This window comes from Pseudomonas sp. NFACC51 (genome assembly GCF_900103575.1).
In the GTDB taxonomy this organism is placed as follows: domain Bacteria; phylum Pseudomonadota; class Gammaproteobacteria; order Pseudomonadales; family Pseudomonadaceae; genus Aquipseudomonas; species Aquipseudomonas fluorescens_Q.
Genome location: NZ_FMXH01000004.1, coordinates 230,687 through 287,177, shown reverse-complemented (window position 1 = coordinate 287,177; position 56,491 = coordinate 230,687). Strand labels below are relative to the sequence as shown.

The 56,491-nt window shown below is 60.6% G+C and carries 56 protein-coding genes, 1 tRNA gene and 1 pseudogene (2 of these 58 cut by a window edge); 38 read left to right on the top strand and 20 right to left on the bottom strand.

The annotated features are described in order from the left end of the window. From BLT00_RS10730 to BLT00_RS10710, 5 genes are all read left to right on the top strand, one after another. Positions 1-110, top strand: the 3' end of a protein-coding gene (locus BLT00_RS10730) for an RnfABCDGE type electron transport complex subunit D (RefSeq protein WP_092145162.1). It extends 877 nt beyond the left edge of the window; only the last 110 of its 987 coding nucleotides appear in the window; its start codon lies beyond the left edge, outside the window; the stop codon is at positions 108-110. After that, positions 107-718: an RnfABCDGE type electron transport complex subunit G gene (locus tag BLT00_RS10725; protein ID WP_092145160.1), complete on the top strand. Its 612-nt coding sequence runs from the start codon at positions 107-109 to the stop codon at positions 716-718. Before BLT00_RS10730 ends, BLT00_RS10725 begins: the two co-directional genes overlap by 4 nt. Next, positions 711-1,244 carry an Rnf-Nqr domain containing protein gene (locus tag BLT00_RS10720; protein ID WP_092145158.1) on the top strand — a complete coding sequence of 178 codons (534 nt, stop codon included), beginning with the start codon at positions 711-713 and terminating at the stop codon, positions 1,242-1,244. Before BLT00_RS10725 ends, BLT00_RS10720 begins: the two co-directional genes overlap by 8 nt. Continuing rightward, complete coding sequence (gene nth / locus BLT00_RS10715) at positions 1,241-1,879, top strand: endonuclease III (protein ID WP_003204935.1); 639 nt, start codon at positions 1,241-1,243, stop codon at positions 1,877-1,879. Before BLT00_RS10720 ends, nth begins: the two co-directional genes overlap by 4 nt. A 107-nt stretch (positions 1,880-1,986) precedes the next feature. Next, positions 1,987-2,169: a PA3496 family putative envelope integrity protein gene (locus BLT00_RS10710; RefSeq protein ID WP_063324652.1), complete on the top strand. Its 183-nt coding sequence runs from the start codon at positions 1,987-1,989 to the stop codon at positions 2,167-2,169. 55 nt (positions 2,170-2,224) lie between these two features. Here BLT00_RS10710 and BLT00_RS10705 read toward each other — a convergent pair whose 3' ends face one another. After that, positions 2,225-2,851: a response regulator transcription factor gene (locus BLT00_RS10705; protein WP_003204939.1), complete on the bottom strand. Its 627-nt coding sequence runs from the start codon at positions 2,849-2,851 to the stop codon at positions 2,225-2,227. A gap of 468 nt (positions 2,852-3,319) precedes the next feature. Here BLT00_RS10705 and BLT00_RS32130 point away from each other — a divergent pair, with 468 nt between their 5' ends. Next, a complete protein-coding gene (locus BLT00_RS32130; RefSeq protein WP_092145156.1) occupies positions 3,320-3,802 on the top strand; it encodes a hypothetical protein in 483 nt (160 codons plus the stop codon). Positions 3,803-3,893: 91 nt separating this feature from the next. Here the strand turns inward: BLT00_RS32130 and BLT00_RS10695 are convergent, their stop codons facing one another. Then, on the bottom strand, positions 3,894-5,111 hold the full coding sequence (locus BLT00_RS10695) for an argininosuccinate synthase (RefSeq protein ID WP_003204943.1): 1,218 nt from the start codon (positions 5,109-5,111) through the stop codon (positions 3,894-3,896). 127 nt (positions 5,112-5,238) lie between these two features. Further along, on the bottom strand, positions 5,239-6,216 hold the full coding sequence (locus BLT00_RS10690; protein WP_063324650.1) for a flagellar protein MotY: 978 nt from the start codon (positions 6,214-6,216) through the stop codon (positions 5,239-5,241). A 190-nt stretch (positions 6,217-6,406) separates the two neighbouring features. On the opposite strand from BLT00_RS10690, the gene pyrC reads away from it, so the two are divergent. Next, complete coding sequence (gene pyrC / locus BLT00_RS10685; RefSeq protein ID WP_003204946.1) at positions 6,407-7,453, top strand: dihydroorotase; 1,047 nt, start codon at positions 6,407-6,409, stop codon at positions 7,451-7,453. Continuing rightward, positions 7,450-8,127, top strand: a complete 678-nt coding sequence (gene rnt / locus BLT00_RS10680) for a ribonuclease T (protein WP_063324649.1) — start codon at positions 7,450-7,452, stop codon at positions 8,125-8,127. Before pyrC ends, rnt begins: the two co-directional genes overlap by 4 nt. A gap of 186 nt (positions 8,128-8,313) precedes the next feature. On the opposite strand, the gene BLT00_RS10675 is transcribed toward rnt, so the two are convergent. Both BLT00_RS10675 and BLT00_RS31840 read right to left on the bottom strand, forming a co-directional pair. Further along, positions 8,314-8,916 carry a peroxiredoxin gene (locus BLT00_RS10675; RefSeq protein ID WP_025215179.1) on the bottom strand — a complete coding sequence of 201 codons (603 nt, stop codon included), beginning with the start codon at positions 8,914-8,916 and terminating at the stop codon, positions 8,314-8,316. Between the two features lie 101 nt (positions 8,917-9,017). After that, complete coding sequence (locus BLT00_RS31840) at positions 9,018-9,173, bottom strand: hypothetical protein (RefSeq protein WP_158265801.1); 156 nt, start codon at positions 9,171-9,173, stop codon at positions 9,018-9,020. A 57-nt stretch (positions 9,174-9,230) separates the two neighbouring features. Here BLT00_RS31840 and BLT00_RS10670 point away from each other — a divergent pair, with 57 nt between their 5' ends. Both BLT00_RS10670 and bfr read left to right on the top strand, forming a co-directional pair. Then, entirely contained in the window at positions 9,231-9,449 is a 219-nt protein-coding gene (locus BLT00_RS10670; RefSeq protein WP_003178704.1) for a bacterioferritin-associated ferredoxin, read from the top strand. A gap of 198 nt (positions 9,450-9,647) precedes the next feature. Then, a complete protein-coding gene (gene bfr / locus BLT00_RS10665) occupies positions 9,648-10,121 on the top strand; it encodes a bacterioferritin (protein ID WP_003178701.1) in 474 nt (157 codons plus the stop codon). A 167-nt stretch (positions 10,122-10,288) separates the two neighbouring features. Here the strand turns inward: bfr and grxD are convergent, their stop codons facing one another. The 3 genes from grxD to BLT00_RS10650 form a co-directional block, all read right to left on the bottom strand. Then, entirely contained in the window at positions 10,289-10,630 is a 342-nt protein-coding gene (gene grxD, locus BLT00_RS10660) for a Grx4 family monothiol glutaredoxin (protein ID WP_003204956.1), read from the bottom strand. Between the two features lie 89 nt (positions 10,631-10,719). Next, positions 10,720-12,828, bottom strand: a complete 2,109-nt coding sequence (locus BLT00_RS10655; RefSeq protein ID WP_092145154.1) for a molybdopterin oxidoreductase family protein — start codon at positions 12,826-12,828, stop codon at positions 10,720-10,722. Between the two features lie 131 nt (positions 12,829-12,959). Continuing rightward, entirely contained in the window at positions 12,960-13,247 is a 288-nt protein-coding gene (locus BLT00_RS10650) for a hypothetical protein (protein ID WP_092145152.1), read from the bottom strand. Positions 13,248-13,650: 403 nt separating this feature from the next. On the opposite strand from BLT00_RS10650, the gene argF reads away from it, so the two are divergent. Both argF and BLT00_RS10640 read left to right on the top strand, forming a co-directional pair. Continuing rightward, positions 13,651-14,571 carry an ornithine carbamoyltransferase gene (gene argF, locus BLT00_RS10645; RefSeq protein ID WP_092145150.1) on the top strand — a complete coding sequence of 307 codons (921 nt, stop codon included), beginning with the start codon at positions 13,651-13,653 and terminating at the stop codon, positions 14,569-14,571. Continuing rightward, complete coding sequence (locus BLT00_RS10640; protein ID WP_092145148.1) at positions 14,568-15,677, top strand: ABC transporter ATP-binding protein; 1,110 nt, start codon at positions 14,568-14,570, stop codon at positions 15,675-15,677. Before argF ends, BLT00_RS10640 begins: the two co-directional genes overlap by 4 nt. Positions 15,678-15,855: 178 nt before the next feature. Here BLT00_RS10640 and BLT00_RS10635 read toward each other — a convergent pair whose 3' ends face one another. Next, the gene (locus BLT00_RS10635; protein WP_063324644.1) at positions 15,856-16,638 is read right to left on the bottom strand and encodes a PhzF family phenazine biosynthesis protein; all 783 of its coding nucleotides are present in this window, start codon (positions 16,636-16,638) and stop codon (positions 15,856-15,858) included. A 175-nt stretch (positions 16,639-16,813) separates the two neighbouring features. Further along, positions 16,814-17,284 carry a Cys-tRNA(Pro) deacylase gene (ybaK, locus tag BLT00_RS10630; RefSeq protein WP_063324643.1) on the bottom strand — a complete coding sequence of 157 codons (471 nt, stop codon included), beginning with the start codon at positions 17,282-17,284 and terminating at the stop codon, positions 16,814-16,816. Between the two features lie 323 nt (positions 17,285-17,607). Here ybaK and BLT00_RS10625 point away from each other — a divergent pair, with 323 nt between their 5' ends. From BLT00_RS10625 to BLT00_RS10570, 12 genes and pseudogenes are all read left to right on the top strand, one after another. Further along, positions 17,608-18,459, top strand: coding sequence for an MIP/aquaporin family protein (locus BLT00_RS10625; RefSeq protein WP_092145146.1), 852 nt, complete (start codon positions 17,608-17,610; stop codon positions 18,457-18,459). A gap of 93 nt (positions 18,460-18,552) precedes the next feature. Beyond that, the gene (glpK, locus tag BLT00_RS10620; protein ID WP_063324641.1) at positions 18,553-20,058 is read left to right on the top strand and encodes a glycerol kinase GlpK; all 1,506 of its coding nucleotides are present in this window, start codon (positions 18,553-18,555) and stop codon (positions 20,056-20,058) included. Between the two features lie 85 nt (positions 20,059-20,143). Beyond that, on the top strand, positions 20,144-20,899 hold the full coding sequence (locus tag BLT00_RS10615; RefSeq protein WP_003204973.1) for a DeoR/GlpR family transcriptional regulator: 756 nt from the start codon (positions 20,144-20,146) through the stop codon (positions 20,897-20,899). A 236-nt stretch (positions 20,900-21,135) separates the two neighbouring features. Further along, a pseudogene (locus tag BLT00_RS32125) lies at positions 21,136-21,273 on the top strand (transcriptional regulator); the annotation flags it as partial. 320 nt (positions 21,274-21,593) lie between these two features. Then, on the top strand, positions 21,594-23,132 hold the full coding sequence (glpD, locus tag BLT00_RS10605) for a glycerol-3-phosphate dehydrogenase (protein ID WP_092145144.1): 1,539 nt from the start codon (positions 21,594-21,596) through the stop codon (positions 23,130-23,132). Positions 23,133-23,580: 448 nt separating this feature from the next. Beyond that, positions 23,581-24,495: a glutamate/aspartate ABC transporter substrate-binding protein gene (locus BLT00_RS10600; protein ID WP_063324639.1), complete on the top strand. Its 915-nt coding sequence runs from the start codon at positions 23,581-23,583 to the stop codon at positions 24,493-24,495. 190 nt (positions 24,496-24,685) lie between these two features. Beyond that, on the top strand, positions 24,686-25,432 hold the full coding sequence (locus tag BLT00_RS10595) for an amino acid ABC transporter permease (RefSeq protein ID WP_063324638.1): 747 nt from the start codon (positions 24,686-24,688) through the stop codon (positions 25,430-25,432). Further along, the gene (locus BLT00_RS10590; protein ID WP_063324637.1) at positions 25,432-26,103 is read left to right on the top strand and encodes an amino acid ABC transporter permease; all 672 of its coding nucleotides are present in this window, start codon (positions 25,432-25,434) and stop codon (positions 26,101-26,103) included. Before BLT00_RS10595 ends, BLT00_RS10590 begins: the two co-directional genes overlap by 1 nt. Then, complete coding sequence (locus BLT00_RS10585) at positions 26,100-26,834, top strand: amino acid ABC transporter ATP-binding protein (RefSeq protein WP_003204983.1); 735 nt, start codon at positions 26,100-26,102, stop codon at positions 26,832-26,834. Before BLT00_RS10590 ends, BLT00_RS10585 begins: the two co-directional genes overlap by 4 nt. 212 nt (positions 26,835-27,046) lie before the next feature. Beyond that, positions 27,047-28,951, top strand: coding sequence for a two-component sensor histidine kinase AauS (locus BLT00_RS10580; RefSeq protein ID WP_063324636.1), 1,905 nt, complete (start codon positions 27,047-27,049; stop codon positions 28,949-28,951). Beyond that, positions 28,948-30,276 (top strand): two-component response regulator AauR, encoded by a 1,329-nt coding sequence (locus BLT00_RS10575; protein WP_063324635.1) that lies wholly within the window; start codon positions 28,948-28,950, stop codon positions 30,274-30,276. The genes BLT00_RS10580 and BLT00_RS10575 overlap by 4 nt, the downstream gene beginning before the upstream one ends. Before the next feature lie 28 nt (positions 30,277-30,304). Next, a complete protein-coding gene (locus tag BLT00_RS10570) occupies positions 30,305-30,634 on the top strand; it encodes a GlpM family protein (protein WP_170862026.1) in 330 nt (109 codons plus the stop codon). A gap of 50 nt (positions 30,635-30,684) precedes the next feature. Here BLT00_RS10570 and BLT00_RS10565 read toward each other — a convergent pair whose 3' ends face one another. Both BLT00_RS10565 and BLT00_RS10555 read right to left on the bottom strand, forming a co-directional pair. After that, positions 30,685-31,299 (bottom strand): NAD(P)-dependent oxidoreductase, encoded by a 615-nt coding sequence (locus BLT00_RS10565; RefSeq protein ID WP_092145142.1) that lies wholly within the window; start codon positions 31,297-31,299, stop codon positions 30,685-30,687. A 218-nt stretch (positions 31,300-31,517) separates the two neighbouring features. Further along, the gene (locus tag BLT00_RS10555; RefSeq protein WP_092145140.1) at positions 31,518-32,396 is read right to left on the bottom strand and encodes an MBL fold metallo-hydrolase; all 879 of its coding nucleotides are present in this window, start codon (positions 32,394-32,396) and stop codon (positions 31,518-31,520) included. Between the two features lie 111 nt (positions 32,397-32,507). Here BLT00_RS10555 and BLT00_RS10550 point away from each other — a divergent pair, with 111 nt between their 5' ends. From BLT00_RS10550 to BLT00_RS10515, 8 genes are all read left to right on the top strand, one after another. Beyond that, positions 32,508-33,413, top strand: a complete 906-nt coding sequence (locus tag BLT00_RS10550; protein ID WP_092145138.1) for a LysR family transcriptional regulator — start codon at positions 32,508-32,510, stop codon at positions 33,411-33,413. Positions 33,414-33,542: 129 nt separating this feature from the next. Further along, on the top strand, positions 33,543-35,051 hold the full coding sequence (locus tag BLT00_RS10545; RefSeq protein WP_063324630.1) for a sigma-54-dependent transcriptional regulator: 1,509 nt from the start codon (positions 33,543-33,545) through the stop codon (positions 35,049-35,051). A gap of 422 nt (positions 35,052-35,473) precedes the next feature. Next, positions 35,474-35,857, top strand: a complete 384-nt coding sequence (gene gcvH, locus BLT00_RS10540; RefSeq protein WP_003205000.1) for a glycine cleavage system protein GcvH — start codon at positions 35,474-35,476, stop codon at positions 35,855-35,857. A gap of 10 nt (positions 35,858-35,867) precedes the next feature. Continuing rightward, positions 35,868-38,729 carry an aminomethyl-transferring glycine dehydrogenase gene (gene gcvP / locus BLT00_RS10535; RefSeq protein ID WP_092145136.1) on the top strand — a complete coding sequence of 954 codons (2,862 nt, stop codon included), beginning with the start codon at positions 35,868-35,870 and terminating at the stop codon, positions 38,727-38,729. 176 nt (positions 38,730-38,905) lie between these two features. Further along, positions 38,906-40,282 (top strand): L-serine ammonia-lyase, encoded by a 1,377-nt coding sequence (locus BLT00_RS10530; protein WP_063324627.1) that lies wholly within the window; start codon positions 38,906-38,908, stop codon positions 40,280-40,282. 39 nt (positions 40,283-40,321) lie between these two features. Continuing rightward, complete coding sequence (gcvT, locus tag BLT00_RS10525) at positions 40,322-41,446, top strand: glycine cleavage system aminomethyltransferase GcvT (RefSeq protein ID WP_092145134.1); 1,125 nt, start codon at positions 40,322-40,324, stop codon at positions 41,444-41,446. A 394-nt stretch (positions 41,447-41,840) separates the two neighbouring features. After that, positions 41,841-42,053: a cold-shock protein gene (locus BLT00_RS10520; protein WP_003175786.1), complete on the top strand. Its 213-nt coding sequence runs from the start codon at positions 41,841-41,843 to the stop codon at positions 42,051-42,053. Between the two features lie 93 nt (positions 42,054-42,146). After that, positions 42,147-42,635: an RDD family protein gene (locus tag BLT00_RS10515; protein ID WP_014339905.1), complete on the top strand. Its 489-nt coding sequence runs from the start codon at positions 42,147-42,149 to the stop codon at positions 42,633-42,635. Between the two features lie 234 nt (positions 42,636-42,869). Here BLT00_RS10515 and nadA read toward each other — a convergent pair whose 3' ends face one another. Next, a complete protein-coding gene (gene nadA / locus BLT00_RS10510) occupies positions 42,870-43,928 on the bottom strand; it encodes a quinolinate synthase NadA (protein ID WP_063324624.1) in 1,059 nt (352 codons plus the stop codon). 475 nt (positions 43,929-44,403) lie between these two features. On the opposite strand from nadA, the gene BLT00_RS10500 reads away from it, so the two are divergent. From BLT00_RS10500 to BLT00_RS10475, 6 genes are all read left to right on the top strand, one after another. Next, entirely contained in the window at positions 44,404-46,221 is a 1,818-nt protein-coding gene (locus tag BLT00_RS10500) for a copper resistance system multicopper oxidase (RefSeq protein WP_092145130.1), read from the top strand. 10 nt (positions 46,222-46,231) lie between these two features. Further along, the gene (locus BLT00_RS10495) at positions 46,232-47,152 is read left to right on the top strand and encodes a copper resistance protein B (RefSeq protein WP_092145128.1); all 921 of its coding nucleotides are present in this window, start codon (positions 46,232-46,234) and stop codon (positions 47,150-47,152) included. A gap of 53 nt (positions 47,153-47,205) precedes the next feature. Beyond that, a complete protein-coding gene (gene copC / locus BLT00_RS10490; protein WP_063324621.1) occupies positions 47,206-47,592 on the top strand; it encodes a copper homeostasis periplasmic binding protein CopC in 387 nt (128 codons plus the stop codon). Between the two features lie 4 nt (positions 47,593-47,596). Next, positions 47,597-48,508: a copper homeostasis membrane protein CopD gene (gene copD, locus BLT00_RS10485; RefSeq protein ID WP_092145126.1), complete on the top strand. Its 912-nt coding sequence runs from the start codon at positions 47,597-47,599 to the stop codon at positions 48,506-48,508. Between the two features lie 256 nt (positions 48,509-48,764). Beyond that, positions 48,765-49,952: a cyanate transporter gene (locus BLT00_RS10480; RefSeq protein ID WP_092145124.1), complete on the top strand. Its 1,188-nt coding sequence runs from the start codon at positions 48,765-48,767 to the stop codon at positions 49,950-49,952. Positions 49,953-50,049: 97 nt separating this feature from the next. Next, positions 50,050-51,480 carry a hypothetical protein gene (locus tag BLT00_RS10475; RefSeq protein ID WP_092145122.1) on the top strand — a complete coding sequence of 477 codons (1,431 nt, stop codon included), beginning with the start codon at positions 50,050-50,052 and terminating at the stop codon, positions 51,478-51,480. 149 nt (positions 51,481-51,629) lie between these two features. Here the strand turns inward: BLT00_RS10475 and BLT00_RS10470 are convergent. From BLT00_RS10470 to tolA, 7 genes are all read right to left on the bottom strand, one after another. Further along, a tRNA-Lys gene (locus BLT00_RS10470) sits at positions 51,630-51,705 on the bottom strand. A gap of 63 nt (positions 51,706-51,768) precedes the next feature. Continuing rightward, positions 51,769-52,443 carry a 7-cyano-7-deazaguanine synthase QueC gene (queC, locus tag BLT00_RS10465; protein ID WP_175456224.1) on the bottom strand — a complete coding sequence of 225 codons (675 nt, stop codon included), beginning with the start codon at positions 52,441-52,443 and terminating at the stop codon, positions 51,769-51,771. Between the two features lie 19 nt (positions 52,444-52,462). Continuing rightward, a complete protein-coding gene (gene queE / locus BLT00_RS10460; protein ID WP_092145118.1) occupies positions 52,463-53,110 on the bottom strand; it encodes a 7-carboxy-7-deazaguanine synthase QueE in 648 nt (215 codons plus the stop codon). Between the two features lie 166 nt (positions 53,111-53,276). Then, positions 53,277-54,116, bottom strand: coding sequence for a tol-pal system protein YbgF (gene ybgF, locus BLT00_RS10455; protein ID WP_063324615.1), 840 nt, complete (start codon positions 54,114-54,116; stop codon positions 53,277-53,279). A gap of 6 nt (positions 54,117-54,122) precedes the next feature. Beyond that, complete coding sequence (gene pal, locus BLT00_RS10450) at positions 54,123-54,620, bottom strand: peptidoglycan-associated lipoprotein Pal (protein ID WP_003178634.1); 498 nt, start codon at positions 54,618-54,620, stop codon at positions 54,123-54,125. A 52-nt stretch (positions 54,621-54,672) separates the two neighbouring features. Next, entirely contained in the window at positions 54,673-55,974 is a 1,302-nt protein-coding gene (tolB, locus tag BLT00_RS10445) for a Tol-Pal system beta propeller repeat protein TolB (protein ID WP_063324614.1), read from the bottom strand. Next, positions 55,971-56,491 carry the 3' end of a cell envelope integrity protein TolA gene (gene tolA / locus BLT00_RS10440; protein WP_092145116.1) on the bottom strand. Its footprint extends 556 nt past the window's final position, so only the last 521 of its 1,077 coding nucleotides appear in the window; its start codon lies beyond the right edge, outside the window; its stop codon occupies positions 55,971-55,973. Before tolA ends, tolB begins: the two co-directional genes overlap by 4 nt.

The window sequence follows — 56,491 nt, the reverse complement described above, 5'->3', positions numbered from 1 at the left end:
CCTGGGGTGGCTATCCCGACGGCGTGGCGTTCGCAGTGTTGCTGATGAACCTCGGCGTGCCGGCACTGGACCGGTTTGCCGAGGCGCGACAACGGCGGCCACTGACATGAACAACCCCGTCGGCGTGGCAATCCTGACCCTGTTGATCGGCCTGGGGCTCGGTGCCACTTACCTCACGCACCTCGGCACGGCCGGGCGCATCGAGGCCCAGCAGCAAGCGCTGGCGAACAGGGCCTTGCTCGAGGTGCTGCCCACCGACCACTATGATAACCAGCCGTTGGCGCACCCCGTTGTCACAGCCTCAGAGCCCCTGGCCCATAGCACGCTGCTGGGCGGCTACCTGGCGACTCGCAGCGGCCAACCCAGCGCCGTGCTGCTGCGTAGCCAGGCGCTGGGCTATGAAGGCAGCATCGAATTGCTGGTCGCCATCGATCCACAGGGCCGGTTGCTGGGTGTCAAGACCCTGCGCCAATCCGAGACACCCGGATTGGGCGCAGCAATTGCCGGCTGGCCGAACGCCTGGTTGCAGACCTTCACGGGTAAATCACGCCAGGCGCCTGATGACGGCGGCTGGGCCTTGAAAAAGGACCAGGGCCAGTTCGATCAACTGGCTGGCGCGACAGTGACGTCCCGGGCGGTCCTCCAGGCTGTTCACGATGCGCTGCGTTACTTCGACGAGCACAAGGCTCAGTTGACGGGGGTGGCGGCCAATGAATAAGCCATGGGGACTGACACACGGCCTGCTGCTCGTCCCATTGGTCGGCGCGAGCGATTCGCTGGTTGGCGCGCTGGGGTTATGGCTGGCCTGGGCCCTGGTTCTTTTCAGCCATGGCTTGGCAATGGGGCTTGTGCGGCAACACCTGGCAGCCTGTCAACGGCTGCTCGCCTCTATCGTGTTGGCCGCTACCCTGAGCACCTGCATTGGCCTTGTCCTCCAGGCCTGGGCACTGGAATTGTATCGACCGTTGAGCCTTTACGTTGGCTGGATCGCCTTGAGCTGCGTAGCGCTGGAGCATGAGGGCTTCTTCGTTGATTCTCGCTGGCCCGGACGCCTCAGGCTGGCCGGGCTGTTTGGCCTTTTGATGATCAGCCTGGGCGCCGTGCGTGAGTTGATCGGCAACGGCCTGCCCCTGGCCCTGCTCGCCCCTGGCGGGTACATTCTGCTCGGGCTGCTGTTGGCGGCCCGACAGGCCTGGACGGCCGCCAGCCCCCATTCATCCGTTGAGGAAACGCCGCGCCCATGAACGCCGCAAAACGCCTGGAAATATTTCGTCGCCTTCACGAGGACAACCCGGAACCGAAAACCGAACTGGCCTATTCCTCGCCGTTCGAGTTGCTGATCGCGGTCATCCTGTCAGCCCAGTCCACCGATGTCGGCGTCAACAAAGCCACGGCCAAACTGTTCCCGGTGGCCAATACGCCAGAGGCGATCTATGCCCTGGGCGTCGAAGGACTGTCCGAATACATCAAGACCATCGGGCTGTTCAACAGCAAGGCCAAAAACGTGATCGAGACCTGCCGCCTGCTGATCGAGCGCCACGGCAGTGAAGTCCCGCAAACTCGCGAAGCGCTGGAAGCCCTCCCGGGGGTCGGCCGCAAAACCGCCAACGTCGTGCTCAATACCGCGTTTCGGCAGTTGACCATGGCGGTCGACACCCACATTTTCCGCGTCAGCAACCGCACCGGGCTGGCCCCCGGCAAAAACGTGGTGGAGGTCGAGAAGAAATTGATGAAATTTGTTCCCAAGGAATTCCTGCTGGACTCCCATCACTGGCTCATCCTTCACGGCCGTTACGTTTGCCTGGCGCGCAAGCCTCGCTGCGGCAGCTGCCGAATCGAAGATTTATGCGAATACAAGCACAAGACCTCCGACGATTGAGGTGCTATTGCTTTTATCGATCCATCGATTGAAAAAATCTTTTTTACCCGCCCGCGGTTTATCGATATAAGGAGCGCCAATGGCAGTCTTAGCCTGGAGTCGAACCCATGAGTGCTGGCAAAGAACAACTGGATGTAGAAGACGAATTCATCGCCGCTGAGGGCGACGACGTCGAACCTGTGGTCGTGGAAGTGGCGAAAACCAACCTGAGCAAGCGCCGCACCATCGATAACCTGCTGGAAGAGCGTCGCCTGCAGAAACAACTGGCCGATTACGATTTTGACCTCTGACACGTAAAAGCCTCCCTGATGGAGGCTTTTTACTGAGTACGCGTGACCCGAAAACTCACACCAAGCCATTGCGCTGCGCCAGTTCGATCAGGTCGACCAGCGAACGGGCATTGAGCTTCAATAACAGGCGCGTCTTGTAAGTACTGACGGTCTTGTTGCTCAAGAACATTCCATCGGCGATCTCCTTGTTGGTCTTTCCGCGCGCCAGTTGCTGCAAGACCATCATTTCCCGCCCCGATAATCGATCGACCATATCGGACTCACTGGCATTACCCAGACTCGACCGCACCGTATGCAATGCCTGGTTGGGAAAGTAACTGTAACCGGACAGTACCGCCTTTATTGCACTCAGTAACTCGGTAAGATCCTGTTGCTTGCATACATACCCGGCCGCCCCCGTCTGCATGCAGCGCATTGAAAAATGTCCCGGCGCCTGGGAAGTCAGCACCAACACCTTCATGGGTGAAGGAATGGCCGTCAGGCGAGCAATGACTTCCAATCCGTCCAGCTTCGGAATACCAATATCGAGAATGACGATATCGGGCATAAGTTCGCGAGCAAACTGTAACGCATCGACGCCATTATCGGTTTCGGCAACGACTTCATAACCATGACGCTCCATCAGCAAACGTACAGCAAGACGAATGACGGGATGATCATCCACGATCAGCACTTTATTCATGGGCAAATCCAACTTCGCTGTTCGAATTTTTAGAGCACGCACAATAGCCTAGTCATTTCTACCTTGGCATGCCGTCCCCCCCTGACCGCTCGCACCGAGAGACAGAACCTACAAGCTATACAGAAAAGTCCTACAAATCGCCGCAGAAAAAATGTGTCATGGATTTTTTACAGAGAAGGAATGACCTTTCTTAACAATTCGGTAACCCTGTGAACAATGCGCTTTTTCAGCGGCCCACCCACCTATGGACAGCCCACTGGAAAGTTCTTCACTCATAGAAAGTAACTGAATTATTTACTGTTAAAACTACCTTCCACTCACTTAAGGAAGGGGAATCCTATATAAAACATATTCAGGCGCCTGACATCCAGCATCGGCAGCCATTGCGACCATGCCTATATTTCATTCGGCATGGACAACCACTTTCCAACCCACACACCGAGCACAAGTACTCCATGAGCATTAACCATGAACAAACCTTTGAAGACCATAACCAACCCCATGACCCTCATCGCCATATTCGCCACTTTATCCGAAACTTCCGCAGCGATTTCCCTGCCCTTTCTGGATGACCAGGATCGTGAGTATTACCTGTGGTTCCTGATCAGTTTTCCTTTTTATCTATTGCTGCTTTTTTTCATAACGCTCAACTTCAATTATCGTTCGTTGTATTCACCTTCGGATTTTCGCAAGAGCAAACACTTCATAAAGACCATGGATGATTCGCCCTGTCGACGCAAACGACAGCTACGTCGGGCCGACGACGTCAAGGAACTGCTGGTGATACGTCTTCATCGACGCAGGCGCGGACCAGATACCCTTTGTATCGTATGCAGCCAATCGAAACGCCCGATCGAGACTTGCCGATCAAGACATTTGAAGCAAACCAGCATCGTCGTGTACGTCATCTACAGCAGCGCAGACCTGGCAACGCACGGGCGGGATAAATAAGCGAGCCGGGGCAGCGCCGCAACAAAAGCCACACAAAAAAAGGGTAAAAAAAACGGCCTGCTCATGGCAGGCCGTTTTCAGGTCACCAGGGTCAGAACAACTTGCGACCCTTGTTCGCCGCGATGCGCATGCGCAGGGCGTTGAGCTTGATGAAGCCGGCCGCGTCAGCCTGGTTGTAGGCACCGCCGTCTTCTTCGAAAGTCGCGATGTTGGCATCGAACAACGACTCGTCGGACTTGCGCCCGGTGACGATCACGTTGCCCTTGTACAGCTTCAGGCGTACCACGCCATTCACGTGAGCCTGGGAGGCGTCGATCATCTGTTGCAGCATCAGGCGCTCTGGGCTCCACCAGTAGCCGGTGTAGATCAGGCTGGCGTACTTGGGCATCAACTCGTCCTTGAGGTGAGCCACTTCGCGGTCCAGGGTGATCGACTCGATCGCCCGGTGGGCGCGCAGCATGATGGTGCCGCCCGGGGTCTCGTAGCAACCGCGGGACTTCATGCCCACATAGCGGTTTTCGACGATGTCCAGACGACCGATGCCGTGTTCGCCACCGATGCGGTTCAGAGTTGCCAGCACGGTGGCCGGGCTCATCTCAACGCCGTCCAGCGCGACGATATCGCCGTTGCGATAGGTCAGTTCCAGGTATTGCGGAGTATCAGGAGCCTTCTCCGGGGAGACGGTCCAGCGCCACATGTCTTCTTCGTGCTCGGTCCAGGTGTCTTCCAGCACGCCGCCTTCATAGGAGATGTGCAGCAGGTTGGCATCCATCGAGTACGGGGATTTCTTCTTGCCGTGGCGCTCGATCGGAATCGCGTGCTTCTCGGCGTAGTCCATCAGTTTTTCACGGGACAGCAAGTCCCATTCACGCCACGGGGCAATGACTTTCACGCCCGGCTTGAGGGCATAGGCACCCAGCTCGAAACGCACCTGGTCGTTGCCTTTGCCGGTGGCGCCATGGGAAATGGCATCGGCGCCCGTTTCGTTGGCGATTTCGATCAGGCGCTTGGCGATCAGCGGACGGGCGATGGAGGTGCCCAGCAGGTACTCGCCTTCGTAAACGGTGTTGGCGCGGAACATCGGGAACACGAAGTCGCGGACGAATTCTTCGCGCAGGTCATCGATGTAGATCTCTTTGACGCCCATGGCCTGGGCCTTGGCGCGTGCAGGCTCGACTTCCTCGCCCTGCCCCAGGTCAGCGGTGAAGGTCACCACTTCGCAGTTATAAGTGTCCTGCAGCCACTTGAGGATCACCGAAGTGTCCAGGCCGCCGGAATACGCCAGAACGACCTTGTTTACGTCCGCCATGCCATCACTCCACGGGTTGTACGGAAAGCCGGGAAGTCTAACGTCCAATGCGGATAATTTACAGAGGCGCGACAGCTTATGACGACGAAGCGACAGATTATGTCGATTGAGCGACGGCCGCCCTTGATCAGGACGTGCGTGCAGTGGCGGCAGCGGGAACCTTGGCCGGTGCCGCAGCCGGTGCCGGAACCTTGGCGGGGGCTGCTGCTGGGGCTGGCGCCGGGGTTGTCGGCTGCGGGGCCGGTGCTTCGGTCGGCGCCACACGCTCCAGGCGCACGACCACGCGACGATTCTTGGCCCGGTTGGCGGCGTTGGTATTGGGCACCAGGGGATAACGCTCGCCGTGGAAACGCAGGGTGATCTGCGATTCCTGGAAGCCATTGGCCTTGAAGAAATCCTGGACCGCCAGGGCCCGACGGCGCGACAGTTCACGGTTGGTCAGGCGATTGCCACTGTTGTCGGAGTGACCATCGAGTTCGACATGATTGACGCTCGGGTCGGCCTTGATGAAGTCGAGCATCACCTGCAACTGGGCCTTGGCTCGCGCATCGAGCTCGACTTCCTCGCCAGGGAAGCCGATCTGGGTCTGCTTCACCTGTTCGAAATTCTTCGGCAGCAACTTGGCCACGCAGCTCTGATAGTCGCTGAAGGCTTTGTTGAAACGCACCGGCAGCAACCGGACTTCCGACACTCGACCGTCCTCGGTATTGCGCCGTACCACAGGGCTGCGACCGTCCATCAGGCCGCTGATCAAGCGACCGGCCTGGACCTGCGAGCTGTTGAACAACACATCGCCACTGCCAATGCTGACCGAGCCCAGGTTGATATCGCCTCGCCCCGGTTGCCATGGTGCGGCCGCCGCCAGCAAGGTCGCGGAACCGCCGCCGAGCATCGGATTATAGGCCTTGAGCCTGAAGGTGGCCTGCTCACCCGCCCGGCGCACGAATTCGCCACTGCCAAAATCAGTGATCGGCTGGCTCAGCCGGCACTCGAACTTGTCGCCTTCGACCGTCCACTCAATGCTCTCCAGACGGGTCTGGAAAGTGAGCGCCATGGCGGGAAGGCTGGCAAACACACTGAGCAAGGCTAGATAACGCTGGCGCACGGGAGGCTCCACTGACTTTTATACAAAGATCGACGCATGCCGAGGGCATGACGCCTGTCCGGGGCACTGAACGGATTCGTGGCACACCTGTAGGAGCTATCGGTAAGTTGCGCCAGAACTTGATAGCGGGTGCCTGAATCGGTCTTTTCCGGTAGCATTCCCACAGTTTGACCCGCCTGGAAGCCCCCCAATGTCCGACCGCCTGACCCTGCTGCGTCCCGACGACTGGCATATTCATCTTCGCGATGGTGCTGTGTTGACCCATACCGTCGCCGATGTCGCGCGCACCTTCGGGCGCGCAATCATCATGCCTAACCTGGTTCCGCCAGTGCGCAATGCCGCCGAAGCCGACGGCTATCGCCAGCGCATCCTCGCCGCACGCCCGGCTGGCAGCCGCTTCGAACCGTTGATGGTGCTTTACCTCACCGACCGCACCCAGCCCGAAGAAATCCGCGAGGCCAAGGCCAGCGGCTTCGTCCATGCCGCCAAGCTGTACCCGGCCGGCGCGACCACCAACTCCGATTCCGGCGTCACCAGCATCGACAAGATCTTCCCGGCGCTGGAGGCCATGGCCGAAGTCGGTATGCCGTTGTTGATCCATGGTGAAGTCACCCGGGGCGACGTCGACGTGTTCGACCGCGAGAAAATCTTCATCGACGAGCACATGCGCCGCGTCGTGGAGCGCTTCCCGACCCTCAAGGTAGTGTTCGAACACATCACCACCGGCGATGCCGTGCAGTTCGTCAACGAGGCCCCGGCCAACGTCGGCGCGACCATTACCGCACATCACCTGCTGTACAACCGCAACCACATGCTGGTGGGCGGGATCCGGCCGCACTTCTATTGCCTGCCGATCCTCAAGCGCAATACCCACCAGGAAGCCTTGCTGGACGCCGCCACCAGCGGCAGCGCCAAGTTTTTCCTCGGCACCGACTCGGCACCCCACGCCCAGCATGCCAAGGAAGCGGCCTGCGGTTGCGCCGGTTGCTACACCGCCTATGCCGCCATCGAGATGTACGCCGAAGCCTTCGAACAGCGCAACGCGCTGGACAAGCTCGAAGGCTTCGCCAGCCTGCATGGCCCACGTTTCTATGGCCTGCCGGTGAACACCGATCGTATTACCCTGGTTCGCGATGAGTGGACCGCCCCCGCCAGCCTGCCTTTCGGCGATCTGGCTGTCATCCCGCTGCGCGCCGGTGAAAAACTGCGCTGGCGCCTGCTGGAGGAAAACGCGTGAGTGAAGATCATTTCGACGACGAACTGGACGGCAACGGTGGTTCGGGCGGCGCCCGTCACCCCATGGCAGCTCGGTTCCGTGGCTACCTGCCGGTCGTCGTCGACGTAGAAACCGGCGGTTTCAACTCCGCCACCGACGCTTTGCTGGAAATCGCCGCGACCACCATTGGCATGGACGAAAAAGGCTTCGTGTTCCCTGACCACACCTACTTCTTCCGTGTCGAACCGTTCGAAGGCGCCAACGTCGAAGCGGCGGCCCTGGAGTTCACCGGGATCAAGCTCGATCACCCGTTGCGCATGGCTGTCAGCGAAGAAACGGCCCTGACCGACATCTTCCGTGGCGTGCGCAAGGCGCTCAAGGCCAATGGTTGCAAGCGAGCGATCCTGGTCGGCCACAACAGCAGCTTCGACCTGGGCTTCCTCAACGCCGCCGTCGCGCGCCTGGACATGAAGCGCAACCCGTTCCACCCGTTCTCCAGCTTCGACACCGCGACCCTGGCTGGCCTGGCGTACGGCCAGACCGTCCTGGCCAAGGCGTGCCAGGCGGCCGACATCGATTTCGATGGCCGTGAAGCCCACTCGGCCCGCTACGACACCGAGAAGACCGCCGAGCTGTTCTGCGGCATCGTCAATCGGTGGAAGCAGATGGGTGGCTGGCAGGATTTCGACGACTGACATCGGCCTGGCTCTTTGTGTAGCGAGGGAGCTTGCTCCCGCTTGAGTGCGCAGCGCTCACAAGATCTTGGGGCGGCTGCGCCACCCAGCGGGAGCAAGCTCCCTCGCCACGGGGTCTGTGTTCTGCTTTACAACCCCATAAAAAAACCGGCCTGTCGAGGGCCGGTTTTTTTATGCCTTGCGCGCTTACAGCTTGCCGCCGTGCTCGGTCAGGTAAGCGGCCACGCCTTCAGGCGATGCGTCCATGCCCTTGTCGCCTTTTTTCCAGTTGGCCGGGCAGACTTCGCCGTGCTCTTCGTGGAATTGCAGCGCGTCGACCAGACGGATCAGTTCTTCCATGTTACGACCCAGTGGCAGGTCGTTGATGATCTGCGAACGGACAACACCTTTGTCGTCGATCAGGAACGCGCCACGGAAGGCCACGCCGCCTTCGGACTCAACGTCATAGGCCTTGGCGATTTCGTGCTTCATGTCGGCAGCCATGGTGTATTTCACCTGACCGATACCGCCATTGTTGATCGGGGTGTTGCGCCAGGCGTTGTGGGTGAAGTGCGAGTCGATCGAGACAGCGACCACTTCGACGTTGCGCGCCTTGAAATCATCCATGCGGTGATCCAGTGCGATCAGCTCGGACGGGCAGACGAAGGTGAAGTCCAGTGGATAAAAGAACACCAGGCCGTATTTGCCTTTGATGGCCGAGGACAGGGTGAAGCTGTCGACGATTTCGCCGTTGCCGAGGACGGCTGGAACGGTGAAGTCTGGGGCTTGTTTGCCTACGAGTACGCTCATTGGATATCTCCTGATGTAATAGCGTGAAAACAAGGTCCGGGCCAGCCTGCCACCCTCAGGCGACAGCCCTGTGACACGAACCCGCTTGCAAGGGCCGATCATCATACACCGCGCATTTGGACTGTCTTCAACGGTTTTTCGGCGACATCGAAAAAATCGCCGTCCGGTTCCATGCCGCACCAGTCGTCCTGGATAAACCGTTCGTCAGCCTGGCAACGCTCTGGCGCAAGACCTTGAGAAACCACTTTGACAATCATTCTCGTTAACATTAAGATCCGTCCCAATTGAGTCACAACCAGCGACGGTTCTCACTTATGTATGTATGCCTCTGCACTGGCGTCACCGACGGGCAAATCCGCGAAGCGATCTACGAAGGTTGCTGCAGCTATCGCGAAGTCCGCCAGGCCACCGGCGTAGCCAGCCAATGCGGCAAATGTGCCTGCCTGGCCAAGGAAGTGGTTCGTGAAACCCTCGCCAAAGTGCAAACGGCCCAAGCCTCGATTCCCTATCCGGTAGAATTTACTGCCGCTTGAAACCAGCTTTTTGAAGAACCGGACTCAATGTCCGGTTTTTTTATGCCTGTAAATCAAGCGCTTAGCCTCCAGACGCGGAACACAAACATTCTTATTCCGATTAATTTTCATTTATTATTCAATAACTTAGGTTTGACACTCGTAAATACGCGGCTCAAACTCTGCCTTATACACAGCTATTACAGGGCAGGCCTCATCATGAAAGGCGACATTACAGTCATCCAGCATCTCAACAAGATCCTTGCCAATGAGCTGGTCGCGATCAACCAATACTTCCTGCATGCGCGCATGTACGAGGATTGGGGCCTGAACAAGCTGGGCAAGCACGAGTACCACGAATCCATCGACGAGATGAAGCACGCGGACAAGCTGATCAAGCGCATCCTGTTCCTTGAAGGCCTGCCGAACGTCCAGGACCTGGGCAAGCTGCACATCGGCGAACATACCCGCGAGATGCTCGAGTGCGACCTGCGTATCGAGCGCACCGGCCACGCCGACCTGAAAGCCGCTATCGCCCATTGCGAAAGCGTTGGCGACTTCGGTAGCCGCGAACTGCTGGAAGACATTCTCGAATCCGAGGAAGAGCACATCGACTGGCTCGAAACCCAATTGGGCCTGATCGACAAAGTCGGTCTTGAGAACTATCTGCAATCGCAGATGGGTGAAGAGTAAGCTTTCCCGAAAGCCAGCCACTAAAAAGCCCCGCCCTCTTTCGAGAGGCGGGGCTTTTTATTGCCTGAATTCCAGGCCACACCGAAAACCACTGTGGGAGCGAGCTTGCTCGCTCCCACAAGGTTTCCCGTTCACCACGACGGATGTGGTGAACATACATCCATGAATCAGGCTTCGGTCTTGTTCGCCGCCGCTTTTTCCACCGCTTCCTTGATCGTGGCCTGCAGAGAGCCGTCGGCGGCCATCTCGGTCATGATGTCGCTACCGCCGATCAGTTCACCACCCACCCACAGCTGTGGGAAGGTTGGCCAGTTGGCGTACTTGGGCAGGTTGGCGCGGATTTCCGGGTTCTGCAGGATGTCCACGTAGGCAAACTTCTCGCCACACGCCATCACAGCCTGAGCAGCCTTGGCCGAGAAACCGCACTGTGGCGCGTTCGGCGAGCCTTTCATGTAAAGCAGGATGGTGTTGTTGGCAATCTGGTCTTTAATCGTTTCGATGATATCCATGGAGCACCTCGGCTTAAAACTTTTGCGACTTAAGTTGTCGACACGGTGACGCATTGTAACGGAAAGCCGAACCTGCTCCAGAGACAATTTTACGCAGCTGCCACCTTCACCGGTACGCCGTTAAGCGCCGCATTGCCAGACAACTCATCGAGCTGACAATCATCGGTCAGGTCGTTGGCGCTGGAGCCCGGTTGTCCGCTGGCAATGGTCATCTGCACGCCCGGCCGGGCATGCCCCCAGCCGTGGGGCAGGCTGACCACGCCTTTCATCATGTCCAGGCTGCCCAGCACCTCGACTTCGATGACGCCCACCCGCGAACTGACGGTCACCCGTTGCCCGTCGACAAGGCCGCGACTGGCGAGGTCATCCGGGTGCATCAACAATTGATGGCGCGGCTTGCCCTTCACCAGTCGATGAAAATTATGCATCCAGGAGTTATTGCTGCGCACATGGCGGCGACCAATCATCAGCAATTCGTCTGGTTTTGGCGCCTGCAACCCAGCGAAGCGCTCGAGATCGACAAGTATCACGGCTGGCGCAGCCTGCACACGTTGGTTTTCGGTTTTCAGGCGCGCAGCCAGGTTGGGCTTGAGCGCACCGAGGTCGATGCCATGGGGATGATCGAACAGGGTCGCCAGGGACAGCTTATGCGGCGAGGCATCGCCATACGCTCCGCTGCGCAGGCCGAAATCGATCATCTGCGCCGGCGGCATGGTCGGCTTGAGTTCCTTGCCGGTTCGGGCGGCAAAAGCCTTGGCCAGGCCGACGAAGATTTCCCAATCGTGCAGCGCACCCTCGGGCTTGGGCAGGATCGCCCGGTTGAAACGGGTCACGTTGCGCACCGCGAACAGGTTGAAGGTGGTGTCGTAATGATCGTTTTCCAGGGCCGAGGTCGAAGGCAGGATCAGGTCGGCGTAGCGGGTGGTTTCGTTGATGTACAGATCGACACTGACCATGAACTCCAGCCCATCCAGGGCCTGCTCCAACTGCCGCCCGTTGGGTGTAGACAGCACCGGGTTGCCGGCCACGGTGACCAGCGCCCGAATCTGGCCTTCGCCCTCGGTGAGCATCTCCTCGGCCAGGGCCGACACCGGCAGCTCCCCTGCGTACTCGGGACGCCCGGACACCCGGCTCTGCCAACGGTTGAAATGCCCGCCCGAGGTGGTAGCGACCAAGTCCACCGCCGGCTCGGTGCACAGCGCCCCGCCCACCCGATCAAGATTGCCGGTGACCAGGTTGATCACCTGGATCAGCCAATGGCACAGCGTGCCAAACGCCTGGGTCGAGACCCCCATCCGACCGTAGCACACCGCTGACGGCGCGGCGGCGAAGTCCCGGGCCAATTGCCGGATCTGCGCTGCCGGCACCGCACAGAGCGGGCTCATGGCTTCAGCCGTGAACGTGGCAACGGCCTCGCGCACCTCGTCCAGGCCGTCCACTGGCAGGTGGCTGTCACGGGTCAGGCCTTCGCTGAACAATGTATTGAGCAAACCAGACAGCAGCGCAGCATCACCGCCGGGGCGTACAAAGACATGCTGGTTGGCAATGGCCGCCGTTTCGCTGCGGCGCGGATCGACCACCACCACCTTGCCGCCACGGGCCTGGATCGCCTTGAGGCGCTTCTCCACGTCCGGCACGGTCATGATGCTGCCGTTGGAAGCCAGCGGGTTGCCGCCCAGGATCAGCATGAAGTCGGTGTGGTCGATGTCCGGAATCGGCAGCAGCAGGCCGTGGCCATACATCAAGTAACTGGTCAGGTGATGGGGCAGTTGATCCACCGAAGTCGCCGAGAAACGGCTGCGGGTTTTCAACAGGCCCAGGAAATAGTTGCTGTGGGTCATCAGCCCATAGTTATGCACGCTGGGGTTGCCCTGGTAGACCGCCACCGCGTTCTGGCCGTGGCGCGCCTGGATATCCGCCAGACGCTCGGCCACCAACGCGAAGGCATCGTCCCAGGCAATGGGTTGCCATTCATTGCCAACGCGCTGCATGGGCTGGCGCAGCCGGTCCGGGTCGTTCTGGATATCTTGCAGGGCCACCGCCTTGGGGCAGATGTGACCGCGGCTGAAGGTGTCCAGCGCATCGCCCTTGATCGAGGTGATTGCCAGGCCCTGGCCGTCGGTTTCGGTGATTTCGAGGGTCAAGCCGCAGATGGCTTCACACAGGTGGCACGCACGGTGGTGGAGAGTCTTGGTCATGGCCAGTCTCTGTTTTATTCGTGGCGGGCGCTTTCGGCCGCGGGAACAAAACTATGGCGCGTGATTCCCGGCAGCGCCAGCGACGTTCGTCCTGTGAATTGCCGGGCATCAGGCCCACCGATGAGCGCGCGTCAAGACTGATCGGAAGGCGGTGCCAGCATCTGGATTTCTTCGACGGTTTCCACCTGCTCCTGGGCAATGGGCACCCCCGTGAGCTCGCCAATCAGCCGCCAATGCTCGTCGAGGCCGCTGCTGATAGTGGCCATGCGGTCGATCATTCGACGGCCCGCTGCCTTGGTCACCTCGTCATCGCTGCGCAGCAATTCGAATGACATGGAAGTCACCGAAGCCGTCAGGTGCGTCAGCGAGCGTGCAGTCAGCCCCAGCAATTCCATCAATTGTTGCTCTTTCGAATCCATTTCGGGCTCCTGTGTCGCTGAGGTTCATTTATAACCCAGGCCTTTGCATTAGGAAATGTTTCACAGCCACCCGCAGACAGGCGAAAGGCTGGGATGCCACGGCGCAAAACGACGTTCATCCATGGCACGCCCGCCGCGCTCGATTGCCAATCCAAGCAACGCCAGTGTACAAATGGGTCGCTGCTGTCAGGAAACCGGCCACAAATACGCCATCGCCTTCGCACGATGGCCTCGCTGAAATCCCCAAAAACCGTAGCCCTATTGGTAAGACGCGACATTTAATTATAAGATCGCGCCTTCCCCTATTTCGTCGCCCCGTGCGGCTTTTGCCGCAGGTCTCGCCCGTTTTTTGAATAAACAAGGCTTTGAGCATCTGCGGTCAGTTACAAAAAGGTAGTCAATCATGAGCGCAAGGCACTTTCTCTCCCTGATGGATTTCACGCCCGATGAGTTGCTCGGCGTGATCCGTCGAGGCGTGGAGCTCAAGGACCTGCGTAACCGCGGCGTACTGTTCGAGCCCTTGAAAAACCGCGTGCTGGGGATGATCTTCGAGAAGTCATCGACCCGCACCCGCATCTCTTTCGAAGCCGGCATGATCCAGCTGGGCGGCCAGGCGATCTTCCTGTCGCCGCGCGACACTCAACTGGGCCGTGGCGAACCCATCAGCGATTGCGCCATCGTCATGTCGAGCATGCTGGACGCGGTGATGATCCGTACCTTTGCCCACAGCACCCTGACCGAGTTCGCAGCCCATTCCCGCGTACCCGTCATCAACGGCCTGTCCGATGACCTGCACCCCTGCCAGTTGCTGGCCGACATGCAGACCTTCCTCGAGCATCGCGGCTCGATCCAGGGCAAGACCGTAGCCTGGATCGGCGACGGCAACAACATGTGCAACAGCTATATAGAAGCGGCGCTGCAATTCGACTTCCAACTGCGCATTGCCTGCCCTGAAGGTTATGACCCCAATGCCGAACTGCTCGCCAAGGCCGGCGACCGGGTGACCATCGTGCGTGATCCGAAACAGGCCGTGGCCGGCGCGCACCTGGTGAGCACCGACGTCTGGACCTCCATGGGCCAGGAAGAAGAAACCGCCAAGCGCCTCGAGCTGTTCGCGCCGCTGCAGGTCAACCGGGCCTTGCTCGACCTGGCGGATGCCGACGTGCTGTTCATGCACTGCCTGCCGGCCCACCGTGGCGAGGAGATCAGCTTCGATTTGCTGGACGATCCGCGCTCGGTGGCCTGGGACCAGGCAGAAAATCGACTTCACGCGCAAAAGGCACTGCTCGAGTTCCTTGTCGAGCCGGCGTATCACCACGCATGAGCCATTCGCTGCTGCTGAATTTGCACGACCTGGCCTGCGGTTACCAAAACCAGCGGGTCGTGCAGAACCTCAACCTGCACCTCAATGCCGGCGATATCGGTTGCCTGCTCGGTTCGTCCGGGTGCGGCAAGACCACCACGTTGCGTGCCATAGCCGGCTTCGAACCCGTGCACGAGGGTGAAATCCAACTGGCCGGGGAAACCATTTCCCGCGCCGGTTTCACCCTCGCCCCGGAAAAACGCCGTATCGGCATGGTGTTCCAAGACTATGCCCTGTTCCCCCACCTGAGCGTGGCCGAGAACATCGCCTTTGGCATTCGCAAGCATCCGGACAAGGATCGCGTCGTCGAAGAGTTGCTGGAACTGGTCAACCTGATGCATCTGGGCAAGCGCTTTCCCCATGAGTTGTCCGGCGGCCAGCAGCAACGCGTGGCCCTGGCCCGCGCGCTGGCACCAGAACCACAACTGCTGTTGCTCGATGAGCCGTTCTCCAACCTCGATGGCGAGTTGCGACGCAAGCTCAGCCATGAAGTGCGGGATATCCTCAAGGCCCGCGGCACCAGCGCGATCCTGGTCACACACGATCAGGAAGAAGCCTTCGCCGTGAGTGATCATGTTGGGGTATTCAAGGAAGGTCGACTGGAACAGTGGGACACGCCCTACAATCTGTACCACGAACCGCTGACGCCATTCGTCGCCAGTTTCATTGGCCAGGGCTACTTCATTCGCGGCCAGCTGGACAGCCCTGAATCGGTGCAAACCGAGTTGGGCACCCTGCGCGGTAACCGAGCCTACACCTGGCCCATCGGCGGCGCGGTGGACGTGCTGCTGCGCCCGGACGATATCGTCTACGCACCGGACAGCCCGCTCACCGCCAGCATAGTCGGCAAGACGTTCCTGGGCGCCTCGACCTTGTATCGCCTGCAACTGCCGACGGGCGCGCAACTGGAGTCGATCTTCCCAAGCCACGCCGACCATCAGGTCGGTGACCGGGTCGGCATCCGGGTAGCGGCAGAACACCTGGTGCTGTTCCAGGCCTCGGGCAGCACGGCGGCGCATATACCGCCGGTGGAAAGCGGCGTGCGGCGCTATAGCACCGCCAGCTAACGCCGGATACCCGCTTTTGTGTGGCGAGGGAGCTTGCTCCCGCTGGGCTGCGCAGCAGCCCTAAAACCTGACAACGCGGTGGATCAGGTAGATGTAGGCCGAGGTGACTGTTTTGAGGGCTGCTTCGCAGCCCAGCGGGAGCAAGCTCCCTCGCCACAGAAGTGCACAGACCGTGGTGTCAACCCAGCATCAACGTCCCACTGGCCACCAACGTCGCATTCCCACCGATCTTCACCCGCTCACCTTCCAACCGACAGAACAACGCCCCACCCCGGGCCGAGCATTGATAAGCCGTCAGCCCGTGTTTACCCAAGCGTTTGGACCAGTAGGGAATCAGGCTGCAGTGGGTCGAGCCGGTGACCGGGTCTTCGTTGATGCCAATCGCCGGGGCAAAATAGCGCGAAACAAAATCATGCTTGCTCCCCGGCGCGGTCACGATAGCGCCCGGCCAAGGCAGTTTAGCCAGGGCCGCCATGTCCGGCTTGCAATCAAGCACCGCTTGCTCCGACTCCAGCACCACGAACAGTTCGTTGGAGCTCAGCACGTCCACCGCTTCGACACCCAAGGCACTCTGGACTGCCAGGGATGCCCCCAGCTCGGCGGGCACGATGGCCGGAAAATCCAGCCACAGCCGATCACCTTCGCGCGTGACGCTCAACGCCCCGGACTTGCAGATGAAATCCAGCCGCCCTACGGGTTCGTGGTAGACCTCGAACAGTACATAAGCGCTGGCCAACGTGGCGTGCCCGCACAGCGGGACTTCGGTGGTGGGCGTGAACCAGCGGATATGCCAATGCTGGCCTTCACGCACCAGAAACGCGGTTTCAGCCAGGTTATGTTCGGCGGCGATCTTCTGCATCAAGTCATCAGCAAGCCAGCCGTCGAGGCGATAGACCATCGCCGGGTTACCGCCAAACGGCCGGTCACTGAACGCATCGACCTGATGAAACGCAAGCTGCATGGCACTTCTCCTTTTTTTTGATGCGCCAGCATGCGGCGCAGCGGCACAGCTTATCCAGTGACAGATCAGTAGAATTTTCACCCTACAGCGGGGGATGGAAGCTCTGACTCCAAGCTTAGCCTTTCATACCCTTGTGGCGAGGGCGCTGGCTCCCGCTCGGCTGCGCAGCCGTTATTCAAGCGCGCCCAATGTCAGCAAACGTCGCCCCGGTGTGCTCCTTCAATACCGAAGGCGCCAACTCGACTTCCAAGCCGCGTCTTCCCGCACTGACAAACATGCTGGCGAGCGGCTGTGCGGAACTGTCGATAAAGGTGCGCAGGCGCTTCTTCTGCCCCAGCGGGCTGATCCCACCCAGTAAATAACCGGTCGAACGCTGCGCAGCGGCGGGGTCGGCCATCTCGACCTTTTTCACCCCGGCGGCATGGGCCAGACCTTTCAAATCCAGGCTTCCGGCCACGGGCACCACCGCCACCAACAGTTCACCCTTTTCGCTGGCCGCCAACAACGTCTTGAACACCTGCGCCGGATCCAGGCCGAGCTTTTCCGCCGCTTCCAAACCGTAGGACGCGGCCTTGGGATCGTGTTCGTAACTGTGGATGCGATGTTCGGCGCGCACTTTCTTAAGCAGATCCAACGCGGGTGTCATGACTGCTCCTGACAAAGAAATGAAAAAAAGAGTGGCCGGATTCTAAGCCATCGCCAGCGAAAAGGCTTGGGAGGGCGTCGTGAGTGCCGGTGATCCGCCGCCAGCGCAAGAGTCATTCACGTCACGAATAGTTGAAATGTGACCGACGGTTCACTTTCGACCTTTGACACCAGCGTTTCTTGTCTATATTTTTTCGAAACTGAAAGTCATATCGCAGGTCTCAAGCAGCAACTCGAGATCAGGATGGGGATCCTGCCTCGTTGGAGATCGCGCCATCGAGCTTTATCGAAGGCGCAGCAAAACAACAAAAAACCGAGGTTTGAATGACAACTGCTTTACAACAGCCGTCCCTGCCCAGCCAATGCCTGGCTGAATTCCTAGGCACCGCCCTACTGATTTTTTTTGGCACCGGTTGCGTCGCGGCCCTCAAGGTTGCGGGTGCCAGCTTCGGATTGTGGGAAATCAGCCTCATCTGGGGTGTCGGCGTCAGCATGGCGATCTATCTGAGCGCGGGCATTTCCGGCGCCCATCTCAACCCCGCCGTCAGCATTGCCCTGTGCATTTTCACCGGTTTCGAAAAGCGCAAACTGCCTTTCTATATGCTGTCCCAAGTGGCCGGTGCTTTCTGCGGCGCATTTCTGGTCTACACGCTGTACAGCAACCTATTCTTCGATTTCGAACAGTCTCGGCACATGATTAGAGGCACCGAAGCCAGCCTCGAACTGGCCTCGGTGTTTTCCACCTACCCCCACGCCGCACTGTCCACCGGCCAAGCCTTCCTCGTGGAGGTGATCATCACAGCCATCCTGATGGGAGTGATCATGTCCCTGACCGATGACAACAATGGTTTGCCTCGCGGCCCGCTGGCGCCACTGCTGATCGGCCTGCTGATTGCGGTGATCGGCAGCTCCATGGGGCCGCTGACAGGCTTTGCGATGAACCCGGCGCGGGACTTCGGCCCTAAACTGATGACTTTCTTCACCGGCTGGGGTGAAATTTCCCTCACGGGCGGGCGTGACATCCCGTACTTCCTGGTTCCGATTTTTGCCCCGATTGTGGGTGCATGCCTGGGTGCTGCGGCTTATCGCGGCTTGATTGCCCGCCACCTGCCCAGCGCCATAACTGCTACAAAGGATGCAAAACCGGCCATTGACGGCAAGCCCAGAACATCCTGAAACAGTCGGCGCAGGCTTCTGCCATTCCAGCCTGCGCCGTGGCTTCTTCCCTTATCTAGTCTCCCTTTTATAGAAAGACCCGAGGCAATCGACATGACCGATATACAGAACAAGAACTACATCATTGCCCTCGACCAGGGTACGACCAGCTCGCGGGCAATCATCTTCGACCGTGACGCCAACGTGGTCTGCACCGCCCAGCGCGAATTCGCCCAGCATTACCCACAGGCCGGCTGGGTCGAACACGACCCTATGGAAATCTTCGCCACCCAGAGCGCGGTCATGGTCGAAGCCCTCGCCCAGGCCGGCCTGCACCATGACCAGGTGGCTGCCATCGGCATCACCAACCAGCGTGAAACCACCGTGGTCTGGGACAAGACCACCGGCCGGCCGATCTACAACGCCATCGTCTGGCAATGCCGCCGCAGTACCGAAATCTGCCAGCAGCTCAAGCGCGATGGCCACGAACAATACATCAGCCAAACCACCGGCCTGGTCACCGACCCGTACTTTTCCGGCACCAAGCTCAAGTGGATCCTGGACAACGTCGAAGGCAGCCGCGAGCGTGCGCGCAACGGTGAACTGCTGTTCGGCACCGTCGACAGCTGGCTGATCTGGAAATTCACCGGCGGCAAGGTCCACGTCACCGACTACACCAACGCCTCGCGCACCATGCTCTTCAACATTCACTCGCTGGAATGGGACGCGAAGATGCTCGACATCCTCGACATCCCCCGCGAAATGCTCCCGGAAGTGAAATCGTCCTCGGAGATCTATGGCCGCACCAAGAGCGGCATCGCCATCGGAGGCATCGCCGGCGACCAGCAGGCGGCGCTTTTCGGCCAGATGTGCGTGGAGCCGGGCCAGGCGAAAAACACCTACGGCACTGGCTGTTTCCTGCTGATGAACACCGGCAGCAAGGCCGTCAAATCCAATCACGGCATGCTCACCACCATCGCCTGCGGCCCACGCGGCGAAGTCGCCTACGCCCTGGAAGGTGCAGTCTTCAATGGCGGCTCCACGGTCCAGTGGCTGCGCGACGAACTGAAAATCATCAACGATGCGCTGGATACCGAATACTTTGCCAACAAGGTCAAGGACAGCAACGGCGTGTACCTGGTGCCCGCCTTCACCGGCCTGGGCGCGCCGTATTGGGACCCCTATGCCCGTGGCGCGCTGTTTGGCCTGACCCGCGGCGTACGCGTCGACCACATCATTCGTGCAGCACTGGAGTCGATTGCCTACCAGACCCGCGACGTACTCGACGCCATGCAGCAGGATTCGGGTGAACGCCTCAAGGCCCTGCGCGTCGACGGTGGCGCGGTGGCGAACAACTTCCTGATGCAGTTCCAGGCCGACATCCTGGGCACCCAGGTCGAGCGCCCGAAAATGCGTGAAACCACCGCCCTGGGTGCTGCGTATTTAGCCGGCCTGGCATGCGGCTTCTGGGGCAGCCTGGAAGAACTGCGCGGCAAAGCGGTGATCGAGCGCGAATTCGAACCGCAACTGGACGAACCGGCGAAGGAAAAACTCTACGCCGGCTGGCAGAAGGCGGTCAGTCGTACCCGTGACTGGGAACCCCATGAAGACGCTGAATAAAGCCTGATAAGCTTCTGAAACTGGTCGGGAGTGGATTCCTGCGGCATCATGGGCAAATTTTGTACGGCAGCCCAAAGGAAGCCCCATGAATCTGCCTCCCCGCCAGCAGCAAATCCTCGAACTGGTCCGCGAACGCGGCTATGTCAGCATCGAGGAAATGGCGCAGCTATTCGTCGTCACCCCGCAAACCATTCGCCGCGATATCAACCAACTGGCGGAGGTGAACCTGCTGCGTCGCTACCACGGCGGCGCCGCCTACGATTCAAGCGTGGAAAACACCGCCTACGCCATGCGCGCCGATCAGATGCGCGACGAGAAGCAACGCATCGCCGAAGCCATCGCCGCCCAGATCCCCGATCATGCCTCGCTGTTCATCAACATCGGCACCACCACCGAATCCATTGCCCGGGCGCTGCTCAATCACAACCATCTGAAGGTCATCACCAATAACCTGCACGTGGCTTCGATCCTCAGTGCCAAGGACGACTTCGAAGTCCTGATCGCTGGCGGCAACGTACGGCGTGACGGCGGCGTGGTGGGCCAGGCGAGCGTCGACTTCATCAACCAGTTCAAGGTCGACTTCGCCCTGGTGGGCATCAGCGGGATCGATGAAGACGGCAGCCTGCTGGACTTCGACTATCAGGAAGTACGGGTTTCCCAAGCCATCATCGCCAACGCCCGACAAGTGCTGCTGGCGGCGGACTCCAGCAAGTTCGGACGCAATGCCATGGTCCGCCTGGGCCCCATCAGCCTGATCGACTGCCTGGTGACCGACCAGCAACCGGTGCCGGCCCTGGCGCAGTTGCTGAGCCAGCACAAGATTCGCCTGGAAGTGGTCTGACTGCATCCAAGTCTCCCTGTGGCGAGGGAGCTTGCTCCCGCTGGGTGGCGCAGCCGCCCCCAATGATCTGACGCGACCTTTCAGGCACACCGCGCCAGCCGGTTTTACGACCGCTTCGCAGCCGAGCGGGAGCAAGCTCCCTCGCCACAGGGTTAACCATGCCTCCAAACAGTTATGTGTTCAGCCGAGGGGCTGGGTTACGACGAGCAGATGAACTCCAGGCGCTTGCCCCATTCCGTGAACATGGCATGAGCCAGAGCGACTTGCCAGGCGTTGGTACCCAGTCGGTGGTATCGGAGGTTTTGAGCGGTAAGCGTCAGCTCAATTTGAGGCAGATCCGCTGGCTGGCCGAGCGCTTCGGTGTAGCGCAGTGAAATACCGACCTGCTTTTGTGGCGAGGGAGCTTGCTCCCGCTCGGCGGCGCAGCCGTCGTAAAACCGGTTGACGCGGTCTGCCTGGAAGACCGCGTCAGTCCATCTTGGGGCGGCTGCGCCGCCCAGCGGGAGCAAGCTCCCTCGCCACAAACGCACTTCACCAGTAACTTTTTTGTTCGAAAATTTTCCTTTCAGCTTCCTTTGATCAGTATTTTCAATCGAAGTCAGCTGGCTGTTGCGGTCTTTATGGGCTAGTATTTTCGCAAATGAACATTTATGTTCGAATTCAAATATTGCGAAAAAGAGCCCGAGGCCAGCCGATGCCCACTTCTACCTTGCCTACGCCCCCTCTCGCCGAGATTTACGACATCGCCGTCATTGGTGGCGGGATCAACGGCGTGGGGATTGCCGCGGACGCTGCCGGTCGCGGTCTTTCGGTGTTCCTTTGCGAAAAGGACGACCTGGCCAGCCACACATCGTCGGCCAGCAGCAAGCTGATCCACGGTGGCCTGCGTTACCTCGAACATTATGAATTTCGCCTGGTGCGCGAAGCGCTGGCCGAGCGCGAAGTGCTGCTGACCAAGGCCCCGCACATCGTCAAGCAAATGCGCTTCGTATTGCCTCACCGCCCGCATCTGCGCCCGGCCTGGATGATTCGCGCCGGCCTGTTCCTCTACGATCACCTGGGCAAGCGTGAGCAGCTCGCCGGCTCCAAAAGCCTGAAGTTCGGTGCCGACAGCGCATTGAAAAGCGAGATCACCAAAGGTTTCGAATATTCCGACTGCTGGGTCGACGATGCGCGACTGGTGGTACTCAACGCCATGGCCGCCCGGGAAAAAGGCGCGCACATCCACACCCGCACGCGCTGCGTGAATGCCCGCCGCAGCAAAGGCCTGTGGCACCTGCACCTGGAACGTGCCGACGGCAGCCTGTTTTCGATCCGCGCCAAGGCACTGGTCAACGCCGCCGGCCCGTGGGTCGCCAAGTTCATTCGCGATGACCTGAAGCTGGAATCGCCCTATGGCATCCGCCTGATCCAGGGCAGCCACCTGATCGTGCCGAAACTCTACGAAGGCGAACATGCGCACATTCTGCAGAACGAAGATCAGCGCATCGTGTTCACCATTCCGTACCTTAACCAGTTCACCCTGATCGGCACGACTGACCGCGAATACACCGGTGACCCGGCCAAAGTGGCGATCACCGAGGGTGAAACCGACTACCTGTTGAAGGTGGTCAACGCCCACTTCAAGAAGCAGATCAGCCGCGACGATATCCTGCACAGCTATTCCGGTGTACGCCCGCTGTGCAACGACGAATCCGACAACCCATCGGCCGTGACCCGCGACTACACCCTGGCGCTGTCGGGTGGCGGTGAAGAAGCCCCCTTGCTGTCGGTGTTCGGCGGCAAGCTGACCACCTATCGCAAGTTGGCCGAATCGGCGATGGCGCAACTGGCCCCGTATTTCACGCAAATGCGTCCGGGCTGGACCGCCGTAGAGGCCCTCCCCGGCGGCGAAAACATGACCACCCCGCAGGCGCTGTGCTCGGCGATCCGCGACAAGTTCGACTGGCTGCCAACCGACATCGCACGCCGCTGGGCCACTACCTACGGCAGCCGCACCTGGCGCATGCTCGAAGGCGTGCACAACCTGGGCGACTTGGGTGAGCACGTCGGCGCCGGCCTCTATACGCGCGAAGTCGACTACCTGTGCAGCGACGAGTGGGCCGTCGATGCCCAGGACATCCTGTGGCGCCGCAGCAAGCTGGGCTTGTTCACCACCCCGGTCGAGCAGGAGAAACTCCAGCAGTACCTGGACAAGGTCGAGCACAACCGCCGCAAGATCGAAGCGGCCTGACGGATATCCCGCAAAACCCAGAGCCCCTGAATCCAGCGATTCAGGGGCTTTTTGCTATGTGGCATCCACCTCCGCCCACCTGTGGGAGCGAGCTTGCTCGCGATGAGGCCAGCACATTCAACCCTGTATGGGACCGACACACCGCTATCGCGAGCAAGCTCGCTCCCACAATGGATCGAGACGGGCTCAAGCCATTCGGTTTTCCGAACATGACCCGCCCGTCAGTTCGGCTAACCGGATAAAGCAGCCCGCACAAACCTGAAACAAAACATTAATTACCATATAAAACAACAAGTTAAACAGACAGCCCTAGCCTGGCACGAGTCATGCTCTACACTTCTGAAGACGAATGCCTGTACGCCAACACAACAGGAGCTGCCAGGCACTTCGAAGTACTCAGGGCCGACAAACCGGCCGAAATAAAAAAAACAATGTCGAGGAAACATCGATGCGTATCGTTCCCCATCTCCTGGGCGCAGCCATGGCTGCCGCTCTGATCAGCACCCCGGTTTTCGCAGCCGAACTGACCGGCACGCTGAAAAAGATCAAAGAGTCCGGCGTTATCACGCTTGGCCATCGCGACGCTTCCATTCCGTTTTCCTACATCGCGGACGCTTCCGGCAAACCGGTTGGCTACTCCCACGATATCCAGATGAAAGTCGTCGAAGCACTGAAAAAAGACCTGGACCTGCCCAACCTGCAGATCAAATACAACCTGGTCACCTCGCAAACCCGTATCCCACTGGTGCAGAACGGCACCGTGGACCTGGAATGCGGCTCCACCACCAACAACGTCGAGCGTCAGCAGCAGGTTGACTTCTCCGTTGGCATTTTCGAGATCGGCACCAAGCTGCTCTCCAAGAAAGATTCCAAGTACAAGGATTTCGACGACCTCAAGGGCAAGAACGTCGTGACCACCGCCGGCACCACGTCCGAGCGCATTCTCAAGGCGATGAACGCCGACAAGCAGATGGGCATGAACGTCATCTCCGCCAAGGACCATGGCGAATCCTTCCAGATGCTGGAATCGGGTCGTGCCGTCGCGTTCATGATGGACGACGCCCTGCTGGCTGGCGAAGCCGCCAAGGCCAAGAAAGCCGATGACTGGGCCGTGACCGGCACCCCACAGTCCTACGAAATCTATGGCTGCATGATGCGCAAGGGCGACGAGCCGTTCAAAAAGGCTGTCGATGACGCCATCAAGGCCACCTACGCTTCGGGCGAGATCAACAAGATCTACGAAAAATGGTTCATGCAACCTATCCCGCCAAAAGGCCTGAATCTGAACTTCCCGATGAGCGACGAACTCAAGGCACTGATCGCCAAGCCGACCGATAAAGCGGCTGACGACAAGAAATCCTGATTTCTGACTAACCTTATCCCCTGAAAGGGCCCGGCCCTTTCAGGGGATGGTCACTCCCTGCTGGCAAATCTGGAAACACTCGAACCGGTGGCTGTCGAGCCGATCGCGTGTGCCTGGCCTTCAAGTCGGGCGGGAACGGAGTTTCCCCAGGCGGGCATTTGTACATCGAACGATCTGAGGGGAGACCCTAATGAATTACAACTGGGACTGGGGCGTGTTCTTCAAGTCCACCGGCGTGGGCAGCGAGACCTATCTCGACTGGTACGTGTCCGGCTTGGGCTGGACCATCGCCATCGCCATCGTAGCCTGGATCATCGCCCTGCTGCTCGGCTCGATACTAGGCGTCATGCGTACCGTGCCGAACCGGCTCGTATCGGGTATCGCCACGTGCTACGTGGAACTTTTCCGTAATGTGCCGCTGCTGGTTCAGCTGTTCATCTGGTACTTCCTGGTGCCGGACCTGCTGCCGGCCGATATGCAGGAGTGGTACAAGCAGGACCTGAACCCGACCACCTCGGCCTACCTGAGCGTAGTCGTGTGCCTGGGCCTGTTCACCGCCGCCCGTGTTTGCGAACAGGTGCGTACCGGTATCCAGGCGCTGCCGCGCGGCCAGGAATCCGCCGCCCGTGCCATGGGCTTCAAGCTGCCGCAGATCTACTGGAACGTGCTGCTGCCCCAGGCCTACCGGATCATCATTCCGCCGCTTACCTCGGAATTCCTCAACGTCTTCAAGAACTCCTCCGTGGCCTCGCTGATCGGCCTGATGGAGTTGCTCGCGCAGACCAAGCAGACCGCCGAGTTCTCCGCCAACCTGTTCGAAGCCTTTACCCTGGCCACGCTGATCTATTTCACCCTGAACATGAGCCTGATGCTGCTCATGCGCATGGTCGAGAAGAAAGTCGCGGTGCCCGGCCTGATCTCCGTGGGGGGTAAATAATGGAATTCGACTTCACTGGCATCATCCCGGCCATTCCCGGTTTGTGGAACGGCATGGTGATGACCCTCAAGCTGATGGCCTTGGGCGTGGTCGGCGGGATCATCCTCGGCACGATCCTGGCGCTGATGCGCCTGTCCCATAACAAGCTGGTCTCCAATATCGCTGGCGCCTACGTCAACTATTTCCGCTCGATCCCGCTGCTGCTGGTGATCACCTGGTTCTACCTGGCGGTACCGTTCGTGCTGCGCTGGATCACCGGCGAAGATACGCCGATCGGGGCATTCGGTTCCTGCATCGTGGCGTTCATGATGTTCGAAGCGGCGTACTTCTGCGAAATCGTCCGGGCTGGCGTGCAGTCGATTCCCAAGGGCCAGATGGGGGCCGCCCAGGCACTGGGGATGAATTACGGCCAGACCATGCGCCTGATCATCCTGCCCCAGGCGTTTCGCAAGATGACCCCGCTGCTGTTGCAACAAAGCATCATCCTGTTTCAGGACACCTCGTTGGTCTACACGGTCGGCCTGGTGGACTTCCTCAATGCTTCGCGGGCCAGTGGCGACATCATCGGCCGCTCCAATGAGTTCCTGATCATCGCAGGTCTCGTGTACTTCACCGTCAGCTTTGCCGCCTCGCAGCTGGTCAAGCGTCTGCAAAAAAGGTTCGCCGTATGATCTCTATCAAGAACATCAACAAGTGGTATGGGGACTTCCAGGTACTGACCAATTGCAGCACCGAGGTCAGCAAAGGTGAGGTGGTGGTGGTGTGCGGGCCGTCCGGTTCCGGCAAATCCACGCTGATCAAATGCGTGAACGCCCTGGAACCGTTCCAGAAAGGCGACATCGTGGTCGATGGCACGTCCATCGCCGACCCGAAGACCAACCTGCCGAAACTGCGCTCGCGCGTGGGCATGGTGTTCCAGCATTTCGAACTGTTCCCGCACCTGACCATCACCGAAAACCTGACCATCGCGCAGATCAAGGTGCTGGGCCGCAGCAAGGAAGAGGCCACCAAGAAAGGCTTGCAACTGCTTGAGCGGGTCGGCCTCTCGGCCCACGCCCACAAGCACCCGGGCCAGCTCTCCGGCGGTCAGCAGCAGCGCGTGGCGATTGCCCGTGCCCTGGCGATGGACCCGGTGGTAATGCTGTTCGACGAGCCGACCTCGGCTCTCGACCCGGAAATGGTCAACGAAGTGCTCGACGTGATGGTGCAACTGGCCCACGAAGGCATGACCATGATGTGCGTGACCCACGAAATGGGCTTCGCCCGCAAAGTGGCGAACCGGGTGATATTCATGGACCAGGGCCAGATCATCGAAGACTGCAAGAAAGAAGAGTTCTTCGGCGACATCAGCGCCCGTTCCGAACGCGCGCAGCATTTCCTCGAGAAAATCCTGCAGCACTAAGCGCCACGTCCTTTGGAGCGGCTCCTGTGGCGAGGGAGCTTGCTCCCGCTGGGTCGCGCAGCGACCCCAAAACCGGCGAATGCGGTGTACCTGGCATACTGCATGAGCCGATTATGCGACTGCTTCGCAGCCGAGCGGGAGCAAGCTCCCTCGCCACCGGACCGGGTTCGAAGGGCGGCCGCCGCCACACTGGTTGACCCAAGGCTTCTGTGATGAAATGCGACCCCACCCTCTATCGCGCCGCGCCGCCATCACTCGCCGTGAAACCCCGCCTGATCCGCCATCTGTTCCTGCCGCCACTGGTCATTGCCCTGATGATCGGCCTGGGTTACCTCGGCTTCTGGATCAGCGAGCACTATGGCGTACGTGGCCTCGCCGAGAATGGCGAGCGCCAGTTGGAACTGCACGCCCGTGCGGTCGAGAGCGAGATCAGCAAGTACACCTACCTGCCCAGCCTGCTGGAGCTTGAGTCAAGTGTCTCGCAACTGCTCGACGACCCGACACCCGAGCACCGCAAGATCGTCAATGAATACCTCGAAGGCCTTAACCGTCGCAGCCGCAGCCGGGCCATCTACGTGATGGACACCACCGGCCGGGTGATGGCTACCAGCAACTGGCGCGATGTCGACAGTTACCTGGGCGAAGACCTGTCCTTCCGCGCCTACTTCCAGAATGCCGTGCGCGGCCAGCCGGGGCGCTTCTACGGAATCGGCAGTACCAACGGCGAACCCGGCTACTACCTGGCCCATGGCTTGGAGCAACAAGGCAAGATCATCGGCGTCGCCGTGGTCAAGGTGCGCCTCGAAGCCCTTGAGGAACGCTGGCAACGTGCGCGGCTGGAGGCGTTCGTCAGTGATGAGAACGGCATCATTATCCTGTCCAGCGACCCGGCGCGACGGCTCAAGTCGGTTCGCCCCCTGAGCGACGACACCAAGGAACGCCTGGCCCGCAGCCTGCAGTACTACTGGTTCCCGCTCAATGAACTGGTGCCCCTGGCCCGGGAACGCCTGGCCGAAGGCATGGAGAAGCTGACGTTCCCGGCCAACAGCGAACTGGTGTCCGACGAGCGCGCCATCAGCTACTTGTCGCAGACCCGGCCCTTGAGCGATACACCGTGGAATTTCACCCTGCTGACCCCACTTGAAGACCTGCGTCGCCAGGCGATCAACCAAGGCATCCTGGTGGCCGTGGCCTTCGCCCTGGTGGCATTCCTGTTGATCGCCTGGAACGAACGGCGCAAGGTCATCGCCACCCGTCTCGCGGCCCGGGAAGCCTTGCAGCAAGCCAACAACCAGCTCGAGCGTCGGATTACCGAACGCACCACCGACCTGCGCGCCAGCAACGAACGACTCAAGGGCCAGATCCGCGAGCGGCGACAGGCCGAAGAGACCTTGCGCCGGGCCCAGGACGAATTGGTCCAGGCCGGAAAACTGGCTGCCATCGGCCAGATGTCCACCAGCATCGCCCACGAACTCAACCAGCCGCTGGCGGCACTGCGCACCTTGTCCGGCAACACCGTGCGCTTCCTGGAACGCGGCCAGCTGGATATCGCCAGCGCCAACCTCAAGACCATCAACGATTTGATCGACCGCATGGGCCGGATCACCGCCAGCCTGCGCTCCTTTGCCCGGCGTGGGGACGACCAGGGCCAGGCCAGCCTCGGCAACGGTGTCGAGGCCGCGCTGCAACTGCTGGGCGCTCGTCTTGAAAGCTTGAACATCCAGATTCATTCCAGCTTCGACGACGTCCAGGTGCAAATTGACCAGACGCGCCTGGAGCAGATCCTGGTGAACCTGATCGGCAATGCCCTGGACGCCATGCAGACGCAACCCGAACCGCAGCTCTGGCTCGAAGGCCAGGCCGGCGATGGCAAATATCGCCTGCGCGTGCGGGATAACGGCCATGGCATTGACCCAGAAGCACGCAAGCATCTGTTCGAACCCTTCTTCACCACCAAACCCGGCGAACAAGGCCTGGGCCTGGGCCTGACGCTTTCCGCCAGCCTGGCCGCTGCCACGGGTGGATACCTGGGCGTCGAACACCCGGTCGAGGGCAGTGGAACCACGTTTGTCCTCAGTTTACCGTTGGTAAGCCTTTTACCTGCCGAGCCGCTATGAACAACGACCTGAGCGTATTGATCGTCGAAGACGACCCCCATGTCCTGCTGGGCTGCAAGCAGGCACTGACCCTGGAAGACATTCCCTGCATCGGCGTGGGCAGCGCCGAAGAGGCCCTGGAGCGCGTCGACGATAACTTTGCCGGCATCGTCATCAGCGACATTCGCCTGCCGGGCATCGATGGCCTGGAACTGCTGACCCGACTCAAGGCGCGGGACCGCAGCTTGCCGGTGGTGCTGATCACTGGCCACGGCGATATCTCCATGGCCGTCGGCGCCATGCAAAAAGGTGCCTATGACTTCATGGAGAAACCCTTCTCCCCTGAACGCCTGGTGGACGTCGCCCGCCGTGCCCTGGAGCAGCGCAGCCTCGCCCGGGAAGTGTCGTCGCTGCGTCGGCAATTGGCCGAACGCGATTCCCTGGAAGGCCGGATCATCGGCCGCTCGCCCGCCATGCAGCACCTGCGCGCGCTGATCGCCAACGTCGCCGACACCTCGGCCAACGTGCTGATCGAAGGTGAAACCGGTACTGGCAAGGAATTGGTCGCCCGTTGCCTGCATGACTTCAGCCGACGCCACGACAAGCAGTTCGTCGCACTGAACTGCGGCGGCCTGCCAGAGAACCTGTTCGAAAGCGAGATTTTCGGCCACGAGGCCAATGCCTTTACCGGTGCCGGCAAACGCCGGATCGGCAAGATCGAGCACGCCGATGGCGGCACGTTGTTTCTCGACGAAGTGGAAAGCATGCCCCTGCCCTTGCAGATCAAGTTGCTGCGCGTGTTGCAGGAACGCACCCTAGAGCGCCTGGGTTCGAACCAGAGCGTGGCCGTGGATTGCCGGGTGATCGCCGCCACCAAGTCCGACCTGGACGAAATGGGCCGCACCGGGCAGTTCCGCAGCGACTTGTATTACCGCCTCAACGTGGTGACCCTGGAACTGCCGCCCTTGCGCGAGCGACGCGAAGACATCCTGCAACTGTTCGAGCATTTTCTCCAGCAGTCGTCCCTGCGCTTCGACCGCACGGTGCCGGAGCTGGACAACCAGACCCTGTCGAACCTGATGAGCCACGACTGGCCGGGCAACGTACGCGAACTGCGCAACGTCGCCGAGCGTTACGCCCTGGGCCTGCCGGCGTTCAAGCGCTCCGGTGCCAGCGGCGGCAACCAGGGCCTGGCTTTCGCCGAAGCAGTCGAAGCCTTCGAGCGCAACCTGCTGGTGGACGCCCTGCAACGCAGCGGCGGCAACCTGACCCAGGCCAGCCAGGAGCTGGGCATGGCCAAGACCACGCTGTTCGACAAAGTCAAAAAATATGGCTTGAGCCATTAATCAACTGGGCGGGAAACCTGTGGATCTGATTTTCAAGGCAGCGCTCGGTGCAGCCGTGGTGGTCATCCTGGCAATGCTGGCCAAGACCAGGAACTATTACATCGCCGGGCTCGTGCCACTGTTCCCGACCTTCGCCCTGATTGCCCATTACATCGTCGGCAAGGGCCGTTCGGTGGATGACCTGAAGACCACCATCGTGTTTGGGATGTGGTCGATCATTCCGTACTTTGTCTACCTGGCGACGCTGTATGTGATGGTCGACCGCATGCGCCTGGAGGCGTCCCTGGCCGTGGCGGCGGTGGCGTGGTTGATGGCCGCGACGGTGCTGGTCAGCGTCTGGGTGAGAGTCCATGGCTAAATAAACTGTGGCCCCCATGTGGGAGCCACCCTGCTCGCGAAAGCGCCCGATCAATACCCGACGGTAAACCGTGTGCGCGAAAACTGCGGCGTTTCCACTTCATCGATCATCGCAATGGCGTAATCGGCAAAGCTGATCCAACTACGCCCGGCGTCGTCGAACAGCAAGTGATCCTTGCCGAGACGGAACTGCTCCGTGCGCTCGGTTTCGACGAACTCCGCCGAAGGCGAAAGGAAGGTCCAGTCCAGGTCCTGCTCCTGGCGCAGTACGTCCAGGAACAATGCTCCGGCGCTGGCTTCGGCCAGGTATTCCTCCGGGAAGCCATCGCTGTCGATCACACGGCTGTTATCCGGCAGCAACAACGAACCCGCCCCACCGACGACCAGCAAACGCTTGACCCCAGCGGCTTTCACCGGCGCGATGACCTTGTCGGCCGGCACGGTGGCAAAGTGCGCCGCGCTGATCACCACATCGTGATCGGTCACCGCCGCCGTCAACGCCTCGCTGTCCAATACATCCAGTTGCTTGCTGACCACACCGGCCCTTTCACCGATTTTCGCGGTGTTGCGGGCAATGGCCGTCACGCTGTGGCCACGGCGCAGGGCTTCTTCCAGCAATTGGCTGCCGGCGCGACCGGTGGCTCCGATGATTGCGATTTTGCTCATGGTGTTCTCCAGTGATTACACATAACTGCTATCGAAGGTGTGCTCGAAACGGACACGACAAATCTTTGTGGCGAGGGAGCTTGCTCCCGCTCGGCTGCGAAGCAGTCGCAAAACGGCTCATGCGGTGTGTCAGGTACACTCCATTCAATGAAATTGGGGCCGCTGCGCAGCCCAGCGGGAGCAAGCTCCCTCGCCACAAAAGCTCATCCGCCAGGGGTTCACCACTTCATTTCGCCCTTGGCAACCTTGGCGCTGAGCTCCAGGGAGCTGTCTTCACCCAAGTCCGGATAGCGCTTTTTCATGGCGGCGATCAGTGCGGTGGAATCTTTGGCCCGGACAGTTTCCTCGTCGAAGGCCTTGATGTAGTCAGCGGTGAATGTCACCGAGGCCAGGGACCGGGCACTTTCACCCAGGTAATGGCCCGGAATCACGGTGTTCGGGCGCAGCTTTTCAATGGCCGCCAGCGTCCCAAGCCAATCCTTGTGAGACTGCGGCGTCTGGGTGTCAGCCATCCACACATGAATGTTCTCGGCCACCACCACACCGCCTACCACGGCCTTGATCGACGGAATCCACACGAAACTGCGGTCCGGCTGTGGGCCATCCAGGCCGACGACCTGCAAGCGCTGGCCTTCCAGGGTCAGGCTGTCGCCCTTGAGCACCTGGGGCACGATGGCTTTGGTCGGGGCATCGGTCTTCAGGATCGGTCCCCAGTATTTCAGCTTGCCGTCCATGGTCTGCTTGATGTGCTCGACAGTCGGTGCGGACGCCAGCACCTTGGCCTCAGGAAACGCGGCAACCAGGGTTTCCAGACCAAAATAGTAGTCTGGATCGCCATGGCTGACGTAGATCGTGGTCAGTTGTTTGCCGCTGGCGCGGATCTTTTCCACGACCTGCACGGCTTGGGACTTGCCGAACTGGGCGTCTACCAGGATCGCCTCCCTCTCGCCGCTGACCAATACCGAGGTCACCGGAAAAATCGCTGCCGCTCCTGGGTTGTAGATGTCCAGCGTCAGGTCCGCAGCCCAGGTGTGTGTGGCGAACGCCAGTGAGGCGGTCGCCAGCAACAGGCGCTTGAGTGGGGTGAATGCGGTCATGGGTGCTCCATTGTCCAAAAGCCCGAAGGGAATGAGACGAAGCTTAGTGACCTGATTCATTTCAAAAAATGCGATGATCCAACATAGTTTGTTTCTGAAATCGGGCAGATCATGGATCGTCTACAAGCAATGCGGGTGTTCGTCACGGTGGTGGACCTGGGCAGTCAGTCGGCGGCGGCCGAGCATCTGGACCTGTCGCGCCCAGTGGTGTCGCGGTATCTGGCGGAGCTGGAGGACTGGGTCGGTGCCCGGCTGATGCACCGCACCACCCGCAAGCTGAGCCTGACGGCCGCAGGCACGGAGATCCTGCCGCGGTGCCGGCAGATGCTGGAGCTGTCCGGCGACATGCAAGCCGCCGTCAGCACCCCGGACGATGCGCCACGGGGCATGTTGCGCATCAGTGCCAGTACCTCGTTCGGCCAGGCCCAACTGGCGAGCGCCATGGCCGAATACGTCAAGCGCTACCCAGGGGTGAGCGTCGACCTGCAGATGCTCGACCGCACCGGGAACCTGGTGGATGAGCGCATCGACCTGGCGATCCGCATGAGCAACGACCTGGACCCGAACCTGATTGCCCGTCGCCTCACGGTCTGCCGCTCGGTGATCTGCGCCTCGCCACAGTATCTGCGCGAGCACTCGACACCGCTGCGAGTGGAAGACCTGAGCCGACACAACTGCCTGACCCACTCCTACGTCGGCAAGAGCCTGTGGCATTTCGAGCAGGACGGCGAGCAGGTCTCGGTGCCGGTGCAAGGTAATATCAGCGCCAACGAAGCCAGCACATTGCTTCAAGCCACGATAGCCGGTGCCGGCGTGGCCATGCTGCCCAGCTACCAGGCCGGCGCCCATATCAAGAACGGCGAACTGATCCGCCTGCTGCCCCACGCCGAACCCCGCCGGATGAACATGTACGCGGTGTACGCCTCACGCAAGCACATGCCCTCGGCGCTGCGCAGTCTGCTGGATTTCCTGGTACAGAAATTTCCCGAGGTACCGGAGTGGGATGTGGGGTTGTAGAACATATTCGCCTCACCACCGTCCCCCTGTGGGAGTTCGGTGCGTTTCTCAAGAGTTGCACCAGGATTTCACCAATAGCCCGCCCCAAGGCATACTTGCGACCCTCCGAGTTCCAGAACCCATCGCCCCATGCGTATCCACGTCAGTTTCATCGACCGCGTCGGCATCACCCAGGAAGTCCTGGCCTTGCTCGGTGGACGCAATCTAAACCTGGATGCGGTGGAGATGGTGCCGCCCAACGTCTACATCGACGCCCCGACCCTCAGCCCGCAAGTGCTCGACGAGTTGCGCGAGGCGCTGTTCAGCGTGCGCGGCGTGCAGGCGGTCACCGTGGTGGACATCCTGCCGGGCCAGCGTCGGCACTTGCAGCTCGATGCCTTGCTCGCGGCCATGACCGACCCGGTGCTGGCCCTGGACAGTGCCGGCAAGGTGCTGCTGGCCAATCCGGCGCTGATTGCCCTGTACGGGCGTGAACCGGCCGGGGAAAGCGTGGCCGAGCTGTTCGGTGACGAGGCATTGCTGGACGCCTTGCTGGAGAACGGTTTTCGCTTGCCGCTGCGGGAAATCACCCTCAATGGCCAGACCTTGCTGCTGGACGCTACGCCCATCACCGATGCCGGCGCGCTGCTGACGCTGTATCAGCCGAACCGCATCGGCGAGCGCCTGTCGGCATTGCATCACGATCACGCCGAAGGCTTCGACGCGCTGCTGGGCGAATCCCCGGCGATCCGCACCCTCAAGGCCCGGGCCCAGCGGGTCGCGGCGCTGGACGCACCACTGCTGATCCAGGGCGAAACCGGCACCGGCAAGGAACTGGTGGCCCGGGCTTGCCATGCCATCAGCGCCCGTCATGGCGCACCGTTCCTGGCCCTGAACTGCGCGGCATTGCCGGAGAACCTGGCCGAAAGCGAACTGTTCGGCTATGCCCCCGGCGCCTTCACCGGCGCGCAACGAGGCGGCAAGCCGGGGCTGATGGAGCTGGCGAACCAGGGCACGGTATTCCTCGATGAAATCGGCGAGATGTCGCCGTACCTGCAAGCCAAGCTGCTGCGCTTCTTGAACGATGGCAGCTTCCGCCGGGTGGGCGGCGACCGGGAAATCAAGGTCAACGTGCGGATCCTCAGCGCCACCCACCGCAACCTGGAGAAAATGGTCAGCGAGGGCTCGTTCCGCGAAGACCTGTTCTATCGCCTGAACGTGCTCAATGTCGAAGTCCCGCCGCTGCGTGAACGCGGCCAGGACATCCTGCTGCTGGCGCGTTATTTCATGCAGCAGGCCTGCGCGCAGATCCAGCGCCCGGTCTGCCGCCTGGCCCCCGGCACGTACCCGGCCCTGCTGGGCAACCGCTGGCCGGGCAACGTGCGGCAATTGCAGAACGTGATCTTCCGCGCCGCCGCCATTTGCGAAAGCAGCCTGGTGGACATCGGCGACCTGGACATCGCCGGCACCTCCGTCGCGCGCCAGGGCGATGTGGAAGTCGAAAGCCTGGAACAGGCCGTGGAAAACTTCGAGAAGCACCTGCTCGAAAGCCTCTACGTCAACTACCCCTCCACCCGCCAGCTCGCCAGCCGCCTGCAAACTTCCCACACCGCGATTGCCCATCGGTTGCGCAAGTACGGGATTTCCGGGAAGCCATAAACCCGCCGCAGTCCCCCTTGTGGCAGCTTGCTCGCGATGACGGTCGCCCAGCCAGCCATAGGTTGACTGACACACCGCTATCGCGAGCAAGCGCCCACAGGGTTCTGAGTTGCGGTCGAAATCATGTCAAAAACGACCTCCACCTGTACTGAAAGCGCTACAGTGGAACGATATCGCTACACTCATCGCCAAGCAGCGCTGCGCAAGGCTTTGATCCCACAACGATTTTATCCGGCCTCCCCAGCTGTAGCGATTTCGCTACAGCTAAGTCGATCCAAGTTTCGACAAAACCAATCAAGTCATTGATATATAAGCACTTATTCACATTGGCCGCATTCTTGCTATGGGTATTAGCATTCGGCCGGGCCAAGCCCCGCGCCTTTCTTCGCGTCCACCAGACGAATCTGGCCCCAGGAGTTTCCATGAGCGAGTTGCGTTTCACTGAAGATCACGAATGGCTGCGCACCGAAGCCGACGGCAGCGTTACTGTCGGTATTACTGCGTTTGCCCAGAACGCCTTGGGCGATGTGGTCTATGTTCAGTTACCGGAACTGCAAAGCTACGACAAGGGTGCCGAAGCCTCCACCGTGGAATCGGTGAAAGCGGCCAGCGGTGTCTACATGCCACTGGACGGTGAAGTGCTCGAGGTGAACCCGGCCCTGGAAAGCAATCCGGAATTGGTCAACGAAGATCCCCTGGGCGATGGCTGGTTTTTCCGTTTCAAGCCAGTCAACGCCGCTGCCGTTGGCCAACTGCTGGATCAGGACGCCTACGACCGCCTGATCAAAGCCAACGCCGAAGCCTGAGGAGCGCCACATGACTGTTAATCTCGGCACTGCCAACGAATTCATCGCCCGCCACATCGGCCCGCGTGCCAGCGACGAGCAAGCCATGCTCGAGCGCCTGGGCTACGACTCCCTGGAAGGCCTGAGCGCCAGCGTCATCCCGGAAAGCATCAAGGGCACCAGCGTGCTGGACATGGGCGACGGCCAGAGCGAAGCCGATGCACTGGCCTCGATCAAGGCCATCGCCGCCAAGAACCAACTGTTCAAGACCTACATCGGCCAGGGCTACTACAACTGCCATACGCCGGCACCGATCCTGCGCAACCTGCTGGAAAACCCGGCCTGGTACACCGCCTACACCCCGTATCAGCCAGAAATTTCCCAGGGCCGTCTCGAAGCGCTGCTGAACTTCCAGACCTTGATCAGCGACCTTACCGGCCTGCCGATCGCCAACGCGTCCTTGCTCGACGAAGCCACCGCCGCCGCCGAAGCCATGACCTTCTGCAAGCGCCTGAGCAAGAACAAGGGCAGCAACGCGTTCTTCGCCTCCGTGCACAGCCACCCGCAAACCCTCGACGTGCTGCGCACCCGTGCCGAGCCCCTGGGCATCGACGTGGTGGTCGGCGATGAGCGCGAACTGAGCGACGTCAGCGGCTTCTTCGGCGCGCTGCTGCAATACCCGGCCAGCAACGGTGACCTGTTCGACTACCGCGAACTGACCGAACGCTTCCACACGGCCAACGCCCTGGTAGCGGTGGCCGCGGATCTGCTGGCACTGACCCTGTTGACCCCACCCGGTGAGTTCGGCGCCGACGTGGCCATCGGCAGCGCCCAGCGCCTCGGTGTGCCGCTGGGCTTCGGTGGCCCGCACGCGGCGTATTTCTCCACCAAGGACGCCTTCAAGCGCGACATGCCGGGCCGCCTGGTCGGCGTTTCCGTGGACCGTTTCGGCAAACCGGCCCTGCGCCTGGCGATGCAGACCCGCGAGCAACACATCCGCCGCGAGAAAGCCACGAGCAACATCTGCACCGCCCAGGTGCTGCTGGCCAACATCGCCAGCATGTACGCCGTGTACCACGGTCCCAAGGGCCTGGTGCAAATTGCCAATCGCATCCATCACCTGACCGCGATCCTCGCCAAGGGCCTGGGCGCGCTAGGGCTGAGCGTCGAGCAAGAGAGCTTCTTCGACACCCTGACCTTGCGCACCGGCGCGCAAACCGCTGCCCTGCACGACAAGGCCCGCGCACAGCGCATCAACCTGCGTGTGGTGGACGCTGAACGCCTGGGCCTGTCCCTGGACGAGACCACCAGCCAGGCTGACGTCGAAGCACTGCTCCGTTTGATAGGTAACCTGATGGCCGACGGCAAGGCCGTGCCGGACTTCGCGGCACTGGCCGCCAGCGTGCAAAGCCATATCCCGGCCGAGCTGGTGCGCCAATCGGCGATCCTCAGCCACCCAGTGTTCAACCGCTACCACTCCGAAACCGAGCTGATGCGCTACCTGCGCAAGCTCGCCGACAAGGACCTGGCCCTGGATCGCACCATGATCCCGCTGGGTTCCTGCACCATGAAACTCAACGCCGCCAGCGAAATGATCCCGGTGACCTGGGCCGAGTTCGGCGCCCTGCACCCGTTCGCCCCGGCCGAGCAGAGCGCTGGCTACCAGCAACTGACCGACGAGCTGGAGGCCATGCTCTGCGCCGCCACCGGCTATGACGCGGTGTCGCTGCAACCCAACGCCGGTTCCCAGGGCGAATACGCCGGCCTGCTGGCGATCCGTGCCTATCACCAGAGCCGTGGCGAAGACCGTCGCGACATCTGCCTGATCCCGTCCTCAGCCCACGGCACCAACCCGGCCACCGCCCACATGGCCGGTATGCGCGTGGTCGTGACCGCCTGCGATGCCCGCGGCAACGTCGACATCGAGGACCTGCGGGCCAAGGCCATCGAGCACCGCGAACACCTCGCCGCGCTGATGATCACCTACCCGTCCACCCATGGCGTGTTCGAAGAAGGCATCCGCGAAATCTGCGGCATCATTCATGACAACGGCGGCCAGGTGTACATCGACGGCGCCAACATGAACGCCATGGTCGGCCTCTGCGCCCCAGGCAAGTTCGGTGGCGACGTCTCGCACTTGAACCTGCACAAGACCTTCTGCATCCCCCACGGCGGTGGCGGCCCAGGCGTCGGCCCGATTGGCGTCAAGTCGCACCTGGCACCGTTCCTGCCGGGCCACGCCAACATGGAACGCAAGCAAGGCGCGGTCTGCGCAGCGCCGTTCGGCAGCGCGAGCATCCTGCCGATCACCTGGATGTACATCCGCATGATGGGCGGCGCCGGCCTCAAGCGCGCTTCGCAACTGGCGATCCTCAACGCCAACTACATCGCCCGTCGCCTGGAAGAGCATTACCCGGTGCTCTACTCCGGCAGCAACGGCCTGGTGGCCCACGAATGCATCCTCGACCTGCGCCCGCTCAAGGACAGCAGCGGCATCAGCGTCGATGACGTGGCCAAGCGCCTGATCGATTTCGGTTTCCATGCGCCGACCATGTCGTTCCCGGTGGCCGGCACGTTGATGATCGAGCCGACCGAAAGCGAATCCAAGGAAGAGCTGGACCGCTTCTGCGACGCCATGATCTGCATCCGCGAAGAAATTCGCGCGGTGGAAAACGGCAGCCTGGACAAAGACGACAACCCACTGAAGAACGCCCCGCACACTGCGGCGGAAATCGTCGGTGAGTGGACCCACCCCTACAGCCGCGAACAGGCGGTGTACCCGGTGGCGTCGTTGATCGAAGGCAAGTACTGGCCGCCGGTGGGCCGGGTCGACAACGTGTTCGGCGACCGCAACCTGGTCTGCGCCTGCCCGTCGATCGAAAGCTACGCTTGACCTGTAGGGGGGCGGGTTTGCTCGCCCCTCTCAACAACACCGCGAACCTTGTGGAAGGTCACCTTCTCAAGGAAACCACATCTCCTTTGTGGGAGTGAGCAAGCTCGCTCCCACAAAGGAGCCTGTGCCTCATTTCATAACCGTCGATCCTCATAAAAAGAAACCGGAGAAACACCATGTCGTTAAGCGTGTTCGACCTGTTCAAGATCGGTATCGGCCCGTCCAGCTCCCATACCGTCGGCCCGATGCGTGCCGCTGCCCGTTTCGCCGAGGGGCTGCGTCGCGATGACTTGCTCAATTGCACCACCAGCGTCAAGGTCGAGCTCTACGGCTCGCTCGGCGCCACCGGCAAGGGCCACGGCAGCGACAAGGCCGTGCTGCTGGGCCTGGAAGGCGAGCATCCCGACACCGTGGACACCGAAACCGTCGACGCCCGCCTGCAAGCGATCCGCAGCAGCGGTCGCCTGAACCTGCTCGGCGAACACTCCATCGAATTCAATGAAAAGCTGCACTTGGCGATGATCCGCAAGCCGTTGGCCTTTCACCCCAACGGCATGATCTTCCGCGCCTTCGATGCCGCAGGGCTGCAAGTGCGCAGCCGCGAGTACTACTCGGTGGGTGGCGGTTTTGTCGTCGACGAAGGCGCGGCCGGCGCCGACCGCATCGTCGAAGATGCCACGCCCCTGACCTTCCCCTTCAAGAGCGCCAAGGACCTGCTGGGCCATTGCAGCACCTATGGCCTGTCCATCAGCCAGGTGATGCTGACCAACGAAAGCGCCTGGCGCCCCGAAGCCGAGACCCGTGCCGGCCTGCTGAAAATCTGGCAGGTGATGCAGGATTGCGTGGCGGCGGGCTGTCGCAACGAAGGGATTCTGCCGGGCGGGCTGAAGGTCAAGCGCCGGGCCGCGGCGTTGCACCGCCAGCTGTGCAAGAACCCGGAGGCCGCACTGCGCGACCCGCTGTCGGTGCTCGACTGGGTCAACCTGTACGCCTTGGCGGTCAACGAAGAAAACGCCTATGGCGGGCGCGTCGTCACCGCGCCTACCAACGGGGCGGCGGGGATCATTCCGGCGGTGCTGCATTACTACATGCGCTTTATCCCCGGCGCCAGCGAAGATGGCGTGGTGCGGTTCCTGCTGACCGCAGCCGCCATCGGCATCCTGTACAAGGAAAACGCCTCCATCTCCGGCGCCGAGGTCGGCTGCCAGGGTGAAGTCGGCGTGGCCTGCTCCATGGCCGCCGGCGCCCTGTGCGAAGTGCTCGGCGGCAGCGTGCAGCAAGTGGAAAACGCCGCCGAGATCGGCATGGAACACAATCTTGGCCTGACCTGCGACCCGATCGGCGGCCTGGTGCAGGTACCGTGCATCGAACGCAACGCCATGGGCTCGGTGAAGGCCATCAACGCGGTGCGCATGGCCATGCGCGGCGACGGGCATCACTTCGTCTCCCTCGACAAAGTCATCCGCACCATGCGCCAGACCGGCGCCGACATGAAAAGCAAATACAAGGAGACCGCCCGCGGCGGTCTGGCGGTCAACATCATCGAATGCTGATGCGCTTGCCTCACTTCCACATTTTTTCCAGGAGCTGATATGTCCACCGAACAACTGCTGAAGACCCCGCTGCACGCGCTGCACCTCGAACTCGGCGCCCGTATGGTGCCGTTCGCCGGCTACGACATGCCGGTGCAGTACCCTCTGGGGGTGATGAAGGAACACCAGCACACCCGCGACCAGGCCGGGCTGTTCGATGTGTCCCACATGGGCCAGATCCGCCTGACCGGCGCAGGCGCCGCCAAGGCCCTGGAAACCCTGGTGCCGGTGGACATCATCGACCTGCCGGTGGGCATGCAGCGCTACGCCATGTTCACCAACGACAACGGCGGCATCCTCGACGACCTGATGGTCGCCAACCTGGGCAACGACGAACTGTTCCTGGTGGTCAACGCGGCCTGCAAGGACCAGGACCTAGCCCACCTGCGCACGCACATTGGTGATCAGTGCAGCATCGAGCCACTGTTCGAAGCCCGCGCCCTGCTCGCCCTGCAAGGCCCGGCCGCCGTCACCGTGCTCGCACGCCTGGCGCCGGACGTGGCGAAGATGACCTTCATGCAGTTCCAGCGAGTCACGCTGTTGGGCATGGACTGCTTTGTCAGCCGTTCGGGCTACACCGGTGAAGACGGTTTCGAAATCTCGGTGCCTGCCGCCGAGGCGGAAAAACTGGCCCGCGCCCTGCTGGCCGAGCCGGAAGTCACGGCCATCGGCCTCGGCGCCCGTGACTCGCTGCGCCTGGAAGCCGGCCTGTGCCTCTACGGCCACGACATGAACACCGAGACCACGCCGATCGAAGCCAGCCTGTTGTGGGCGATTTCCAAAGTACGTCGCGCCGACGGCGCCCGCGCTGGCGGTTTCCCCGGCGCTGAAACCGTGTACGCCCAACAACAGGGCGGCGTGAAGCGCAAACGCGTCGGCCTGCTGCCCCAGGAACGTACACCGGTGCGCGAAGGCGCAGAGATCGTCAACGAAGCGGGCGAGATTATCGGCACGGTGTGCAGCGGCGGTTTCGGCCCGACCCTGGGCGGTCCGTTGGCGATGGGTTACCTAGACAGCGCCTATGTCGCCCTGGATACGCCAGTTTGGGCCATCGTGCGTGGGAAAAAGGTGCCTTTACTTGTAAGCAAAATGCCATTCGTCCCACAGCGCTACTACCGCGGTTGATTGACTGTTTCTATAAGTAACGCGATTGCGTTATACGTGCACTAATGTGTAACGCAACCGCCATAAAAAGGTGCATATCCTTAGACATTCAATGGCGCTTATAACAGTCGTTAACAATTGAACTAGCCTATCGAATAAGCCCCGCCCGGCGATGTATGTAAATGCCTGCAAGCTGAGCAAATACGGGCTTCCCCGGGGGGTTGTTTTTTCATTCGTAGTTGGCGTAGAGTTTGGTCACTGTGTTTGCATGGGTCGCTTGGAATCGTGACCTGGGCAGTAGCTTATGAAGTTTGCTACATCCCGTTCGACGTCTCTTACTTTCCTGCAACCCAGCCCAGTACTCTTTCATGCGAAAGAGGCTGTCATCAATTTTAGCGTCAAAGGAAATAAGAAAATGTCTCAACGTCAGAGCGGTACCGTCAAGTGGTTCAACGACGAGAAGGGTTTTGGTTTTATCACGCCTGAAAGCGGTCCGGACCTGTTCGTGCATTTCCGCGCCATCCAGGGCAACGGCTTCAAGAGCCTGAAAGAAGGCCAGAAAGTCACTTTCGTTGCTGTGCAAGGCCAGAAAGGCATGCAGGCTGACGAGGTTCAAGCCGAAGCCTAAGGCTTTCGCGAACTAAAAAGCCCCTGATTGATATCAGGGGCTTTTTTATGGGCGTAAATCCGTAAAATGGCTTCTTTTTCGTCCGAGACCGTCATGCCCAAACACCTGCTCACGCCCCAGGGCGACTTCCCCCCCGCCGGCCTGGGCCGTCGCCTGGCGGCAATGTTCTATGACTTTTTGCTGTGCACGGCGCTGCTGATCGTTACCAGCGGCGCCTACAAGATGATCCAGATGGCGATCATCGGTGAAGAAAAAATGCGTGCCCTGACCGAAGCTGGCGCACTGGACGGCGACCCGTTGCTGTCCACCGTGCTGCTGTTCGTGCTGTTCGGCTTCTTCGCCAAGTTCTGGACCCACAATGGCCAGACCCTGGGCATGCAGGTGTGGTGCATCCGCGTACAGAACGCCGATGGCACGGCCATCAGCCTGTGGCAGGCGCTGTTGCGGTTCGTGGTATCGATTGCGTCATTGCTGCTGGTGGGGCTGGGCTTTATCTGGGCGCTGTTCGACAAGCGCAAGCGCAGTTGGCATGACATCTACTCGGATACGCAGCTGGTGCGGATTCCCAAGAAGACCAAGTAAAGCCACCACCAGACCCCGTGGCGAGGGAGCTTGCTCCCGCTCGGCTGCGAAGCAGTCGTAAGAGGCTTGTGCGATCTATCTGAAGATATCGGGTGCTGACAAGAGGGGCTGCTTCGCAGCCCAGCGGGAGCAAGCTCCCTCGCCACAAAAAGCCTCATAGGCCTCAAGACCTTCCCAAGCTTCAAGCCCCTCTATAAGCCTCAAGACCTTCGAAAATCTCAAGCCTCCCAACAATCAGGCATTCCCCGCCAGCTTCATTCGCGCCGCCTGGGTGAAGTCCAGCATGCGCTTGAGCGGACGAATCGCCTGGGGGATCAGCGCCGGGTCGACGAAGATCTCGTTGGCACCCTCCTGCAAGCTCTTGAGCGTGCGTTCCAGGGTGTTCATCGCCATCCACGGGCAGTGCGCGCAACTGCGGCACGCCGCGCCGTTGCCGGCGGTCGGGGCTTCGATGAAGACTTTGTCCGGGCACAGCTGCTGCATTTTGTAGAAAATACCCCGGTCGGTGGCGACGATCAGCGTCTTGTTCGGCAGGGTCTGGGCCGCAGCGATCAATTGGCTGGTGGAACCCACGGCATCCGCCAGTTCGATCACCGACGTCGGCGACTCCGGGTGCACCAGGATCGCGGCGTCCGGGTACAGCGCCTTCATGTCCTCCAACTGCTTGGACTTGAACTCTTCGTGGACGATACAGGCACCGTCCCAGAGCAGCATGTCGGCGCCGGTCTTGCGCTGGATGTAAGTGCCCAGGTGCTTGTCCGGGCCCCAGATGATCGTCTCGCCGTTGTCCATCAGGCTCTCGACGATTTCCAGCGCGCAACTGGACGTCACCACCCAGTCGGCCCGGGCCTTCACTGCCGCCGAGGTGTTGGCATACACCACCACGGTGCGCTCCGGATGCTGGTCGCAGAACGCCGAGAACTCGTCCACCGGGCAGCCCAGGTCCAGGGAGCAGGTGGCTTCCAGGGTGGGCATCAGCACACGTTTTTCGGGGTTGAGGATCTTGGCGGTCTCGCCCATGAACTTGACCCCCGCCACCACCACGGTCTTGGCCGGGTGGGCATTGCCGAAGCGGGCCATTTCCAGGGAGTCGGACACGCAACCACCGGTCTCTTCGGCCAGGGCCTGGATGATCGGGTCGCAGTAGAAGTGCGCGACCAGCACCGCGTCCTGAGCCTTGAGCTCGGCGGCGATGGCGGCGCGGTACCAGGCCTCTTGCTCGGCGCTCAGCGGCTTGGGCTGCTTGGCGTCGAGGTGGGCCTGGACCAGAAGGCGTTCGGAAATTTGCGTCATGTTCGCAAGACCTGCAAGCGCGTTTAGCGCGAAAGTCGAGTATACACCCGGCTCCGGACCACTCGGGTACCGCCGGGAAAGTGGGTATCAATCAGGCACGGGACTGCATGAAGCCGGCAAGGCTACAGAATATCCCACCGATGCAAAAGATCATTCTGACCTGTGCCCAGGTCCCGGGGCCGGACGCGGCCCTCCGTGGCGAGGGAGCTTGCTCCCGCTGGGGCGCGCAGCGGCCCCAAAATCCATCATTTGACGCGCAAGGTGCGTTGTACCCAGCCTTTTTGGGGCTGCTTCGCAACCCAGCGGGAGCAAGCTCCCTCGCCACAAAAGTCCGTTCATGCCAGTGGATAAGCGCCTCCCTCAAGCTGACTGAAATGTAATCACCTGCCCAGCCGGCTTATGTCATCTTCTGTTCACACCGGCACTGGGCAATGCCCCAGTGCTCGCTGCGAATCGACTGACGGACTTCCATCGCATGCAAACAAAAACTTCCCGGCGAACCTTCGTAAAGGGCCTGACTGCCGGCGGCATCCTCGGTGGCCTGGGCTTGTGGCGCGCGCCTGTCTGGGCGGTCACCAGCCCTGGCCAACCCAACGTTCTGAGCGGCACCGAGTTCGATCTGTTCATCGGCGAAAGCCCGATCAACTTCACCGGCAACCCACGTACCGCCCAGACCATCAACGGCGGCATTCCCGGCCCGCTGCTGCGCTGGCGTGAAGGCGACACCGTCACCCTGCGGGTGCGCAATCGCTTGAAGGAGACAACCTCCATCCACTGGCACGGCATCCTGCTGCCAGCCAACATGGACGGTGTTCCGGGGTTGAGTTTCAAGGGCATCGAACCCGACGGCATGTACGTGTATCAGTTCAAGGTCCGGCAAAACGGCACCTACTGGTACCACAGCCATTCTGGCTTCCAGGAACAATCCGGGGTCTACGGCCCGCTGGTGATCGACGCCAGGGAACCGGAGCCCTTCCAGTACGAACGGGACTATGTGGTGATGCTCACCGACTGGACCGATGAAGACCCCGGCAACATCCTTCGCAAGCTCAAGAAACAGTCGGACTACTACAACTACAACAAACGCACCGTCGGCGACTTCATTGACGATGTGGGCAAGAACGGCTGGGCCAGCACTGTGGCCGATCGCAAGATGTGGGCCGAGATGAAGATGAATCCCACTGACCTGGCCGATGTCAGTGGCGCCACCTACACCTACCTCATGAACGGCCAGGCGCCGGACATGAACTGGACCGGCCTGTTCAAGCCTGGCGAGCGTCTTCGCCTGCGCTTTATCAACGGCTCGGCCATGAGCTATTTCGACGTGCGCATTCCCGGCTTGAAGATGACGGTGGTGGCGTCCGACGGCCAATACGTCAAACCGGTGAGTGTCGATGAGTTTCGGATCGCCGTGGCCGAAACCTATGACGTCATCGTCGAACCGACCCAGGAGGCCTACACCCTGTTCGCCCAGTCCATGGACCGCACCGGCTATGCCCGCGGCACTCTCGCGGCCAGGGCCGGGTTGTCGGCACCGGTGCCGCCCCTGGACCCGCGGCCACTGGTGACCATGGACGACATGGGCATGGGTGGCATGGACCACGGCAGCATGGGCGACATGGGGCAAATGAGCGGCATGGACCACGGCTCGATGCAGGGCATGGCCGGGATGGACGACAGCCAGATGCAAGGCATGGATCATAGCCAGATGCAGGGGATGGGCGACATGGCCGGTATGGATCACGGTGCCATGCAAGGCATGGACGGCATGCTGTCGCACCCCGACACCGAGAAAGACAACCCCCTGGTCGACATGCAGGCCATGAGCGTCAAGCCCAAGCTCGACGACCCGGGCATGGGGCTGCGCGACAACGGCCGCAAAGTGCTGACCTACTCAGACCTGCGCAGCACCTTCCCCGACCCCGACGGTCGCGAGCCGGGCCGTACGATCGAGCTGCACCTGACCGGGCACATGGAGAAATTCGTCTGGTCGTTCAACGGCGTGAAATTTTCCGACGCCGCGCCGCTGCTGCTCAAGTACGGCGAGCGACTGCGCATCGTGCTGATCAACGACACCATGATGACCCACCCCATCCACCTGCACGGCATGTGGAGCGATCTGGAGGACGAGAACGGCCAGTTCATGGTGCGCAAGCACACCATCGACGTGCCACCGGGCGCCAAGCGCAGCTACCGCGTCACCGCCGATGCCCTCGGGCGCTGGGCGTACCACTGTCATCTGCTGTTTCACATGGAGATGGGGATGTTCCGTGAAGTTCGGGTGCAGGAATGAGGAGCCGACCATGACCACTTTTTTTCAATACCCCATGGCACTCATTGCCAGCCTCTCCCTCGGCGCCACCACCTCGGCCTGGGCGGCGGGCAACGACATGCAAGGCATGGATCACAGCCAGATGCCCGGGATGGACCATAGCCAGATGCAAGGTATGGATTCAATGCAAGGCATGGACTCGATGCAGGGCATGGAGCCCATGCAATCAGCGCCGACCACCAGCCGCACGCCGATCCCGGAACTGACAGCCGCTGATCGCGCCGCCGTCTACGAGGATCATGGCGGACACGCGGTGCATGACAGCGCAATCAATTCGTTTTTCCTCATCGACCAGCTGGAGTGGCAAGACGCCGATGACGGCAGCGCCCTGAGCTGGGATGCCTCCGGCTGGATCGGTGGCGACATCGACCGTTTGTGGCTGCGCTCCGAAGGTGAACGCCTCAACGGCAAGACCGACGAGGCGGAACTTCAGGCCCTGTGGGGCCACGCCATCAGTCCTTGGTGGGACCTGGTGGCCGGCGTACGCCAGGACTTCAAGCCGGGCGATGCGCAAACCTGGGCCGCCTTCGGCGTGCAAGGCATGGCGCTGTACAACTTCGAAGCCGAAGCCACCGCGTTCATCGGCGAAGGTGGCCAGAGCGCGGCGCGGCTGGAAGGCGACTACGACATCCTGCTGACCAATCGGTTGATCCTGCAGCCCACCGCCGAGGTCAACTTCTATGGCAAGAACGACCCCGCCCGCGGTGTCGGCTCAGGGCTGTCGGACACCGAACTCGGCGTACGGCTACGTTATGAAATACGCCGCGAATTCGCGCCATACGTTGGCGTCACCTGGAACCGGACCTACGGCAACACCGCCGACTACGCCCGCGCAGAAGGTGAAGATCGCAGCGAAGCCCGCCTGGTATTGGGGCTGCGCATGTGGTTCTGACCCGCTGAGCTGTTTCACCCAAAATTAAAAAACCACGTTGTAGGAGTCCTTGCATGTCATTGCTCAAAAACGCTGTTGCTGTTGTCGCCCTGTCCACTGGCCTGTTGATCAGCGGCTTGGCCCAGGCCCATCCGAAGCTGCTGTCCTCTACCCCGGCCGAGGGCGCCGAGGGTGCGGCACCGGCAAAGATCGAGCTGCACTTTTCCGAAAACCTGATGACCAAGTTTTCCGGTGCCAAGCTGATGATGACCGAGATGCCCGGCATGGCGGCGCATTCGCCCATGCCCATGCCAGCCAAGGTCTCCGGCAGCGATGACCCGAAAACCATGGTCATTGTCCCGAATGGTCCCCTCAGCGCCGGCACCTATCAGGTCCAGTGGCGCGCGGTGTCGTCCGACACTCACCCGATCACCGGTAACGTCACGTTCAAGGTGAAGTGAGTTGATGAGCGACTCGATCAACATCGCCCTGCGGTTTGCCCTGTATTTGGATCTGATGTTGTTGTTCGGCCTGGCCGCGTTCGGGCTCTATAGCCTGCGAGGCCAGGAGCGGGCGTCGGGCGCGCAGTTGCCTTTCACACCGCTGCTAGTGACCACGGCGGTGCTGGGCGGACTGCTGTCCTTCGCCGCCATGGCGTGCATGGCCTGGGCCATGAGCGGTGTTTCAGACTGGGCCGAACTGTGGCCGCACATTGAAATGATGGTGTTGGAGACCGACGTCGGCTCGAGTTGGACACTGCGGATAGCGGCGCTGCTGTTGGCCGGTGTCGCCGCGACGCTCAATGGACGTTGGCCGACCCTCAGCCTATGGCTGGTCATGCTGGGCGGCGCCGTGGCGTTGGCGACGCTGGCCTGGGCCGGGCATGGCGCCATGGACGAAGGTGAGCGCCGCAACTGGCACTTCATCACCGACTTCCTGCACCTGTGGGCGGCGGGTGGCTGGGTCGGGGCCTTGGCCGCGTTTGCCCTGCTGCTGCGCCAGGCCGAACCTCGGCTGGCGGTACTGGCCCGGACGTTGACCGGGTTTGAAACCGCCGGAGCGGTGATCGTGGTGGTCATCAGCGTGACGGGGGTGGTGAATTATCTGTTTATCGTCGGCCCGAATGTCGAAGGGCTGCTGGACAGCACTTATGGTCAGTTACTGGCGCTCAAGCTGATCTTGTTCGCGGCCATGTTGGTGTTCGCCGCGCTGAACCGCTTTCATCTGAGCCCATTGCTGGAACAGGCCCGACAGACCGGCGAGCACGGCGTTGCGGTGAATGCCCTGCGGCGCAGCATGGTGCTGGAGTTCTGTGTGGCGGTGATCATTCTGGGATTGGTGGCGTGGCTGGGGACGCTGAGCCCGGCGATGGAATAGGAGGTTGTGAACGACTATTGTGTGGCGAGGGAGCTTGCTCCCGCTGGGTTGCGAAGCAGCCCCCTGGTTTGCCGGACACACCGCAAGGGGCCGCTACGCGCCCCAGCGGGAGCAAGCTCCCTCGCCACACAAAAACTCTGATCCCTTCACTGATTGCGTGCCGTATTTAATTTTTCGATACACCCTGCCAGTTTTCAGTTTGCCCATGACAGGCCGCCCCAGCCTAAATGCCCTTTTGTCCAGCAAAGGCGGCTCCATGGAAAACATTCGAACCTCAACCACCCACGCCATCTGGCTGATGGTCAGCATCGTCTTGGTGGCGCTGAACCTGCGACCCTCAATGGCGGCGGTCGGGCCTTTGTTGTCGGCCATTCGCGGCGAGGTGCCCTTGAGTTTCAGTACCGCCTCGCTGCTGACCATGTTGCCCGTCATGGCGATGGGCCTGGCGATGTTCCTGGGCATGCGCATCGCCCTACGCATCGGAGAACACCGCACCATCGTGCTGTCGCTGTTGATCATTGGCGTCGCCACGGCCTCGCGCTTGTACCTGGACAGCGCCGCCGGGTTGATCGCCAGTGCGATCGTCGCCGGGCTTGGGATCGCCTTGATCCAGGCGGTGATGCCGGCACTGATCAAGTCACGCTTCGCCGACAACGTCTCGCTGTTCATGGGCTTGTACGTCACCTCCATCATGGGCGGGGCGGCGATTGCCGCATCGTTTTCACCCTTTGTCCTGACGCAGACCGGCAGTTGGCGCGTCGGCCTGGCGATCTGGGCATTGTTGGCGCTGGTCGCCCTGGGCTGCTGGTACGTCCAGCGTTCGAACATCACGCCCTTGCCCGAAGCAGCGTCCCGGCATCACGAAGCGTTTTCCCGCAACGCCCGGGCCTGGCTCCTGGCGATTTTCTTTGGCCTGGGCACTGCTTCCTACACCTGCGTGCTGGCCTGGCTGGCGCCGTACTACGTGGAAAAGGGCTGGAGCGAACAGCACGCTGGCCTGCTGCTGGGGTTCCTCACGGCAATGGAAGTGTTATCCGGCCTGGTCACTCCGGCTATTGCCAACCGCAGCCGGGATAAACGCCTGGTCCTGAGCGTCCTGCTGGCCCTGATCATCGGCGGCTTCTGCGGCCTGATCCTCAGTCCGGAACGCTTCAGCCTGCTCTGGGCCTGCCTGCTGGGGCTGGGTATCGGCGGCCTATTCCCCATGAGCCTGATCGTATCCCTCGACCACCTGGACAACCCACGCCGGGCCGGTGGCCTTACCGCGTTCGTGCAGGGTGTCGGCTATCTCATCGCCGGCCTCTCGCCATTGATTGCCGGGATGATCCGCGACCAGTTGGGGAGTTTTGAGTGGGCCTGGTGGTCGCTCACTGCGGTCATGGCGTTGATGATGGTGATGGTATTGCGCCTGGACCCGAAACATTACGGACAGCACATCCGCTGAATTTCCAGTAGGAGGACTTGCTAGGTTGAAGATTTAGCTGGTGCGACTTGGCGTTACTATACCTACCAGGATTTTTACCTCGTAAGGGAGCTACGCCTTGTCCGTCATTCCTGACAGAACCTTCGCTGAAGTGCTCAAGCACACCGTCAAACGCATTCTTTCCTATTGGACCCAGATCACCGTCACGTTAGGCCTACTCGCGACAGGGCTTGGGTTCGTCACGTTGTACCTTTATACCCGGACGATTGGACGAATCGATCTGTTCATGCCGTCCATCGATGTGAAGTCTGCACTGTTGGTCTGGGTCGTGCTGGTCCTGCTGCTGATGCTGTCGTATTTGTTCATCTTGGGGGCGACAACGTGGATGTTCGGCTGCTCGGTTTCGCTTTTTTCAAACATGAAGGACAACCAATCGAAGATTGTTTTCTATCTGGTGTTCCCCACGGTTGTGGGATTTAGCGCGTTCATCTGGGCCACCTTTTTCCTGTCCACATTGAACGCCTGGACGATATTCGCGGCATTGCTCCTGATCGTCTTCGTTGCGTGCTTTCTCATGTACGCATTCACGCCGTTCAAAAGAGTCATCAGGAAAAGCACACTTGTCCAAGCCAGGCTGGAGCGAGCCCGCTTGAAACGCCTGGCAGCCCATCAACAAATAAAGCGGAAAAAGCTGCAGCAACATAAACCTGCCCGCCCCCGGAAGGCCTGGCTGCAAAAATGGCTCACCTGTTTGCAGGCACTCAAAAACAAGACGACGCCAGCGTGGCGCTGGCTAAAAGAAAAATGGCAGCGGCTACAGGCGTGGGTACGGGCTCGCAAAGAGTTCTGGCTCGTCACCCTGCTCTCGATCTCCATATTCGTCACCGTGCTCTTCGCCGCCTTTCCAATCCTGCTGACGATACGTTCATATATGGAGAGGGAAACACCTGACACCGTCCCCTACGTGGCGGGTCTGTCCTGGCTGACACTCATCTTCACCCTGCTACCGGTCGTCATATTTCATTGTTTCAAGGGGGACATCTACAGGCGGACCTTCAATGGCCTGATCGCAATGATCCTGGCCTTCTGCGCCTTCACATTGCTTTCGCCGGGCAGTTTGAGCCAGATCACCTACATCGCAGCAGGAGGCTTATCGGTTCGCCAACAAACGGCGGAGCGATACGCCTTGCCAGAAGAGATAAAACTGCAAGACCTGAGCGCCACCATGTGGAAAACACGTCAGGTTGCTGCGCAAAAAATAGAAGTCGAGGCGTTCCAGTTGTATTCCTTTGGGGACGTACTGTTACTGTGCCCAAAAGACATGCTGTCACTTGAACTCAAAGAGCTGAAAAACTACTCGAAGTTCTGTGTCAGCACGCTCAATAGCAAGGTTGTGCGCAAACCTCGGTTACCGGTATTCGCCAGGAAACCACAGAAAGAATGGGCTTGCCGGGTGCCCTCATGGCAGATCCAGGCAGGACGTTGGCTCGCATGGGAAGCGCTGGTTTCTGGCGCTCATCGCTCCGCGTCGGGCGAGAAAAAGGGCTGAAGGCCCTGGCAGTCGTGAGCATGGCGACGGCTCCACGACAGGACTGCTGACTCCCTGCCCTTGGGCGGGAGGACACTTAATTCCAGGCAAAAAAAAATCCGGAAATCCTCACTTTCGTGGGCCTTCCAGACTTTTAAAACTGCAAAAAATGGTGGGTCGTGTGGGATTCGAACCTACGACCAATTGGTTAAAAGCCAACTGCTCTACCAACTGAGCTAACGACCCGCTGTGTGGTGGCGCGTATAATACTGATTTCTAAGGACTATTCAACACCTAATTTGAAATAAATCAAAAATAACGGGTTGGATCGCTCACACCCGCCGCGGCAAAGCCTTCTGCGCGCAGGCGGCAGCTGTCGCACTTGCCGCAAGCACGGCCCTGATCGTCGGCCTGATAGCAGGAAACAGTGAGCCCATAGTCCACGCCAAGCTTCACACCGGCCTTGACGATGTCGGCCTTGCTGAGATTCTGCAACGGTGCCTGGATGCGGAAACCCTGCCCTTCTACGCCGGCCTTGGTCGCCAGGTTCGCCATGCGCTCGAAGGCTTCGACGAACTCCGGGCGGCAATCCGGGTAACCGGAGTAATCCACAGCATTGACGCCGATGAAAATATCACGGGCGCCCAGCACTTCGGCCCAGCCCAATGCCAAGGACAGGAATACGGTGTTACGCGCCGGCACATAGGTCACCGGGATGCCTCCGCTAGGCGCCTCCGGCACGTCGATGGAGCTGTCGGTCAAGGCCGAGCCACCAATGCCGTTGAGGTTCAGGCCGATCACTTTGTGTTCCACCACGCCCAGGTCCCGGGCCACTCGCTCGGCCGCGTGCAGTTCTGCGCGGTGGCGCTGACCATAATCGAAACTCATGGTGTAGCAGCGGTAACCCTCGGCACGGGCCATGGCCACGACGGTGGCCGAATCCAGGCCGCCGGACAACAGGATGACCGCACGTTTTTCGGCAATGTTCGAATGTTCAGTCATATCAGCGCCCCGGCTCGTCGTTCCAAAGATATTTATGCAGCTGCAGTTGCAGGCGCACCGGCAGGTTATCCGCCACCACCCAGTCCGCCAGGTCCCGAGCGCTCAAATCGTGATGGCTCGGCGACAACAACACTTCGCCGGCCCGTTGGTCGAGCCCGTACTGGATCAGCTTGGACACGGCCCAGTCGTAATCTTCCCGTGAACAGATCACGAATTTGACCTGATCGTTAGGGGTCAGCAACTCGATATTCTCGTAACGGTTACGGTGCGCTTCCTTGGAGCCTGGAGTCTTCAGGTCCACGACGCGGCTGACGCGCGGGTCGACGGCCGAGATATCCAGGGCGCCGCTGGTTTCCAGGGAAACCTCGTAACCGGCATCACACAACTGCTTGAGCAAGAGGATGGCGTTGGGTTGCGCCAAGGGCTCACCGCCCGTGACGCAGACATAACGCGGACGATAACCGGCCACTTGCTCAAGGATATCGTCGAGGGTTCGCACGGTGCCGCCGCTGAACGCGTAGGCACTGTCGCAGTATTGGCAACGTAGCGGGCAACCGGTGAGGCGCACAAATACTGTGGGCAGCCCAGCCGTCCGCGTTTCACCCTGCAAAGAGTGAAAAACTTCGGTGATTCTCAATGTGTCTTGCATAGTCGCCACGGGCGTAACAGCTAAACAGGCTGTCCGCCTCCGTCAGGCACTTCAAGGAACCCCGCCAACGCGCAGATCCCAAAAAGCGTGTTTCATAAAAAGGGCGTGAATTCTAACGAAAAAACCCGCGACAGGCGCGGGTTTCTTCAAAACAGGTCAAGCCAGCTTACATGCGTTGCAGATCGCGCTGGGCCAACTGGGCGGCGGATGTCCCCGGATATTGGGCCACCACCTGCTGCAGAATGCCTTTTACCTTGTCGGTGTGACCGAGGCGGCGCTCTACATCAGCCAGCTTGTACAGCGAATCCGGCACCTTGGCGTGCTTGGGATACAGTTGCGAAACCTTGGCGAATGCCTGGCCGGCACCTTGCAGGTCGCCTTTGGCCAGGTTCACTTCGCCCAACCAGTATTGGGCATTGCCCGCGTACTGGCTGTTTGGGTATTTGCGCAGGAAAGCGGCAAAAGCCTGGCTGGCCTTGTCGAAATCCTTGGCCTTGATCAAGTCGAAGGCAGCATCGTAATAGAGCTTTTCCTTCGCCGGATCAGCCGGCTCGCCACCGGCGGCAGGTGCTGCGGGAGCGGCTGCCCCCGCGCCTGCGGCTGCGCCGGGGGCGTTCAAGTCGCCACCGGCAGGAGAATTCTCAGGAGTCGCGGCAGGTGCAGGTGCAACGCCGGTTCCTATGCGCCGATCAAGATCCTGGTATCGCTCCAGGTTTTCCTGCTTCATGCGCGAAATATCATTTTGCAGTTCTTCGATCACACCCTGTTGGCGCGAGATCTGATCCTGCATTTGCTGCAGTTGGTTGAACAGCTGGCCCTGTGCCGAGACAGGGGCCGAAACCCCTCCCCCGGCATAGGCGCCGTTCGTACCGTAACCCGCAGGCGGATAGCTACTCCCGCTATTGTTATAGCCGGCATCGTTATCGACCACAGGAACCGCAGCCCACGCCGCAAGCGGCGCAAGGCTGAGAGCCAGAACAGTTACAGCACGACGGCACGTTCGCATGACGAATTACTTACGCAGTTCGACGCGACGGTTTTGAGCCCAGGACTGCTCGTCGTTGCCGGTAGCAACTGGACGCTCTTCGCCGTAGGAAACCAGTTCCAGCTGAGCTGGGGAAACACCTTGCAGTACCAGGTAGCGCTGAACGGCTTTCGCACGACGCTCGCCCAGTGCCATGTTGTACTCACGAGTACCACGTTCGTCGGTGTTGCCTTCCAGAACAACGCGAGCGCCGTTTGCTTTCAGGTCCTTGGCGTGAACGTCCAGAGCGCGCATGGCTTCTGGCTTCAGGTCCGAGCTGTCGTATTCGAAGTAGAAGGTGGTGATTGCGCGCAGAGCAGCTTCTTCGCTCAGGGAGCCGTCAACTGCACCGGTGTTAGCGCCGTAACCAGCGTTTGGATCAACAGCGCCTTCACCGGCATTGTCGCCGCCTTTGGACGAGCAACCTACAGCTACAGCCATGGCCAGAGCCAGCGCAGCAAATTTACCAAACTTCAGCATTTCCATCGTGAAACTCCTAATGAACCCCAGTGTGTTAAGTAAAACGTATAGCGCCGCGTCAGTTCAGGTAAGGGGACCAGGACGGTTCTCTGACTTCGCCTTGAGCGGTAGGAAGCGGGAGCCTCACGCGTCCATTAATGGACACGAGCATCAAGACTCCCCGGCCCTGCTGGCGGGTGGCGTAGATTACCATGGTGCCGTTGGGCGCAACAGTGGGTGACTCGTCCAGAGTGCTATCAGTGAGGATTTTTACGCTACCGCGCTGCAAATCCTGGGCCGCCACCTTGAAATTAGTGAAACCATCCTGGCGATGGATCATCACCAGGGTCTTTTCATCTGCCGACAGCTTCGGGTTGGCGTTGTAGTTACCGACGAACGTCACGCGTTCGGCACCGCCGCCACCCGCACTGGTCTTGTAGATCTGTGGCTTGCCGCCACGGTCGGAGGTGAAGTAGATGGTCGAGCCATCCTTGCCCCAGAACGGTTCGGTGTTGATGCCCGGGCCGTTGGTGACACGGGAAATCGAACGCGAAGCCAGGTTCATCACGTAGATGTCCGGGTTGCCGTCCTTGGACAGTACGAACGCCAGCCGCGAGCCGTCCGGCGACCAGGCTGGCGCACCGTTCAGGCCTTCGAAGTTGGTGATCTGCTCACGACGACCGGTGTCGATGTGCTGCACGAAAATGCGCGGACGCTTCTGCTCGAACGAGACATAGGCGATGCGCTTGCCATCGGGGGCAAAGCGCGGCGACAGGATCGGCTCGCGCGATTGCAGCAGAGTCACCGCACGGGCGCCGTCATAGTCGGAGCGCTGCAGGGTGTAGCGGGTGTTGTTCTCGGAGAAGCGCTCGGCCGTCACGTAGAGCATGCGAGTGGAGAACGCGCCCTTGATGCCGGTAAGTTTCTCGAACGACTGGTCGGCGATGTAGTGCGCCATGTCACGCAATTGATCGACGCTGCCCGACACGCTGCCGGTCAGCACTTGCTGTTCGGTGGCGACGTTGAACAGGGCGTACTGCACCTGCAGGCGACCGCCAGCCGGAACGATGCTGCCGACCATGATGTACTGGGCGCCCAGGGCCTTCCAGTCACGGTAGATGACTTCGCTGGCCTGGGTTGGCAGGCTGATCATGTTCTGCTTCGGAATCGGCGCGTAGTAACCCGAGTTGCGCAGGTCGTTGCCGATGATTTCCGCCATGTCGTCCGGCAGGACGTTACCGCCCTGCCAGCCGAACGGTACGACGGCAATCGGGGTCGCCCGGTCGCTGCCGCTGGTGACCAGGATGTTCTTTTCCTCTGCTACCGCTATCCCTGCCAGGCAGCAGATAACGACCAGCATTGATCGAAGAAGGTTTCTCACAAGGCTAGATCCTCAGGTGTGAATGTCATCTTGAATGAACGATAGGGAGCAAAGTCGCTCGGTTTCATTCCTTGCATTTCCGTCAATCGCCCAATGTTCTTGACCGCTGCGACCGCCGAAGCGTCGAACGGACCGTCACCACTGGACTTGGCGACGCTGACCGAGGTAACCGTACCGTCGGGCAACATGCCGATTTGCAATACGACCGTCATGCCTTTGCGCGCCGAAGGTGGACGAGCCCAGCCTTCTGCCGCTCGTGCGCGAATCAAGTCATCGTAGCTGCCGGCGACTTCATCGCCCTGCTCATCAGCCAATGCCTGCTGGCGCTCCGGCGTGTCGGAAAGCAAATCTGCCAAGGCCTGGGCCTTTTTGTCTTCGGCGGATTTACGCGCTGCGTCCTGGGCCTTTTTCTTGGCGGCGTCGGCGGCGGCTTTCTTCTTCGCGTCTTCGGCGACTTTCTTTTTCGCCTCTTCAGCTTCAGCTTTCTTCTTGGCGTCTTCGGCGGCTTTTTTCTTCG

Coding starts and splice junctions, on each gene's coding strand:
- BLT00_RS10725 (WP_092145160.1), top strand. CDS start 107: ATGAACAACCCCGTCGGCGTGGCAATCCTGACCCTGTTGATCGGCCTG.
- BLT00_RS10720 (WP_092145158.1), top strand. CDS start 711: ATGAATAAGCCATGGGGACTGACACACGGCCTGCTGCTCGTCCCATTG.
- nth (WP_003204935.1), top strand. CDS start 1,241: ATGAACGCCGCAAAACGCCTGGAAATATTTCGTCGCCTTCACGAGGAC.
- BLT00_RS10710 (WP_063324652.1), top strand. CDS start 1,987: ATGAGTGCTGGCAAAGAACAACTGGATGTAGAAGACGAATTCATCGCC.
- BLT00_RS10705 (WP_003204939.1), bottom strand. CDS start 2,851: ATGAATAAAGTGCTGATCGTGGATGATCATCCCGTCATTCGTCTTGCT.
- BLT00_RS32130 (WP_092145156.1), top strand. CDS start 3,320: ATGAACAAACCTTTGAAGACCATAACCAACCCCATGACCCTCATCGCC.
- BLT00_RS10695 (WP_003204943.1), bottom strand. CDS start 5,111: ATGGCGGACGTAAACAAGGTCGTTCTGGCGTATTCCGGCGGCCTGGAC.
- pyrC (WP_003204946.1), top strand. CDS start 6,407: ATGTCCGACCGCCTGACCCTGCTGCGTCCCGACGACTGGCATATTCAT.
- BLT00_RS10675 (WP_025215179.1), bottom strand. CDS start 8,916: ATGAGCGTACTCGTAGGCAAACAAGCCCCAGACTTCACCGTTCCAGCC.
- BLT00_RS31840 (WP_158265801.1), bottom strand. CDS start 9,173: ATGATTGTCAAAGTGGTTTCTCAAGGTCTTGCGCCAGAGCGTTGCCAG.
- BLT00_RS10670 (WP_003178704.1), top strand. CDS start 9,231: ATGTATGTATGCCTCTGCACTGGCGTCACCGACGGGCAAATCCGCGAA.
- bfr (WP_003178701.1), top strand. CDS start 9,648: ATGAAAGGCGACATTACAGTCATCCAGCATCTCAACAAGATCCTTGCC.
- grxD (WP_003204956.1), bottom strand. CDS start 10,630: ATGGATATCATCGAAACGATTAAAGACCAGATTGCCAACAACACCATC.
- BLT00_RS10655 (WP_092145154.1), bottom strand. CDS start 12,828: ATGACCAAGACTCTCCACCACCGTGCGTGCCACCTGTGTGAAGCCATC.
- BLT00_RS10650 (WP_092145152.1), bottom strand. CDS start 13,247: ATGGATTCGAAAGAGCAACAATTGATGGAATTGCTGGGGCTGACTGCA.
- argF (WP_092145150.1), top strand. CDS start 13,651: ATGAGCGCAAGGCACTTTCTCTCCCTGATGGATTTCACGCCCGATGAG.
- BLT00_RS10640 (WP_092145148.1), top strand. CDS start 14,568: ATGAGCCATTCGCTGCTGCTGAATTTGCACGACCTGGCCTGCGGTTAC.
- BLT00_RS10635 (WP_063324644.1), bottom strand. CDS start 16,638: ATGCAGCTTGCGTTTCATCAGGTCGATGCGTTCAGTGACCGGCCGTTT.
- ybaK (WP_063324643.1), bottom strand. CDS start 17,284: ATGACACCCGCGTTGGATCTGCTTAAGAAAGTGCGCGCCGAACATCGC.
- BLT00_RS10625 (WP_092145146.1), top strand. CDS start 17,608: ATGACAACTGCTTTACAACAGCCGTCCCTGCCCAGCCAATGCCTGGCT.
- glpK (WP_063324641.1), top strand. CDS start 18,553: ATGACCGATATACAGAACAAGAACTACATCATTGCCCTCGACCAGGGT.
- BLT00_RS10615 (WP_003204973.1), top strand. CDS start 20,144: ATGAATCTGCCTCCCCGCCAGCAGCAAATCCTCGAACTGGTCCGCGAA.
- glpD (WP_092145144.1), top strand. CDS start 21,594: ATGCCCACTTCTACCTTGCCTACGCCCCCTCTCGCCGAGATTTACGAC.
- BLT00_RS10600 (WP_063324639.1), top strand. CDS start 23,581: ATGCGTATCGTTCCCCATCTCCTGGGCGCAGCCATGGCTGCCGCTCTG.
- BLT00_RS10595 (WP_063324638.1), top strand. CDS start 24,686: ATGAATTACAACTGGGACTGGGGCGTGTTCTTCAAGTCCACCGGCGTG.
- BLT00_RS10590 (WP_063324637.1), top strand. CDS start 25,432: ATGGAATTCGACTTCACTGGCATCATCCCGGCCATTCCCGGTTTGTGG.
- BLT00_RS10585 (WP_003204983.1), top strand. CDS start 26,100: ATGATCTCTATCAAGAACATCAACAAGTGGTATGGGGACTTCCAGGTA.
- BLT00_RS10580 (WP_063324636.1), top strand. CDS start 27,047: ATGAAATGCGACCCCACCCTCTATCGCGCCGCGCCGCCATCACTCGCC.
- BLT00_RS10575 (WP_063324635.1), top strand. CDS start 28,948: ATGAACAACGACCTGAGCGTATTGATCGTCGAAGACGACCCCCATGTC.
- BLT00_RS10565 (WP_092145142.1), bottom strand. CDS start 31,299: ATGAGCAAAATCGCAATCATCGGAGCCACCGGTCGCGCCGGCAGCCAA.
- BLT00_RS10555 (WP_092145140.1), bottom strand. CDS start 32,396: ATGACCGCATTCACCCCACTCAAGCGCCTGTTGCTGGCGACCGCCTCA.
- BLT00_RS10550 (WP_092145138.1), top strand. CDS start 32,508: ATGGATCGTCTACAAGCAATGCGGGTGTTCGTCACGGTGGTGGACCTG.
- BLT00_RS10545 (WP_063324630.1), top strand. CDS start 33,543: ATGCGTATCCACGTCAGTTTCATCGACCGCGTCGGCATCACCCAGGAA.
- gcvH (WP_003205000.1), top strand. CDS start 35,474: ATGAGCGAGTTGCGTTTCACTGAAGATCACGAATGGCTGCGCACCGAA.
- gcvP (WP_092145136.1), top strand. CDS start 35,868: ATGACTGTTAATCTCGGCACTGCCAACGAATTCATCGCCCGCCACATC.
- BLT00_RS10530 (WP_063324627.1), top strand. CDS start 38,906: ATGTCGTTAAGCGTGTTCGACCTGTTCAAGATCGGTATCGGCCCGTCC.
- gcvT (WP_092145134.1), top strand. CDS start 40,322: ATGTCCACCGAACAACTGCTGAAGACCCCGCTGCACGCGCTGCACCTC.
- BLT00_RS10520 (WP_003175786.1), top strand. CDS start 41,841: ATGTCTCAACGTCAGAGCGGTACCGTCAAGTGGTTCAACGACGAGAAG.
- BLT00_RS10515 (WP_014339905.1), top strand. CDS start 42,147: ATGCCCAAACACCTGCTCACGCCCCAGGGCGACTTCCCCCCCGCCGGC.
- nadA (WP_063324624.1), bottom strand. CDS start 43,928: ATGACGCAAATTTCCGAACGCCTTCTGGTCCAGGCCCACCTCGACGCC.
- BLT00_RS10500 (WP_092145130.1), top strand. CDS start 44,404: ATGCAAACAAAAACTTCCCGGCGAACCTTCGTAAAGGGCCTGACTGCC.
- BLT00_RS10495 (WP_092145128.1), top strand. CDS start 46,232: ATGACCACTTTTTTTCAATACCCCATGGCACTCATTGCCAGCCTCTCC.
- copC (WP_063324621.1), top strand. CDS start 47,206: ATGTCATTGCTCAAAAACGCTGTTGCTGTTGTCGCCCTGTCCACTGGC.
- copD (WP_092145126.1), top strand. CDS start 47,597: ATGAGCGACTCGATCAACATCGCCCTGCGGTTTGCCCTGTATTTGGAT.
- BLT00_RS10480 (WP_092145124.1), top strand. CDS start 48,765: ATGGAAAACATTCGAACCTCAACCACCCACGCCATCTGGCTGATGGTC.
- queE (WP_092145118.1), bottom strand. CDS start 53,110: ATGCAAGACACATTGAGAATCACCGAAGTTTTTCACTCTTTGCAGGGT.
- ybgF (WP_063324615.1), bottom strand. CDS start 54,116: ATGCGAACGTGCCGTCGTGCTGTAACTGTTCTGGCTCTCAGCCTTGCG.
- pal (WP_003178634.1), bottom strand. CDS start 54,620: ATGGAAATGCTGAAGTTTGGTAAATTTGCTGCGCTGGCTCTGGCCATG.